Here is a 57671-nt window from a genome sequence, read left to right on the forward strand (position 1 = left end):
GCCTTAATTGTTTATTTTCTTGTTTTGAGTTTGCGAAAAAGGAACCGCAGTATTAATACGATTGCCTTTTTATTATTCTTGTTTTATAGCTTTACGGCAGGACATGTGATGTTTTCTGCTTTATCGTCGACATTGTTAGGGCTCGTTTGTGGGGGAATCATTTTAAATCAAAGAAGTGATGAAAAGGATGAATAAAATGTAGTAATTCAATTTTGGATTGGGGGAAAGAGATATAAATCATAATTTTACGATTGATTTACTTACAATATCCATTATTTCCTGTCTTTTGAATTCGCCACTTTCTTCTTGTTCAAGAAAGTAAACAAGTATATTTCTCAGTAATTATATGCTTAAAAGCTATTGAGTTTATTCTGTATATGGTTTTAGGAAGGAGTTGAAAAACATGTTCGCAAGGTTATTTTTTGCTTTACTTAATCAGATACCAATGATATCCGGTCATTGGAGTGGACGATGGATTCGTTCCGTGAAAAATCGAACAGCTAAGCGATTTTTTGGAAGATGTATGATTGACAGCAATATCAGGCCAAAAGTGACTTTGAGAAATTCACAAAATATATATTTAGGAGCTAAATCATCTATTGGGGATAAATCAAGAATAATTGCGACAGAAAAAGTCGAAATCGGAGATGGAGTTCTTATGGCACCAGAAGTTGTTATTTTAACAGAGAATCACCGGACTGCTACTAAAGCGAAAATATTAGATAGCGGAACGGAGAAAAAATCTGTGACAATTGGAGATGATGTTTGGATTGGAACAAGAGCGATTATTTTACCAGGTGCAGACATACCGGATGGATGTATCGTGGCAGCTGGTGCGGTAGTTCCCGGTAAAACCTATCCTGCTTATTCAGTTATCGGTGGAGTCCCAGCTAAAGTTATACGACAAAGAAGATATGAGTAGTAGCACGGTTTTATGAACTAATTATGCTATTCAAATAGTACAATTATTTAGCAATATTTTGACGGGGGACAGTAATAAATTATTTTGATTTGAAGGAAGAGGTTTAGAGTGCATCAATTATGTCAACAAAATAGACATTTATCAATATGTAAAAAGAGTAATAGGGATGTGCAGTCCGCACTTAATCGTAAGATATACTACAGATGGATAGAACCTAATTGTATGATTATCTACCCATTTCAGGAGAATAGTTAATGAGTATTTTATTACGAAGATTATTTCATTTTACTATCGGTAGTTTCGGATCGGCCCTATTAAATTTAATTACTATACCTGTCATAACATATTTCATTACACCCGAAGAATATGGGAAAACGAGTATGTTTCTAGTTGCTCAATCGTTACTAATTTTAGTTATTAATCTAGGCTACGACCAAGCTTTTGCTCGGGAGTTTTACGAATATAAGGACAAAAAAAACCTTTTAGTAACAGCTCTTATTATACCCTTTCTATTTGCTATTTTATTAGCGAGTGGAATGATTATTTTTTCACACTTTTTCTCACAGCTTTTATTTGGAGTAAGAATTTATAACGGTATAATTGTAGCCCTTGCGATATCTGTGTTTTTGCTTATTCTAGAACGCTTTTTTCTTTTATTATTCAGAATGGAAAATCGAGGGCTTGAATTTTCGTTTTTTAATATTCTTATAAAATTTTCAATTTTAGTATGTACTGTCCTTTTCTTAACAAACTTTAAGCATAATTTTATTACGGTTATTTATGCAATGATTGTTGGTCAGATGATAGGAGATTTTTTACTGAGTATTCGCTGTTTATCTGATTTAAACTTACGCCATTTCCAATTTGACTTTGATCTACTGAAAAAAATGTCACAGTTTGGGCTACCAATTGTATTAGCTAATTTTATTTATGGTCTTTTAGTTATTACTGATAAGTTATTTTTAGGCTACCTCAGCAATTTTGAACAGTTAGGTCTATATACAGCAGCATTTAAAATAGCAAGTGCTCTACTTATTTTTCAAACTACCTTTACAAATCTATGGGTTCCAACTGCTTATGAGTGGTATCAAAAAAAGAAACCAATTTCCTATTTTCAAGGGGTCAGTGAATGTGTGATGGGAATTATAGCGTTATTTTTTGTACTCCTTTTACTGTTTAAAGGGATAATCATTTTCATTTTGCCTAATGAATACCAAGAAGCGCAATATATATTTCCATTCCTGTGTTTTTATCCATTAATGATGACTGCAAGTTCAACAACGCAATTGGGGATTGTGTTTTTTAAAAAAAGTTATTTAAATATAATTGTTTCGTTAATCGCTATAGTTGTTGCTTTTACCCTTTATATCTGTCTTATTCCAGAATGGGGAGCAATAGGTGCTGCGATAGCAACAGGAACGGCCTATATTGCTTTATTTCTTGCAAAAACTTATTTTTCCATGCGAATTTGGAAAGGTTTCTCAATTAAGAGACATAGTATTGTAACTTTCATTTTATATATTTTAGCTTTTTTAAATAGTTTCTCACATCAGTTGATTTTTATTAGTATCTTAAATTTATCTGCTTTAGTTTTATTGTTATGGATTTATTATCCAGTTATTAAATGGGGCATAAGTTTTATTAGAAATAAAAAAAGTTTAGAAAATGGTTAATGAAGGGACGAATAAGTTTGAAAAAAATTGGAATTATTACACTTAATGGTGATTTTAATTATGGAAATCGACTACAAAATTTTGCTTTACAACAAATTTTAAAAAAAGAAGGTGCTGAAGTAGATACAATTGCAGTTAAAAGGAAAAAAATAGATAAACTTAAACACGAATTTATTTATTCGCATATATCTACTATAGCAGATATTAAGTTTATTATTCAGAAACTCATTGGAAAAATCACTCCAAACAGTCTTAGAAAAAGAAAAGTCTATAAAAAAATGATAAATGCCAAAAAAGATGTTATCGCCCCATTTTCATCTGAGTACATTTCTCAGAAAACAGTAAAACAAAGTGAAGTAGCTGATCTTAATGATAAGTATGATCTATTTATAGCGGGAAGTGATCAAGTTTGGAATCCAAATATAATTTCTTTTGATGACACAAATTTTCTGGGTTTCGCTGATAGCCATAAAAAATTTAGTTATTCAGCAAGTTTTGGCGTTTCTGAAATACCAGCCACTCCTAAAAAGTTGCGTGATCACTTTCGAAAATCTCTAACAGATTTTCAGTATATATCTGTTAGAGAAAATGCTGGTAAAAAAATTATAAAAGAATTAATTAATGTCGATGTTGAAGTTGCACCTGATCCGACATTGTTATTAAGTAAACAAGAATGGATGGAATTTTTGAAGCCTGAAAAATATCACGAAACTCCTTACTTACTCGTATATTTTATTAGTGAACCTGCCAAAGAAACTTGGAAACAAATTCAGTGTTTTGCAGAGGCAAAAGGACTAAAGATAATAAAAATTATGGGTGATAGCTATGACCCAAAACAACAAATCGTCACTCCCTTGGATTTTATTCGCTCGATTTGTTTTGCTGAATATGTAATAACAGATTCTTTCCATAGCTGTGTTTTCTCTATTGTAACGAATACTCCCTTTTTCGTTTATGAACGTTCCGATGGGAAAGGAGTTTCGTCGCGGATTGATACATTACTTCAAACTTTTGGTTTAGAAGATACTCGGGTGAAAATAGAGACCCCTCTTCTGACTGTTAATCCTGCTTATCATTTTGACCAGGTAAATAGTGTGTTAATGCAAGAAAAAAAGAGAGGGGTAGAGCTAATTAGGAAGCATATCTTAAATAATTTCGTAACAGACTAACAAAAAGTTTTTTATCAACAGATTGACGATTAGGTACTGATTAGTGTTTTTAGCATGATAAAAAAATCTTCAACTTGTTCAAAGGAGAAAAAGATGAAACAAAAAATGAAACAAATTATCCCAGACTTTCTATTTGATGTTCTAAATGAAAAAAGAAAACTTATTCAAAATAGATTTCTCTTTAAGCGGGATAAAAAACGATTTCTAAAATACTATTCAAGAAAAAATAGCACTATTTGTGAACAAATCAAGGCCAAAATATTATTTTATAGCCATTCTATAGAAAAAGGCTTATCTCATGAAAACATTCGGCTGGGATTTGGTAAGAAAACTATACTCTATTTGCTGGACAATATGTCTATCTATTCAAAGAATAATTATGATTTAGAGGATCCTGTGTATTTAAATGCGGTTTCCATCGTTAAAGAATATGTTCATCTTCATAAAAACAATTCATTTAACATTAACTATATCCCTAAAAAATATGAAAAATTAGTAAAAGACTGTGAAAATTCATCATTATCACTGGGAGGGATAAAAAAGTTTTCTTCTACTACTGAAAACAGAAATAAATATCGTAATTTTGAAGAGCTGGCATTAAATCGGCATAGTGTGAGGGATTTTTCGGAACGCCCTGTTGATGTAAGTCTTATTCAATCTTCCATTCAGATTGCGACAAAGTCTCCTTCTGTTTGTAACCGACAAAGTTCTAGAGTATACATTTTGCGCGATAAAGACAAAATAGCTAAGGCCTTACAAATTCAAGGTGGCTTTAATGGATATGAAATACCTCCGTGTTTAATTGCAGTTACAACTGATACACGCTACTTCGTAAATATTACGGAAAGAAACCAAATATATATTGACGGTGGGATTTTTGGGATGTCCCTGTTATATGCGCTTGAGTATAATGATTTAGCTACTTGCGCACTTAATATGATGTTCGATTCTACAAAAGAGAAAAAAACTAGAAGCCTCCTAGGAGTACCAACTTATGAAAATTTCATCATGTATATTGCTGTTGGACATTTCAAAGATCATTATACTGTGCCAAAATCATTTAGGCTCAAGCAGAAACAAATCACAACATATTTGTGAGTTAAATGGTTGGAAATAAAATTATTTTATTTAGAAAGGAATTAAACATGAAAATACGAATAATTTCAAATATGTATCCTTCAAAAAAATTTCCATCTTATGGGGTATTCGTAAAGAATCATATTACGATATTGGAAGAGGGAGGACATGATGTAGAAAAGATTGTAATGCATAAGAAAGAAAATAAAATAAAAAAATTAGGAGCATATCTTGTTTTCTATTTAAAAATTATTTATTCAAACCTGTTTAAAAAAAGAGAATTAATTTATATTCATTATGCATCTCATACTGCCCTTCCTGTAATAATTAGTTTATGCTTTAGGCCAAAACTAAAAGTTATTGTTAATTTACATGGAAGTGATGTTTATCCGGAAAAAAAATCTCAGCATATTTTTCAACCATTAGTAAAAAAGCTTTGTCAAAAAGCGGTAAAAGTGGTTGTTCCATCTCAGTACTTTAAAGAATCTATAAAAACTAAGTATGATATTAATGATCAAAAAATTTATATCTCACCCTCTGGAGGTGTTGATCTAGATATTTTTCATCCATATACAAAAAAAGCCAAAGATGATATCTGTATAGGCTTTGTAGGAAGAATAGATAAAGATAAAGGATGGGAAAATGCTTTACGAGCCTTTGCAAAAATAAGGGAAGAATTTCCTTCAACCCATTTAAAAATGACGATGATTGGGAGTGGGGAATTTGACCACTTAAAACTAAAACTTACTAAACATTTAAATATTCAAGATAGCGTTACATTTCTACCGCTTATTCCCCAATCTGATCTACCTGATTATTACAATACTTTTGATGTATTCCTGTTCCCAAGCAGAAGGCAAGGAGAAAGTTTAGGTTTAGTTGGGTTAGAAGCAATGGCTTGCGGGGTGCCAGTTATTGGAAGTGATATCGCAGGAATCAAGAGTTATGTTAAGGATGGCAAAAACGGTTTTTTATTTCCGCCAGGTGATGAAAAAAGTCTTGTTCTATGCCTCCGGAAATTTTTAGAATTAGAGAAAAAGCAACTGGCAGAATTAAAAGATTATTCTTGCAAAACAGCTGCATTGTTTGATAAGAAAAAAGTAAGTGAGAATTTTTTAGCTTTTATAGATTCGTTTTATATGGAGTCTATTAAGTAATGAATTTTAATTAATGAAAGAAGGATAATAAATATGGATTTAGACGAAGCGGCTAGAGAGAAAATAGAATTTCTAAATAATTTTTTTGTATCAACAAAAGAGGCAATCGATATCCTACAGATCTCTAGACAAAATTTTTATTCTTTGGTCAATCGAAATAAGATTCATCGAATCAAAAAAGAAGGTGTTGTACTGTATTTGCGAGATGAGATATTGGAAAGAAAAAATGAGCAAATTAAATTAAGACAAAAATACAGACCTTATGAATATTAAATATAAACGGTGGTTTAAATACTAGAATAAGTCGTAGCTTGAGTGTACAGACTTCATTGAAAATAAAGCCAGGTATATTTAATTAAGTAGAACTAAACATTAAAATTCTAATCTGTTCTATTCATTTCGTTTTTCCAACGCATGTGTTTTCTAAAAATTCCATCTTATTCTTGTTTAAAACCCTTAAAACAGGGAAGTAGAAAGGAGACTAAAAGAAAGAAGGTAATCACATGGAACAACAAGAAAGATTGCAGATTCTAAAGGACATCATAAACATTAATTCAACGAATGGGAACGAAGAAGCAGTGGCCAACTATTTAGGGGAATTACTTTCAAGACACGGAATCGACTCGAAAAAAGTACAGTATGCGGAAAAGCGTGCGAGCTTAATCAGTGAAATTGGCGATGGCGGGAGCCGTGTACTGGGACTTTCTGGACACATGGATGTTGTGGATGCGGGAGACCCTTCAAAGTGGACTTATCCACCTTTTGAAGCGACGGAAAAAGACGGCAAGCTCTATGGTCGGGGCTCAACGGACATGAAATCGGGACTTGCGGCGATGGTGATCGCGATGATCGAACTAAAAGATGAAAAGAAAAACTTACCAGGAAAGGTAAAACTATTAGCCACTGTCGGAGAAGAAGTTGGAGAGCTAGGAGCAGAACAGCTTACATCGGAAGGTTATGCGGATGATCTGGATGCACTCGTTATCGGGGAACCAAGCGGTCCACGGATTTGGTATGCCCACAAAGGCTCGATGAATTACACGGTGACTTCTTACGGCAAGAATGCCCATAGTTCAATGCCTGAATTTGGTATCAACGCCATTGACAATTTAGCATTGTTTTACAATGAAGTTGAGAAATTTGTGGCATCCGTTAAAGAAACAAACCCACTCCTTGGGAACTTCACGCACAATGCCACAGTCATTTCTGGCGGGAACCAAGTGAACAGTATCCCGGAATTAGCGAAGATGCAAGGAAATATTCGAACGATACCAGAAGTAGATAATGATGAAATTAAAAATGTATTTGCGAAAATTGTAAACAAGTTAAATGCAGAAAAAGATGTGAAATTGGAACTTGTTTGGGATTACGATAAGCTTCCTGTATTTAGTGATAAAGATTCAGATATTGCGAAAATTGGCCAAGATGTCTATAAAAAACAAACAGGTCAAAGCATTGAATTAGTTACGTCGCCAGGGACAACCGACGCCGCAGAATTCATCAAAGCGAAAAAAGAGTTCCCAGTGATCATCTTCGGTCCTGGCATCATTGAAACTGCTCATCAAATTGATGAACATGTTTCTATCGAAAATTACACGGATATGATTGAAGTCTATAAGGAAATGATTACCCAATTCCTAGCTGAGAAATAAAACGAAAGAAGCGTTCAAACATGAGTTTGAACGCTTCTTTTTTTAAAAGGTTGCAATCACGTTTTTTAGGCGGTCAATGACAAGGCTGCTTCCACCACGGCCTTTCACATCTTCGACCATGCCAACAAGTAGCGCATCTGGATGGTCGGCATTGAAGGCATATAGAAAGCCATTTTCATCGCCATCTTCTCCTTGTTTTTGCTTCAATTCAGCGGTTCCTGTTTTTGCTGCGAGATTTTTTCCGCTGACAGCAAGGCCATGTGCCGTTCCATTTGGATCAGAAACCGTTTTAACGAGCGCTTCTTTCACAATATCCGCTGATTCTTTTTTCACCGCTTGCTCAGGATTTTTGACTTGTTGTGAAACGGTGAGTTTAGGATAGACGGTTTTACCACCATTGGCAATGGCTGAATAGGCAGCGGCTTGTTCAATCGGACTCATCAAGAGCTGTCCCTGGCCGTAAGCCGTATCCGCCAAGAGGATTTCAGATTTAAGCCCATCGTTCGAAATTTGGGCAGCCTTCATGTCAACCGGTAAGTGAGTGTATTTTTCACCAAAATTGAATTTCTTGAGTTCTGTTTCAAATCGCCGAGCACCAATCTCCAGTCCTTCTTGTGCAAAATAAATGTTATCCGAGTAAACGAGCGCATCAACCATATTTACGCTTGATTTATCATGAACGCGCGTCACGGAGTATTTGCCCCATGAAGCATCCTTTTGCCATTTTAAACCATCGATTTTTCGCACTTTATCCGGTTTAGTGACGCCAAGATCAAGACCGATGGCGGCTGTAATGGTTTTGAAAGTTGATCCTGGTGCGTAGCGTGCTGAATAACGTGCTAAAAATGGCATCCGCTCATCTTCACTATAGGTTTTGTAATCTTCTGCCCGAATTCCTGCAGCCATTTGATTTGCATCATAAGAAGGAGTGCTCACAAGAGCCAGCAGTTCCCCGTTTTGAGGATTGATCACTGAAGCGGCTCCTGGTTCTTTGGATAAGTCTGTATATATTTTTTGCTGTAAATTAGCGTCAATTGTGAGTTTAACAGTTTGTCCATCTTTGCGAGCCACTTTTTGCAAAGTAGTTTCATGTTTCGTGCGGTCATTTACGATTTTTATGATTCCACCGCTTTCCCCGCGTAAATCCTTATCATAGTAGCGCTCAAGTCCAGTTTTTCCAATCACATCACCCACTTTTAATTGGGGATTTTTTTTGATATCTTCAGCACTCACTTCGCCAACATAACCAAGCAAATGAGCCGAAGCTTGATTTAACGGATACGTACGTAAAACCTTCTGAGCGTAAGCAATCCCAATTAAGTCAGATTTCACACCATCAAAAACGGTTTTTAGAGGGACGAAGCTATCTTCTTTGACCCATTTTTGCTTTAGAGCCTCGTTGATTTCTTTAGCTGGAATATCAATTTCTTTGCTGATTGCCTCGATGCGTTTGTTTTTTTCAGCACCGCTCGTAAGAAGCTCAGGTACGACCCCAACTTCATAGAAATCGCCCATTGTTGCTAGTTTTTTTCCATTACGATCAACGATGTCTCCTCGCCTTGCTTCATCTGTTTCAAGGCGAACTTTGTCATCAGCAACCATGCCAGGGAAAATAAGTGCAGGTTTCCAATTGATTTTCCACTCATCATTGTCATTAGAAATCGTGGTTTTATATCGCTGCGTTTTTAGTTTCCCAAGGCTTGTTCGCATGGAAAGTTCGTAGCTAAGATTATAAATACGACTATTGGCACCGGGTTTAACTTTCAAATTTTTGACGGTAATATCTTGAACCCCGACACCGCCATAAACGGCTTGATATTTTTCTTGCAATTGCTTTTGGCTGAACTGAGACTCTTTTAGTGAATCCTTCGTGACATCTTCTGCAAGCTTATCATAGTGCCCTTTCTTTAAGTTTGTCGTAAACGATTCGGCTGTTCGCTCTGCCTTTTTATCTGCAGACTGGTTTAAGAAGATAAAGAAAAGTACAGCTACTACAATCAAAAGAATGATGATGACACCGAAAGCGATTTGCCAGCTTTTTCGTTTGTAAATTGGTTGTTTCACTTGATTTTCCTCCCTTTTTCTAAAAGCTAAATGGTTGGTCTGATTTATTTGAATAGTTCCTTCTTTACATTAATAATATAGCAGAATTCCGCATAGAATGATGTGTTTTTAAATTTCTTTAATAATTCTTATAAGTTTATTGTTCACCTTTTGATTTGTTTTAGTGTAAGATGTAAGGAGAAAATGCAAAGTTTTGTAAAAATGAGTCGAGGTGGAAAGTTATGGCACGTCATGCTGAGCGAAGAAAAGTGAGAAAAGGGCGGTTTTTTGGTACGATTTTGGTCTTGCTGCTCCTTCTTGTAGTGGTGTTTGGCGTAATCGGATTTTTTCAATATCAATCTAGCTTAAAAACAGCAGAAAAGGCCAGTCAAATGAAGAGTTTTGAATTTAACGGGGCAAAAACAGAAGGAAATGATATTAATGTGTTATTCATTGGTAGTGACTCACGTGGAGCAGATCAAGGGCGCTCTGACTCACTTATGATTGCGCATTATGATAAAAAAACGAAAAAGCCGAAACTGGTTTCATTGATGCGAGATACTTACGTAGATATTCCCGGACATGGGAAAAATAAAATTAATGCTGCTTACTCTTATGGTGGTCCAGAACTTGTTCGGCAAACAGTTGAGGAAAACTTTGGTGTGAAATGTAATTACTATGTGGTAACAAATTTTGATAGTTTTGCGAAAATCATTGATGTTCTTGCTCCAGATGGCATTGAAATTGATGCCGAGAAAGATATGTCGGAAAATATTGATGCGAATATCAAAGCCGGGAAGCAAAAAATGGATGGACATACGCTTTTACAATATGCTCGTTTCCGTCATGATGCAGAAGGCGACTTTGGACGTGTTCGTAGGCAACAACAAGTGCTTAGTGCGGTAAAAGAACAAGCCATCACGGCGACTAGCATTTTTAAAATGCCAAGTGTGCTTGGGACGGTTCAAGGTTATACATCGACGGATTTACCAACGTCACTTGTTTTAAAAACAGGAACAGATTTTGTATTAGGGCGTACAGATGACCTGAAAACACTTACGGTTCCAGTGAAAGGAACGTGGGAAAATCAACGAATCGCTGGGGCTGGATCGGTTCTGCGCATTAATATTAGTGCAAACCAAAAAGCTATCCAAGATTTTTTTGATGAATAAAAGAAATAAACCGCTTTTCTTGTTAGAGAAAGGCGGTTTATTTCTGCCGTTAAAAATTTTTTCTAAAAAAACTCTTGTTTAATTAAACGTTTAATGCTATTATTTTCTTTGAAGAATGCGCTTTCTTTTTAGTTATTAAATTAAACGTTTAACTGGAGGTAAGAAAATGCGAAGAATACCTTTGATCATTGACACAGATCCCGGAATTGACGATGCAGTTGCGATTTCTTTTGCCATGTTTCACCCTGAAATTGATTTGAGATTGATTACAACTGTTGCAGGAAATGTAAGCGTTGACAAAACGACGGATAGTGCGCTGAAATTAGTAGAGTTTTTTGATGTCGATATTCCCGTTGCAAGGGGATGTTCTGAACCGCTTTTAAAACCGCTTGAAGACAGTAGTGAAATTCACGGGGAATCTGGTATGGGTGGTTTTCATTTTGAAAAACCAAGTCGAACGGTTCTTCCGGTTCATGCAGTAGAGGCTTTACGAGAAGAACTAGTTAAAAGTGAGGAGCCTGTCACATTAATGCCAATTGCCGCTTTAACAAATATTGCTTTACTTTTTAAACTTTATCCAGAAACCAAGGAGAAAGTGAAAGAAATCGTGTTAATGGGTGGGAGCCTAAGTCGCGGGAACACAACAACGGCTGCGGAATTCAATATTTTCACAGACCCAGAAGCAGCTGCAATCATATTCGAGTCAGGTGTGAAACTAACGATGATCGGGCTCGATGTTACAAGTCGAGCAGTCTTGATGCAAAAAGAAGTCAAGCAGATTGAGACAATGAACCGAGCGGGAGAGATGTTTGCTGCACTTTTTTCACATTACCGCGGAGGCAGTATGAAAACTGGGCTTAAAATGCACGATGTGTGCGCCCTTGCTGCGATTGTGGAACCAGAGCTGTTCGATTTTGCAGATACACATGTTGAAATTGAAACAGGCAAAGGCTCAGCAAATGGCGCAACGGTAGCAGACTTGAAAATGAAATATCACACAGAGACTAATGCGACTGTTGCACTTGATGTGCATGTAGAAAAATTTAGAGGATGGTTTCTTGAAATGCTTGAACAAACAAAATAAAGGGGGCTTCTAGAAAGTGATTGAGATTATTCTTGCAGTCATTGTCATTGCGCTTGTTTTTTATTTGATCGTGAAAAACTATCAGCCGGCACTTGTACTTCTTTCAGCTGGACTCGTTCTATTTTTACTAGCTTTTATCCTTGGTAAACCGATTTTAGGGAGCGGGGACACGACAGGATTTGCCTTTTTAGATATTTTTAAACAGCTTGAGTTAACTTTCATCGACCAACTAAGTGTCGTTGGGATTACAATTATGACGCTGTTTGGATTTGCTTCTTATATGAACTATTTAGGAGCGAATGATGTTGCCGTTAGCATGATAACAAAGCCACTTGGGAAAATCAAAGCGAAATACGTACTTGTTCCCGTCGTCTTTATTATCGGAAACATCTTAAGTTTGTTTGTCCCAAGTGCTTCAAGTTTAGCCGTCATTTTGATGGCGATTCTTTACCCCGTTTTGAAAAAAGTAGGCTTAAGTGCTCTTACAGCCGGCGGGGTGATTGCAACAGTTGCGACGATCATGCCAACGCCGCTTGGGGCAGATAATGTCATTGCCGCTAAGACGCTTGGCTACAATTTGTTTGACTATGTTTTCTTGAATCATGCAATCATCTCTATTCCGACACTCGTTGTGATGGCAGTTGCCCATTATTTCTGGCAAAAATATATGGATAAACGTCAAGGCGAAAAGGCTTATGTGTATATTGATGAATCGAAAGTGGAGCAGGAAGAAAAAGAACTTCCACCCAAATATTATGCAATCTTGCCAATGTTGCCACTTCTTTTCATTGTCATTATTGGAATTTTCTTCCGTGATATTAAAGCGGATGTTGTCGTACTCACATTTATTTCGTTTTTCATTGCTTTAATTATTGAATTTATACGCAAAAGAAAGCTCAAAGATGTGCTCAATCAATCCTTTGAATTCTTTAAGGGAATGGGGCAAGGTTTCACGCAGGTTGTCGTACTTGTAGTTGGTGGTGTATTATTTGCTAAGGGAATGCAAACGATCGGCGTAATTGATATGCTGACACAATCTGTCCAACACGTGCAAAGTGCGGGAACAATCTTAACATTCATCTTTAGCGGTGCCACTTTCTTACTTGGTCTTGTAAGTGGGGGCGGACTTGCGATGTTTTATGCAACGATTGAACTCATTCCGCATATTGCTGCAAGTGCGCACATTGATGGGATTTTACTTGCGCTACCAATGCAACTGATTGCGAACTTAGTCCGCTCGATTTCACCAGTAGCTGCAGTGATCATGGTGGTTGCAAGTGTGATGAAAGTCAACCCAATCGAAGTAGTAAAACGGACAAGTGTGCCAGTCATTATCGGCATTATTATGGTTATCGGACTTTCCCTTATTATCTTATAACGAAGGGAATAGAGGCGAATGAACAGAATCAAGCAAGAAAAAGGGTACGAGGATATCGCATATGATTGAGTTAATTTCTACAGTTGTCATTGTTGCGATGGCTTTTTACTTGATTGTGAAGAAATATCAGCCGGCACTTGTGCTACTTTTAGCCGGACTCATTTTGTTTTTCATTGCACTGTTACTTGGAAATCCGATTTTAGAACCAAAAGAAGCAACGGGTTTAGGCTTCTTAGATGTTTTTAAGCAACTTGAATTAACATTTGTTGATCAGCTTAGCGTGGTGGGCATCACGATTATGACTTTGTTTGGCTATGCGTCTTACATGAATCACTTAGGCGCAACCGATATTGTAGTGGGAATTTTAACTAAGCCGCTTTCAAGAATCCGGGCCAAATATTTATTAATACCGATTGTATTTCTCGTTGGGAATTTGCTTTGTTTGTTTATTCCAAGTTCATCGAGTTTAGCGGTGATTTTGATGGCTGTCCTTTATCCTGTTCTAAGAAAAGTGGGATTAAGTCCGCTCACGATCGGCGGAGTGATTGCAACTGTTGCAACGGTCGTACCAACGCCGCTCGGAGCGGATAATGTGATTGCGTCAAAAACACTTGGGATTTCGCTTTTTGACTACGTTTTCCTTAATCACGCCCTTATTTCAATCCCAACAATCCTTGTGATGGCGGTTGCGCATTATTTCTGGCAACGCTATATGGATAAACGTCAGGCGGAAAAAGCGTTCCTAGTTCAGGAAGAAATACATAATCAGCAGGAAACGAAGAAAATACTTCCCCCTAAATATTATGGAATCTTGCCGTTACTTCCACTCATTTTTATTGTCATTGCTGGCTTGTTTTTCCGTGATATTAAAGTAGAAGTAGTGATTCTGACTTTCCTTTCCTTCTTCATTGTGTTTGTAATTGAAACCCTTCGAAAACAAAATTTAAAACAAGTTTTTGATGGCTCCTTTGAATTTTTCAAGGGAATGGGGCAAGGCTTTACACAAGTTGTGATTATTGTCATCGGGGGTGTCTTTTTCGCCAAAGGCTTGCAAGCACTAGGCGTAATTGAGATGTTGATGCACTCCGTTCAAAATGTTCACAGTGCGGGAACCATCTTAACGCTGTTTTTCAGCGGCATCACATTCCTGTTTGGGCTTGTAAGTGGTGGGGGAACGCCGCTTTTCTATGCCACCATTCCACTTATTCCAGATATCGCAGCAAGTGCACATGTTGACGCGATTCAACTAGCCTTGCCGATGCAACTTGTAGCACATTTGACACGCTCAATGTCGCCAGTTGCAGGAGTCATCATGATTGTAGCAGGCGTTATGCAAGTATCGCCCATTGAAATTGTCAAACGAACGAGCATCCCGATTTTAGCTGGGATAGTGACAGTCATTGTGTTATCATTAGTGATTTTGTAAGTGAGGAGATAAAAATGAATCAAATTTGTGTAGTGGGAAGCCTAAATGTCGATACAACGATGACCTTTAAAGCACTTCCTCAAGTGGGCGAAACAATTGCCGGAAAGACCATCAAACATTCTGCTGGTGGTAAAGGCTTTAATCAAGCAGTCACGGCGAGCCGGCTTGGCAGTAAGGTAAGCTTTGTCGGGGCGATTGGACGTGATGAGCGTGGTGAGTTTTTACAGGCGATTCTCACCGAAGAAGAAATTGACCAAGAAAAAATTGCTGTCATGGATGATGAAACAGGGCAGGCTTTTGTTGCCGTAGATGAAGCAGGGAAAAATATGATTTTGATGTATGGCGGTGCGAATGAAAAAGTGACGCGAGAACTCGTTTGTGCGGCGGAAGCGAAAATTGCTGCAAGTGACATTGTGATCTCGCAGTTTGAAATCCCGGAAGAAGCCGTGCTAGAAGCTTTTCGGATCGCGAAAAAAGAAAAGAAAACGACGATTTTAAACCCTGCTCCTGGAAAAACCTGCAGTGAGGACTTACTCGCTCTAACCGACTACTTGATTCCAAATGAAACAGAGCTCGAACTTGTGACCGGTAAAACACTTCAAAATCAAACAGAACGGATTCAGGCAGCTAGAAAATTGCTTCAACTAGTTCAAAAAGCCGTCATTGTTACGCTTGGCGATGCAGGCTCACTCTTAGTCTCGGCGGAAAGCGAAATGCTAGTTCCCGCTAAAAAAGTAAAAGCTGTGGATACAACGGCCGCAGGCGATAGCTTTATTGGCACTTTTGCACACTGCATTCAAACGCAGACAGCAGAAGAAGCGATTCAAAAAGCAACAGAACTCGCGGCGATGGTTGTAGCGCGCGAAGGAGCCTACACTTCGATTCCAACAAAGCAGGAGTTAAAAGAACAATGATTCGCCGCATCGAACATCGAGAATTCCAGCAGGCGGAAAAGCTGCTTGTAGAGGTGAAGGAAAGCTTAAATGCGCACCAGTGGAACCGAGATTATCCTTCCAAGATGGTGCTTCAAAGCGACCTTGAAACTGGCAGTTTGTTCGGATGGTTTGAAGCTGAAAGGTTGTTCGCGATGGTAACGCTCACGAAACAGCAAACGGGTACTGTGAAGCAGTTTAACTGGCAAGAAGCAAAATCCCCTGTTTTCATCCAAAGAGTCATGACTTCACCGCTAAAACGCGGGCAAGGGCTTGCGCTTAGGTTGCTAAAGTTTGCTGAGGACGAAGCAATGGCGGCTCAATGTGACGCGCTTTGTAGTGTGACGGGTGTGAACAACAAGGCGATGCGACATCTGTTTGATAAACGAGGATTTAAAAAAGTAGCGGCAGGCTCTGTTCCAGAACGCTATCCCTATCATGAATTTTTGGCTTTTCAAAAGGAAATTGGCGGCCCGTGTGGAATTTTGCTAGAATAGAAGGAGATAGGGAATCTACGGGGAGTGGATCGATTTGGCGAGTACGATAAAAGACGTGGCGAAAGAAGCCGGCGTTTCCATTGCGACTGTTTCAATGGTCATTAACAATAAGGCAGATCACATCACAATGAAAACGAAGAAAAAAGTTTTTGATGCGATTGCAAAACTAGATTATAAGCCGAATTTAACGGCAAGAAGTTTAGTTTCGGCAAAAAGTTTTACAGTAGGCTTGTTAGTTCCAGATATCACGAATCCATTTTTTGCAGAACTTGCGAAAGCATTTGAAAAAGAGTTGAGCAAAGAAGGCTATATGACGCTTTTGTGTAGCTCTTTTGAAGAAAGTGAGCGAGAAAAGCAGTACCTGAGCGAGCTCATTTCGCGTGGTGTCGATGGCGTAGTAATTTGCAGCTTGACGAGCATGGAAACACAAATTTTGGATGCGCTCAAACAAGCGAAAATTCCTTATTTGATTCTCGACAATCGTTATTCACTCGAGCAATTTTCCGTTCACGTGGATGATTATAAAGGCGGGGCCCTTGCGGCTAGCGAACTGCTTGCAAATGGTCACCGCACGACGGCCTTTATCGGTAGCAAAACCTCTTACGTCAATATCGCCAACCGTTTGCAAGGTTTTCAAAATGAAATCGAGCGTGCAGGCGGAGCCGTGTTGACGTTTAAAACCGATCTTACAAGAAGCGGCGGGGAAACGATTTCAGAAGAACTATTTTCGTCTGAGGCGACAGCCGTGTTTTGCAGTAACGATCTTATTGCCGTTGGCCTGTATGATGCCGCGAATAAGCGTAACCTGGCTTTACCAGATGAACTTTCTGTCATTGGTTTTGATGATATTAGCTTCTCGGATATTGTTAAGCCACGCCTCACGACAATTAAACAGCCGGTTCAGTTGCTCGCAGAAAAAGCCGTTCAGCATTTACTTTTGATGAAAAAAGATCCTGACTATCATTTTTATAAAGAACTTATTCCCGTTTCACTTGTGAAACGGGAAAGCGTCACAAAGCCAGCTCACATGTGAGCTGGCTTTTAACATGCAAAAGGTATGACAAATCTAAAGAAAAATAGTATGATAAAACATGTTTCGATTTCATGATTTTGAGGAATCTAGCAAAGGAGAGGGAGGATCGAGATGAAAAAGTTTGTTCAGGAATTTAAAGAGTTTGCTTTAAAAGGCAATGTGATTGATTTAGCCATCGGGGTTGTTATCGGGGCAGCATTTGGGAAAATCGTTTCCTCACTAGTCGATAATATCATCATGCCGCTTGTTGGTATGGTTCTCGGCGGTCTTGATTTCACAGAGCTTTCCGTGAAAATTGGAGATGCGACACTCAAATACGGATTATTTATCCAATCGATTGTTGATTTCTTAATTGTAGCGCTTGCATTATTTGTTTTCATCAAAGTACTTTTAAGCTTATCACGACGAAGAAATACCGAAGAGGAAGAAGCTGAGCCAGAAGTTACGCCATCTGAAGAGTATCTAAAAGAAATTCGTGATTTACTACAAGAAAAGAAAGAAAACTAAATTACATAGTTTTGGCTGAACCGTCTGTTTGGACGGTTTTTTTGTAATAATTTTTACGACTAGAGCCGTAGACTCCTCTCTTGCTTCTGACGGATGGAAAGAGCTCTTTTTTTCGTTATAGTAGAAAGACGGGAAACGAGTGAAAGGATGGTCGTTTTTGAATGAAAAAATTAATAGGCTGGATTTTAGGATTTGTTGTGATTGTAGGACTTGCTTTAGGAGGAGCGAAACTTATGACTGCCAATCAATCGGGGGAGATGGCAGGAATTATAGATCGCTTCAATCCACTCGTAAAGGAAGAAGCCGTTTATGTAAAAACTAGCAAACCTGTCAATGTAGATGAACACGGGAATGCAAATTATAAATTGACTGCTGTGAATCAAGATGGAAAAACAAGAACGATTGAATTTATGGCGATGGGTGAACTCAAGCAGGACCGCTTTTTAAAACTAAGTTCAAAAGGAGCTTACGTGGAAACTTATGAAGAAGTGCCGCGTGAAAAATTGCCAGATAAGGCGATGGAAAAGCTTTAATCAAGAAACGGCAAAACGCGCAGAGAAAGCCGAGTTAGACGAAGCTTTCTCTGCTTTTTTATGGGGAAATTGGCTTTTTTCACTTGGCGGCGGTATAATTTATTCAAATAAGTAACCATTATTAAACCAAAAGAAGGAAATCCCATGAAATTAACGGCTTCAGATTTTGATGCGCTTTATTTACCTGAAAAGCAGTTCCGTAAATTGAAAGAAATTTATACGGAAGAAGAAATAGATATTCTAAAAAAAGAGCGGAAAAGGCTCTGGCAAGAATGGCGAGAACTCGTGCTGGCGATATACAAAGGATTACCGGCAAACTCCGAATTGGCGAAGCCTTATATTGAAAGTTGGACAAATGGCTGGCAAATGAAAGGGCACTTTTTTGCAACATTTCGTTTCATTAATTGGGAGCAAAATGCAACGTGTATCAGTTTGCTATGGAATGCGAAATATTTGAAAGTAGGCCTTGAATGGCAAGCGTATAAGGCGAAAAGTTCACTACTTGATGTATCCTTACATAACCATTATTTACTATCGCTACTTCCAGAAATAAAAAAGGTGAATCATTATAGCGTTTGGACGTCTGCAAAAGAAGAGTTTACCCCGTTTCTACTGCTTACGGATTTTCAGGCAGGTGTTAAAAAAGAAATTTTAAGTGAGCTTGATAACAAGAATGGGCTTGGGGTAGGAGTCATTTTTGAAAAACGCGATTTAATGAATCCAGTAGAAACTTTCTTACCTTTGATTTCTGAATTAGAATTCCTTTATTCAAAAATGAAGCATGTATTTGAGGGGTGATTTTTGTGAATAATCAAGTTGCGGATATTAGCATTCTACTTTTAATTCTTTCTTTGGTGGGTTCGCTTTTCTCCCTCGCTTTTTTAAGTCAAACTTGGGGGATTGTTTTGTTGATTGTCGGGATCCTTGTATTTATCGCTTCGATCGTGAGTTTGATTTTCTATCAAAAGCAGGCGAAAAAAGCAGCAGATAAGCTGACGTCGAAAGTAAATGCCAAGCTAAAGTGGTGGAAAACGGGTACTCAAGAAGGGAAGGCTCTTTTATTTGTGGTCATTCAGTTAGAGAAGAATGGAAATACGTATGAAAAATACTATACCGCTTCTAGTGGAACGGCTGGATTGGCAGAATTAACACTTTTTTTGGAAAAACATCCATTTGACTCGGAAATAGAAATTGAGATAAATGATAAAAACTTGTCATCTATTCGGATTCCTGAATTAAATCTTGTCATGAGTGACTCAGGAAAAGAACTAGTCAAACAGATGTATTCTAAATGGAAAACTAAAGAGAAATTTTAAATGATGGAATACTTTTGTAAATTAGAAAATGGGGCTTGCTAATACCTTATTAATCTATAAGTGAATTTGCTTACTACATATATACATGAAATAGGTTTCAATTGATTAAAGAAATTTTGCAAAATCAAAAATAATTATCCTTTCAAGCTTGGCTAGGATAAATTTGAATTTATTTTTAAGCAAGCGTGCTTTAATTAGGAGACTAATCGAAACTGCTCTATCAGGGGTAATAAGTTAGTGGAGCTTGATAAAATAGAACGTCGGATACTTCATGGTAAACTAGTGTTTTTTGTAGAATAATATACAAACGTTTTGGAGCACTATATCTGTAGTGTTCTTTTTTAGGTTATGTTATAGTAAAATGGTTTCCAATTTATTGATGATAGGCAAGGGGGAATTGGTTTTATTTTTTTCTTTTGTGGAAATGCAAGAAGCCTTTTATATGGGCTATAAACGGGTGTTTAAATAGAGAAAAATAGGTCATTTAAAAAGAACAAGCCGTAGCCATTTAATGAAAAGGGCATAAAAGGGACGGGTCTAATAAAAAATTTTCTAAACAAGTTTAAGCAACATGTTCAAATTCTCACGGGCATCGGAGGAAAAGCAATGATGAAAAAACATAAATGGCTTTTTATTGCCATTCTATTATTGATGATTTATGTGGCACCCCTATTTATATTGGGTGGAAATAGTCATGTGAGGATTCATGATAATCTAGATTCTAATGTTACTTGGTACAAAATGGTTTTAAACAGCGGAGAATACACTGCAAAAGTGGGTACAGCAACTATTGATCAAATAATGGGAGGAAGCGTTTCAAGAGACGTTTTTGATTCGGAATTTGTTGGTATTGATTGGCTCTATTTATTTTTCAGTACACCCATTGCTTTTGCGATAAGTCAATTGATTACTCGTGTGTTTGCTTTTCTAGGACTATTCTTATGGGCAAGAGATTATTTAATAAAGGATAAAAAATATATTGCTCCGTTATATTTTATATCCCTTGCTTTTGCACTAACCCCTTACTGGCCATCTGGAATGCTTAGTACATTAGGGATGCCTCTTGCTTTATGGGCATTTTTAAATATTAGAAATCACAAGCGAAGCATTTGGAATATAGTGATTTTAACCTTATTTCCGTTTTATTCTAGTTTAATCTTAGGTTTTTGTTTCTTCTTAGTGATGGTTGGATTTATTTGGCTTTTTGACCTCTTTAAGAAAAAACAAGTGAATATCCGTTTCCTACTTAGCATCTTGTACATGGGGATCCTTTATATGGGTGTGAATTATCGTTTTATTCATATGCTATTTTTTAATCCTGAACCGGATTCAAGAAGTGACTTTGGACTCAACCATTTAAGTGTAGGCCGTTCGATTAAACTTAGCTTGAAGAATTTTGTGAATGGCCATACACATGATCAATCGCTTGCTGGTTTTGTTATTTTACCAACTATCCTTTTCGTTTTCATTCTTATTCTTCTTCGTAGAGAATGGAAAAAAGAAAAGCTGTTTTTATGGATGTTCATTTTCACATTATTTTTATCTTTTTGGTATGGATTTTGGTGGTTCGACGGATGGAATCCCATTAAAGAGCATGTCCAAATAATTCGAACCTTTAACTTTTCGAGGTTTCACTTTTTACAGCCTTTCTTGTTCTATGGCCTTTTTGCTCTAGCTGTTGTTTACTTATTAAAAATGGGTGTTTGGTGGAAAAAACTTGCTTATGTTGTAATAGCGTTACAACTCCTTGTTGTTTTTTCTTATAACCCTGAGCTCTACTATCATTACCGAGTGGGTGCACCAAGTATTAATCAGTTTTATGCAACAGAACAATTTGAGGCGATTAAAAAGTACATTGGCAAACCTCAATCTAGTTATCGAGTGGGAAGCATTGGCTTACATCCATCTATTTCCCAAGAAAATGGTTTTTATACGGTTGATGGCTATGTTAATTCTTATCCACTGACCTACAAGCGAGAATTTCGGAAAATCATTGCTGGGGAGCTTGAGAAGAGTCATACGCTTGAAGACTATTATGATAATTGGGGAAATCGGTGTTATTTATTCTCAGCGGAACTTGGGAAAAATTATGCTTTTGGTAAAACTTCTAAAAAGCATATTGAGCACTTGGATTTCAATTTAAAGGCATTTCGATCACTCGGAGGAGAGTACATATTATCAGCTGTACCTATTGATAATGCATCGGAACAAAACTTGAAATTTGAGAAAGCCTTCAATAATAAACAATCTTATTGGAAAATTTATCTCTACAAAGTAACTTCTTAAATAGTTATCTCAATGCTGATTATACTCATTCTTTCGTTTTTAAATAATCTTGTGGAACATGAAGTAAAAAGAACGGATTAAATTTAGCCTTTGTAATACCAAAAGTCTTTTGTTATAATGTGACCTATAAAATACATTTCAAGGGTGTATGACTTACTTAAAATTGTTCAATTTAAAAAGTTATTGGAGCATATCAGTTTTACGGATCTTTGATAAGTCCATTAATTATCTTGCTTCTAGTAGTATCAGGAGTATTTTATGTGAGAATAAATAGAATTTATCAGATAAAAAGAGCATCTCTTATAGATGCTCTTTTTTATTTTATTAAGTAAAACGATTCTCCCGTTCCCCATATAAAAGAGTCCCAGACAAATGTGAGAATAATCGTGCTAATTCTGTGTCATATCCTTCATGGCTAAGTTCAAAAAACTGGAGATCAGACAGCAGAAAACAGCTTACTGATTGGATTAGGCGCAGCCTTCATTCTATTAGGCGGTTATGTATTTCGTCGTACAAAAAAAGAGAAAAAATGTGGGATGATTAAATAACAAGCAATGTGAGATAGAAAGGGATAATCGGATACGGATATCCCTTTCATATCTACAGATAAGGCTTTTTATAAATGTTATATGAAAAATATATAAAACAAATAATGATAGTTTTATTAAATATATATGTATACTATAAGATATACAGGAAAAGTGGATTTCCTTATTTGAATCAGTTTAACTTTAGACTAATGACTTTTTTATTATTAGAAATTAGTGTCACAGGATATAGTAGTATTACAATAATTGGATCACTTAATAAGTATAGTCCGATATTAGTGGAAATCATTCTTATTTTATATTATTTAATTGTATATAAATTAGTGAAAGTAATTATTGATACACAAATATATGAGGAACTCAACGAGAAGTATGGCGCACAATATCATATGAAAAAATGGAGACAGATGTTAAGTCGCTTTCCGATTGTTCTTTTAATAATAATAATTGTTGTTGCGCAAGGCTATCGGGTAAGTAAATCCTATTTTATTTTTACACATACGGATAGTCCTTTATCATTAGTGTATTCGACGATTGGTGATTTAGGAGTTGTATTACTAGCACTTGGCATATCTCTACTACCTACTATCTTTTTTAATAGCGAAATTTTTGTTAGGGGAATTTTATTAAAAAATCATGCTGAACAGTTTCGAGAAAAATACGAGATTATGAGAACAAAATGGTATGGAGAAAAATAGCAAGTTGAAAAGTCTATATTGACCATGACTAATATAGATTTCCTTGGAGAAAGAGGGCACGAAATGGAGACTCTTTTGGAGTTACTGGCGGATTTGTGAGCTGTTTTGGACAAGGCGGGTTATCAGATGTTTCCTTTTTAAATAAAACTCCTTCCATAAAAGATGGTTTGAAATGGATAGATGAAAAACATACGTTTATAACTGAAAGTGATAAAAAGATATGGATGGAAAAACAATATAAATTTTATGATAAAAGAAAAAACGTTTAAATGAAGGCAATACTGCTAAAATTAAAGAAGATTGGTTTGGAGAACTGAAAGATCGCGTTGAAATAGGTGGTTTTAATAACGGCTTCCTAAATAATAATAGTGAGTATATTTAGTTAGAATATAAATTATTATTTAACGGGAGTTATATGGAATGAAATTTTGGGGTGCAAAATGAAGAAAGATAAAGAATTTTTATCGTCTATTTCCTTGGAAGAAGCAGATGGCTCTCTTAAAATGAAAGATATCTATCAAGTTATGAACGGTGAAAAGAAACAAAGTTTTCCCGTTGAAATGAAAAAAATAATTATTTTATTAGTAGGATTGGTTTTTCCAGTTTTAATGACTTTTAGTTTTGCCTTAGATATGACTAAAACCAGTTCAATATTTTCTAATAGTATTGTGATTGTAGCAGAAGTTCTTATTATAATTTTGATGTGCTACCAATTTTTTAAAGTTTACCCTCCCTTTCTGAAAAATTATGGATACAAAGCTTATTGTTATTCGATAGCTAAACTAGCATATATATCCTATTTTTCGGTAGGATTAGGAATAACAAAAGGAAATTATATCATAAATTTTTTAGTGTTTTTGATGGCGATATTAGTTTTTATATATCTTTATTATAAGGTTGAACAGAACATGGTTCTAGACGAAATTAATAAAACCTTTGGCCAAAATTTTAAAGTCTCAAAAATATTGACTGTCATGTTAAAGTTTTCTGGGCTTTCTGTAGTAATTGCCCTAGTAGTTATGCAATTTTATAGAATAAATAAGTCTTGGATTATGAATATGACAAATATGAGTGGTGGTAGTTCTAGTAGTTTAATGGATGATGTGATAGGTGTCGTTTTTGGGATACCATTGCTACTAGTTATTACTTTGATTCCGACATTTTTCCTTTTCAAAGCAAATCTTTTCGTTCGTGGACAAGTGATTAAGAAATACCCAGAAGAATTTCGGAAGAAAACTAATTTTACCGAGGAAGAATGGTATGGAGAAAAATAATGTAAGTTATGAAGAGGCAAAAGATAGAACAAGTGAGCAGGAAATACTACAACTTCAAGCAACAAAAGAGAAGACATCTTCATCTGTTGGAAAGATAATAGGAAGTGCATTGTTTGCTTTATTGTTAAGCTTACCAGCAACCAACTATTATGCGATATACGCAGTTATTGCTTTTATCATTTTGTGTATTTTGTCAATTAGATATATAGCTTTAAAACCTATCTTCAAAGTATTAAATTACAACATGATTCTGTTTTTAGTGTGGCAGACTGATGCAATCTTTTTTTTAATTGTTTTTTTACGCGTGAAAGCGGATAGTTATCATCTCATTCCTTTATTCTATATTCTTTTGGCTTATGGTCTCTCCTTTTTACTTATACGATCTCGGATAAGAGCGTACTTAAGGGAGTCTTTCCAAAACACATCTAAGAATAAGAAAAGTGTATTTTCAAAAACAATTACTCGGTTATTAGGTGCTTTTTTAGCTATTGTAGTGTTAGCTCTCCTATTCTATCGAGGGAACAAATGGTGGCTTATGAATATGAATACAAGTGTTGATGACCCCAGTTTTTTAGTCTATGCGATTTGGGGAGTTGGCTTGTTGGTTTTGTTGTTTGGCTTTACGTTATTACCCACTTTAATTTTTTTACCTTCTCAGTATGTAAAAGCTCGACTAACTAAAAAATACTCTGAAGAATATCGAAATGAATATGGCTTTACGGAAAAAGAATGGTACGGAGAATAGTGGTAGTACGAATTTTAACCCTAGAACTCAATATGAGCCAAAATCAAATAAGCATGGAGTAGGAACGAATAATGCTCCTTCTGAAAACTGGAGGGGAAATTAATGAGTTTATTTTCAAAGATTGTAAATCAAATCTCCTTTGAAAAAGCTCTAGAAAAGAATTCGCTAAATCAGATTTGTATAACATTAAATGGAACGGGAAAAGAGCTATTATCTAAAACATTAAAAATATTTATTTTTGCTGTGGTTTCATTGCTAGTATGTCTTTTTTCTAGCAACAACTGGTTTGTATTTCCAATCATCGCAGCGATCATTATTTTAGTAACAGTCATAGGGTATTTTAGAAGTAGTCTCTATTTTAAAACGGCTATCTATAATATTGCTATCTATTTATTTGTACAAACGGCTCTTATTTTCTATATTTCAAGTCTAGAGGTAACAGATAGTAGCTTTATAAATCGGGTAATTGCTATTGTCTATATATTAATAGGATATAGCCTATCTTTTTATGTAATCAAGTTAAAACTACTAGAAAAAGTGCAGACCAGGTATTTAGAAACAGAAGAAAAGCAGTTAAGAAAAAGGAAATCCATTAAGGCTATTAGGATACTTTCTATAGTTTTAGTGAGTCTTAGCATAATTATTATTGCAGGTATGCAGTTATATAGAATAAATAAATGGTGGTTTGGTGGAACTGACGCAGATTTTCTTGCTGGACTAAATGGTACATTTGCTGGAACCATTATCGCATCTGTTTTTGTTTGTATTGCATTACTTGTATTATTTCTAATTACTTTACTTCCTACCCTACTTTTAAATGCAACAACGGTTGTAGATGGGTATATTTACAAAAAATACTCAGAAGATTTTAGAACAGAATATGAATATACTGAAGAAGAATGGTATGGCGAATAATCATTAATTCAAGACTTCCGAAATAATTAAATTCCTCAAAAAGCTCATGTTACCTAAACATGGGCTTTTTTGTTGGGAGACGATCATTCTATAGCAACGATATTCCAATAATAGAATACCTCCCCTCTCCTATTATCCTGGAGAGAGGAGTTCTGTTTAAAGATGGATGAGACTTGCAAAATAATCGCGTGCTTCTTGCTTATCATAACGTGGCATATTAAATACCAGATATTTAGTAAAGGAGTTTTTTGAAGAGAGATACTTACTACACAACAAAATAAATTCAAACTAGGCTATCGATTTCCTGTTTCGCGCAGAGAAATCAATAGCCTAGTTTTTTTATTCGCGTCGAATGCCGCACTCAAATTTAGCTTTTCAAGAGTTAGTTTTACTGGTTTCAGGTTAGCGTTTAAAGTTTTTTCGCTTCTTTTGACTTTCTAAAACTTCAATGATAGCTAGAAACGCAGGTTTTATTTGTTCATTTTGGAAATGAACTCCGCCGTATAAGTAGGCTTCGTATTGTTTTGTGAGTTCTGTGAAAGCGGAAATGTCGATTCGTGTTGCATAAGCTGTTAGGGTCTCGCTTGGCTCTCTGCTCTTACTAAAGAATTTTAGCAATTTGCGATAAGCAACTTCAAATGGAAGTCTGTCGTGCTTGATTTGCCATTTAAAATAGCGCAGCAATAGTGCTTTCCGCTTTACAACTAAGAAAGTAAGCAGAAGGATTACAAAGCCATATAAAATCCAGTAAATGTATTTAGGAAGCTGAAATGACTTATCTTGGCGCCTAGTTTCTTGCTTCGTACTATTTTGGGAAGTTTTGTTTTCCTGCTGTTTTTTAGTATTCTCTTCTTTTTTAGTTGATTTGTCTTCTTTAGCGGCTGTATCCGAGCGATTTTCGGTTTGACTATTTTGATTAGCATCTAGACGATGATCACCAGTCGTATTTGTGAAAGCTTCTGGATTATGAAAGGTTGCCGTCGGTTCAAACGGGACCCAACCTGTTCCAGGGAAATAAACTTCTGGCCAAGAATGGGCATTGTTATTTTGAACTTTATAAATCGTATTGGCACCATCTTTTCGAATCTCTTCTCCAGACGTAAATCCCTTCGCGAAACGAGCAGGTATCCCAAGTGAACGTAACATGACAACCATTGATGTTGAGAAGTTATCACAGTAGCCAACTTTAGTCTCAAACAAAAATTGATCGACATAATCAGCCCCGCGCTTCGTTTCTGTCGCATCTTTCGTACTATAGCGAAATTCACCAGAGAAGCTTAGATAGCGTTCAATAGCTTTTACCTTTTCATACGTATCACTTTCAGACTCTGTCAGCCGATTTGCGAGATTTTTGACACGCTTTGGAAGGCTGTTTGGAAGCTGTGTATAGCGCTCCACAAATTCATCTTGCAAAGCCGTATAGGCTGCTTCTTTCATCTTCCGAATATCATAAGTGGGCCGCTTTATTTCTAGTGAGTAATTTTTAATGGAACCTTTAGGTGTGACCTTTTCATTAGATGCAACATAACGGAACGGCCCAGCTGTTGACTGAACATTTTGTGTGCCATAAGCATAAACAAGATAGTCATTAGAAGCTGTGAAGCGAATCGTTGCTTGTTCACTTTGTTCAGCATAATCTTCATTCAGTTTAACAGGGAAGTCTGCCAAGCTATTAAAATGCTCTGGATTTGCCGTACTTGGCTGAGCCCAGCCTTTTCCAGTATAGGTTTGTTTGGATTCAACACGCCAGTAATGTGGATGTTTTGTAGTGACTTGGAATACTTCACTATAATCAGCTTCAAGGGCTCCACCTAGTTCCGTATCGTCTTCACTATAACCGACCGTTCTTGTTGTATCTATTCCAAGTGTTTGGCGAATAAAAGGAACAGGATCGTTCCAAACAGGTTGATGGATAGGAAGAAAAAGCGAAAGCCCCGTAATAATAGCTAAGGTAGCGAGAAATCCGATATGATAAGTAGCAACCCGCTTTGTTGAGTCTAGTTGACTTGCGTAACCAAGTCGCGCTGTTAATGTTAGGTGAAGCAATAAAAAACCAATAATGACAGTTCGAACAAGTGCCAGTTCACCATGATAGTCTGTGAAGGTATGAATGATAGCAACATAAATCACTGTGAGAACTAGGATGCTCATGATCCGGCTTTTCTTTAGCAGTGAATAAGAAGTAATGTAAGCAAGCAACCATAGTGCAATGAGAAACGTCATAAAAATAAATTCGTCACCGATTTCAGTGGCATTAAGATGAATCATATGGCTGATTCCGTTTATGACCATTCTAGTCAGTTCTGAGTAGAATGATGGATCAAAAAGATTACCACCATTAAATAAGAGTGCCATCAAAAGGGCAAGGATAATGAGGTGAAGCGGAATCGAATAGTAGAATCGTAAACCTATAAAAAAGCAACCGAGCGATAAAGCGACAAAAGCCACCATATAAACCGAATAGTTGGTTTCCGTTAAGTAACTAAATGGATAGACCCATTCCGAAACAAGCAGAATAGCCAGCACATAAAGCAGGAATTTTAAAGTTTTTTGTCCCATCAAATGCCTCCTTTGCTGTGTGAAAGTTCCATTTTAGATAAGTAAATAATTTGTGGGTGTTTGGCTCCACTTTCTTGTAGCGCGACAAGTGTGACCTTGTTTTCGCCCCATTTATGCACTTCTCGGAGGAGCGCTTCATTCGTAGTCGATGTAAAGAGCAGTAAATGCTCGCTTTGCGCGAGTTCCTCTTGAAGCTCGGGAAGGAGAACAGCGGGTTCTTGCGGCTTGATTTTTGCAAAAGCATGAGAAAGCTCACTTAAGTGTTTTTTCCCTTGGTTAAAATCGAATGTTTCGCTTGGACTTCCAAATAGCGCGACGCGGAGTTCCCCATTTTCCTCAACCATTTTGCGAACAAATGAATATGCGGCGCTTAGGGCGATTTCAAAATCTGGATCTGGCGAGCCGAAAAAGCCAACGCTCATACGACTTTTAGCACTATTTTCAAATTCCCTTGTCATCATCGTGCCAGTTTTTGCCGTTGTTTTCCAATCAATCGAAGCGACTCTGTCTCCAGGGTTATATTCACGCAAACCGTGTAAGTTTTCGTTTTTCTTAATGGTCCAGTGTGTGGCGTTTTTACCATGTTCCGGTGATGCTTCACTTAATTTGTTAGCGATTTCCGGAAAATAAGTGGGGTAAACAATGAGTGTTTTTGGTTCCCCCATTCTGATACTTCGTTCAATTAACCCGAGCGGATCGCTTGTTCTCAATTCAAGTGGAGGGAATTCATGGATTCCACGTTTGGCTTGTACCGTTTCAAATGGGAGCATGAGTTTCCTTTTAAAGAAAGGAAAAGTTAATTCACGAAGCACATGCTGAGCATGGAGTGAACCGGGAAGCGGCTGCTTAACAAGCAGGTAGCAAACTGGAAAGTGCGATTTTCGAGTTAAAGATAGTCTTAAGTTAATCGCATCTCCAGAAAAATATTCTTGTTTGTCAAATTTCCGTATAAGTTGCCAATTTTTCAGCCGATAAATGGAAAAAATAAGGACAAATAATAAAATGAAACCGAAAAAATAAGTTAAAAACCAACTAGAATGGTCACCTTGGAACAAGGCATAGACAATTAAACTCACAAAAAGCAAAGCAAGTCCAAACCATTTAGAGGCAAGAAAAAGGGGGCGTAGCTTATTCATTTAAAGCGCCCTTTTCAATTGGAACGGCTAAATCTGACAGGATATCATGAATCACTTGTTCCGGCTTGATACCGTTATAGAGTGCATTAGCTGTCAGAATGAGACGATGTCCAAAAACGAATGGTGCTAGATATTTAATATCATCTGGTGTAACAAAATTTCTTCCTGAAACAAAGGCAAAGCTTTTCACAGCTTTCATTAAGGCGATTGTCGCTCGCGGGCTTGCCCCAAGTGTAATTGCTTGATGTTGCCGCGTAGCTTGGGAAAGCTCAACGATATAGCTTTTCAATTCATCAGAAAGTGTCACTTTTTGGCTCATCTTTTTGAGCTCCACCAGTTCATCTGAATGAATAACTGTTTGAACGGATGAAAGGACCACTGAACTTCGCTCACCATCTAGCAGCTCGACTTCTTCTGCTTTTGTCGGATAGCCCATCGTTATTTTAAAGAGGAACCGGTCAAGCTGAGCTTCTGGAAGCGCATAAGTCCCTTCATATTCAATTGGGTTTTGGGTCGCCATGACGAAAAAAGGCTCAGCAAGTGGATAAGTTGTCCCATCTACAGTAACGCTGTTTTCGGCCATTCCTTCTAGCAAAGCAGCTTGTGTTCTTGGGGCTGTTCGGTTGATTTCGTCGGCTAAAATAATGTTGCCCATGATCGGGCCTGGCCGAAACTCAAATTTGCGGCTATCTGGGTTAAATACCGAAACGCCGGTGACATCAGAAGGCAGTAAATCTGGCGTGAACTGGATACGCTGAAAAGTGGTATCAAGCGATTTTGCAAGAGCACGGACGAGCATGGTTTTACCGACCCCAGGAACGTCTTCAATTAAAACATGACCGCCTGCAAAAAGAGCGGTTAAGCTAAGTTCGATAACGCGGCGTTTGCCGACGATGACTTGTTCAACTTGTTCGATAATCTGTTCGATTTTATGAGATGAGTCGTTCATTGGTTAAAAGCCTCCCGTTCATTTGTGTTGTAATAAGTATATGATAGAGAAGGAGTGAAGTACAATAAATTAATTTGAGGTTTCCACTGAAAAGTATTGCCACGCGGTGTGAAAACCTATAAAATAGAAGTGAGATCTTAAAGAGAAGAGGCTGAATAATGACGAAAAAATCCATTTACGGATTGACGTTTGATGACTTAACGGCTTGGTTTACTGAAAAAGGACAGAAAAAATTTCGGGCAAAACAAGTTTGGGAATGGCTCTACCGGAAGCGTGTCGATTCTTTCGATGAAATGAGCAATATACCTAAGGAGAGCATTCAACTACTAAAAGAAAACTTTGTATTAAACACATTAGAAGAACAAATTGTGCAGGAATCTCTTGATGGCACGATTAAATATTTATTTAAGCTAGAAGATGGCAACTTGATTGAAACGGTTATGATGACGCATGAATACGGGCTATCTGTTTGTGTAACGACTCAAGTGGGATGCAACATCGGCTGTACATTTTGCGCAAGTGGGTTATTAAAAAAACAACGGGATTTGACTGCCGGCGAAATTGTTTCGCAGATTATGAATGTGCAACATTATTTGGATAAACGCGGGAAAGATGAGCGTGTAAGCCACATTGTTGTCATGGGAATTGGCGAACCGTTTGATAACTACGATAACGTTATGAGCTTCCTGCGAGTCGTGAATCACGACAAGGGACTTGCAATCGGCGCACGCCACATCACCGTTTCAACAAGTGGGCTTGCACCAAGAATTATTGATTTTGCAAATGAAGATTTCCAAGTGAACTTGGCGGTTTCGCTACACGCGCCGAATAATGACATTCGGACGAATATCATGCGGATTAATCGGACGTTCCCGCTCGAAAAACTAATGAGCGCGATCGAATATTACATTGAAAAAACAAATCGTCGTGTGACATATGAATATATCATGTTGCGCGATGTGAACGATTCGAAAAAAGAAGCGCAGGAACTAGCGGATTTACTCAAGAATCAACGGCGTTTGTCTTATGTCAATTTGATTCCCTACAACCCTGTTGATGAGCATAATCAATATGAGCGGAGTCGCAAAGAAGATGTGCTAGCATTTTATGATGTGTTAAAGAAAAATGGTGTCAATTGCGTCGTCCGTCGTGAACATGGGACGGATATTGATGCAGCTTGCGGACAACTTCGAAGCAAACAAATCAAACGTGTTGGCGTAAGAGAAAGAATGCGTCAAAAGAAATCGCTTGAACAAAACTAAACTTTAAAAAGCTTGCATTAAAACAATGGGTATACTTGTTTTGATGCGAGCTTTTTTTGTTAGTTGAAGTAAGCAAAATGGATGAAAAAGTAGATTTTGGTCAATAGAATGAGCATTCTTAACGGCTTTTTTCAAAAGTGTAAAAAATTTGCTTGCAACTCTTTTTAAAAGTGTTATAATGATTTTGTCGTAAAGGAATTATGGCTTTTCAAGCAGTTATTTTAGGCTGCTTGTTTCGTTTTTTATTCGTAAAAAGGGGTGCCGAAATTGAATAAATCTTTTTTTGCAGAAGCGAGAAAATGTGCAGAACGATTTTGTAAAGCTTTAAATTTTAATCCTGAAAAAAGTGACCATTTAGAGTCAAAAGTTGTAACTTCTTATTTATTTGGTCTACTCACCATGCTCGGATCAGAAATGGATGCCGATGGAAGTGAAATTCAGGCTAGCCTTGTGGCATCGCTTGTTCATGTTTTTGGTTTCAGTGAAAGAGATGCTTCAGATCTCTCAGCGCATGTCATTAAATGTACGGAACGTGAAAGACATCCGGCACAGTTTACTGTCATTGAAAGAGGTCTTGAAGGTTACATGGAGTATTATCGTACAGGGAAGGATGCAGAATTTCCAAAAGATATCCAAAGTATCTTGGATATTATGCATGAATTTTCCACGGTTAAATAATCAAACGAATGATGGAAGTCCGCTTTTTGTAAAAAAGCGGACTTTTTTACAAAAGGGAGAGAAGGACAACATGAATGAAACCTTTGTGAATAGTTTTTTGATTCTGGTCATTTTGGTGATTTGCGACGTGAATATCTTGGGGATTGTGGTCTTAAGACGGGGGCATTTTTCACATGATCTTATTCAGTTCGTGACAAATCGAGAAGTGAGAAATCTCTTGATTGGAGCTAAGGATGCTGAAAGAAAAAAAGCCGTGCAATATTTAACGGCTAGCATCCTAAGTTTTGTCATCGGGTTTTTATCCATTATCTTATTTGCTAATTTAGATGGGTTTGTGTGGACCATTCTTTTTGTATTAGCTGCAATCTTAGTTAGCGGGTTGTTAGAAAAGAAAGCAGAAGAAATCCTCGGTAAAAAAATAGATCCGAAAAAAGCTGTGCAAATTTTAAAATAAAAAGAGGAACTAAGTTTCTGCTTTTTATTGGTTTGTTTACTAAAAATTTACCAGCTTTCTGATACTAAAAATCTTTTTGTTTGACTTGAAGTGGACTTCAGGGCATATACTTCACTTGTAAGATGTTAGACAAATGGAGGTAGAGAATCATGATGTTAAAAGAAACTTATCGTTTAGCAAATGGTAACGAGATTCCAAAACTTGGATTTGGCACGTGGATGATTGATAATCAAGATGCGGCAAAAGCTGTGCAAGAAGCCATTCAAGTCGGTTATCGCCATATCGATACGGCACAAGCTTATAAAAATGAAGCTGGAGTAGGCGAAGGAATCCGAAACTCAGGCATTGCTCGGGAAGAAATTTTCTTAACAACAAAACTAGCAGCTGAAATTAAAGATTATGCTGGTGCGGTTGCAGCAATTGATGGTTCGCTTGAAAAATTGGGTCTTGATTATATTGATTTGATGATTATCCATAGTCCAAAACCATGGGCGGAATTTCAAAGTGATGCAGATCATTTCTTTGAAGGAAACTTGGAAGCATGGAAAGCGCTAGAAGAAGCTTACCAAGCTGGAAAAATTCATGCAATTGGGGTTTCAAATTTTGAACAAGTGGATTTAGAAAACCTTCTTGAAAATGGCACAATAAAACCTATGGTCAACCAAATTTTGGCACATATCGGGTATACGCCATTTGATGTCATTGCTTTTTCACAACAGAATGGTATTTTGGTGGAAGCTTATTCACCGATTGCTCACGGTGAAATGATGCGAAGTGCAGAAATTACAAATATGGCTGAAAAATACGGGGTATCTATTCCGCAACTCGCCATCCGTTATTTGTTACAACTTGATTTACTACCGCTCCCTAAAACACTGAATAAAGCACATATGGAGAACAACGCCGATGTTGATTTCGAAATTTCAAGTGAAGATATGGAGACTTTGAAAGAGCTTAAAAAACTTGATTATGGAAAAAATACGGATATTCCTGTTTTCCGCCGTGCGACGGATCAGTGATGAATTTTGAAATGCACTTGCCTTTCTGTTTGGAAAACAGGAAAGCAAGTGTTTTTTAGTTAGTCGATGCTTGAGTCTCTTTTTATTGAGATATCTTGTAACTTCCTGTATAAAGAAGTGGGGGGGATAGTAATGCGAATTTATTTTTATGGCTGTGTTTCAATGGATGGTTACTTAGCAGATAAGGATCATAAAATTGACTGGCTTCTTGAGACAGGGACAACTGAGGAGACAAATTATGATGCGTTTTATAAGCGCATGGATATCACTGTAATGGGAAAAAGAACATTTGATGATATTGCCGATATGGATGGTATCGAATCGTTTTATGGAACGACTGAGAATTATGTCTTTACACATGCAGATAGTCTCTCAGTGAAGAATTTTATTCCCATTTCAGGTGATGTTGTTGAAAGGATAAAAAATATGCCGCAAGATAAAAATATTTGGATTGTCGGTGGAAATACAATTTTAGCAGAGCTACTCGATCATGATATGATAGATGAATTTTATGTTCAGGTTGCGCCGGTTTTACTTGGTGATGGAATTCCGCTTTTTACACAAAAAGAAGGTGTGAAACGGTTTAAATTGAAAGAGGTGCATCAATTCGGTCCATTTGCAGAAATGGTTTTTGAAAAATAATAGAATGTTTATAGGAATATGGCCTTCAGAGTAGTTTTGAAGGCTTTTTTTATTGGTTGAAAAAAGTAAGTGAACGTATTTACATAATGATGGCTTTTATAGTATGATAGGAAATGTTCGAAATAAATATGTATATTATGTTACTTTTATAAAATTAATTGTGATTTTTTACACATTTTTTTCGGGCACAAAATAACACACTAAACAGGAGGCGTCATGAAGCTTAGAAGGGTTTCTGCGGGTTCTTGTGGGTAGTGTCAGAAACCAGTGAATAAAAATGAGGGGAAGTTTTTTTATGTGGAAAAAGAGTACGAAGCTTTTAGTCGCGCTCGTCATTTTTGGAGGATCATTTATTTCCGGAACAAGTTCTTTTGCGGCAGAAGAGTTAGCGTATGTTCCGAAAAATCCTGGAAATGTATATGATGATTTTAGTGGAAACTATGGCTTACTTGGAGTGGCTTCTAAATTTCATATTTTTGCGAAGGATAAAACGATTTTAACGGCACACGTGAATGGTAACGTTGCAACGAAAGCGCTTGAGGCGTATAACAATTTTGGAACGGATATTGTGGAAGGAACGTTGCCATTTGAAGTAAATTATATACAAGAGACCAACCAACTGATTGCTTCTTCTGAGATTAGTGATACGAGCATGAGAACAGATAAGTTTGTTGTGGGCTCTGAAATTCCAGTCGGGGAAGCAGATGGGCACCCAGTTGTAAATGGAACGAGATTAGACCATTTATCTGTAGATGATTTATATCGAGAAAAGGAAGGGAATCACTACATCGATTTTGAAGCGGAATTTGCGCGCTTAGGAAGTGTGGCAGAACAGTTAAGGCAAACAAACGCGATCAAAAATTATACAGCAGCTGATTTTCCGGATCGGAACAAGCGAGAAATTGACTTGACGGATGTGAAGGCAAAAACAAACACAGTGACTATTAATCTAGATGCGGCTGTTCTGACTCAAGACACGCCGCTTACGATTAAAAATCCAAATGGTATAAATCTTGTATTCAATGTTGTGCATGGTTCGAATGATTTGGCGGTTCATTCACAAATTCATTATAATGATCGAGTCAATCACGAAACAGAAAACTTTGATGATGCGAATGTGGTTTGGAATTTTGGTACCGAATTAGCTCATTTAGCTGTTCATGCACCATTTCAAGGAACTGTTCTTGCTCCGAATGCTTCCATTACGGTAACGCAAAACTTGGATGGTTCGATTATCGGGAAAGATGTGTCAATCCAAGCTTCTACTAATCGCTGGGATCCAAATCCGATTGTATTACCTAAAGCGACTGAGCAAACGCTTGAAATTTCGGGAGAGAAAGTTTGGCAAGACTTAGATAACAAATGGGATACGCGTCCAGAATCGATTACTGTGAAATTATTGCAAAATGGGAAGGCTTTTGACACGCAAGAAGTGCGGGCTAATAACGATGGAAAGTGGCTCTATCACTTTTCTGAGGTGCCAAAAATGGATGAGAATGGCAAGGCTTATTCATATACAGTTGATGAAGGAAATGTACCAGAAGGGTACGTGAAAAGTGTGAATGGAACGACGATTACGAATACGTATCAAAATTCGACACAAACATCCATTTCTGGTAAGAAAGTTTGGCAGGACTTTGATAATCAATTGAATACCCGTCCAGATACGATCACGATCGAGTTACTTCAAAATGGTGAAGTCTATCAAACGAAACAAATTCAAGCGGGCGAAAAAGGGGACTGGATGTTTTCTTTTTCAGGACTCCCTAAGTATGATGTGAGCGGTGAAGCTTATTCATATACGGTTGATGAAGTGGCTGTTCCAGAAGGTTATGTGGAGTCAGTAGAAGGAACGACGATAATAAATACGTATGCGAAAAAGCCATTAAAAAACATTCAAGGAGATGTCATCTGGAAAGATAAGAATGATGAATACGATACACGTCCTGATAATGCTAAAGTCATTTTGTTTCAAAATGGAAAAGTGTTTCGAGCACAAGAGGTTGATGCTGATCTAGATAGTGATTGGGATTTTGATTTTACGGATGTGCCACAGTTCGATGCGGATGGCAAATCTTATGTATATACGGTAAATGAAAGTAATGTGCCAGCTGACTACGATTCTTCGGTAAGTGGTTATACGATCACAAATGTGCTTGAAGAAACAGCAATGCCTGAACCAGATGATCAGGAAGATGATTCGCCTGATAGTAGACCTGACGGGAGTGTGGACGGAACTACAGATGGAGATTCAAACGGACAAATAAATGAAAATGCGGAGGAGAATTTGGTTAACGGTTTTAGTGGTTATTCGAATGAACGCTCGGCGGTAGAAAAAATAACTGCGGCGTCGCCTCGTGTTACGACAAATTCAGTCGCTGTCTCGCCACAAGAAAAGACAAAACAGCTTCCTAAAACGGGTGATGCAGATGGAAAATGGTCTCTTTTAGTGGGGATTTTGCTAGCAGGTATAGGAATTTTTTGGAGCGTAACGGCATATCGTCGTACTCGGAAAACAGGATATTAATTTGGAAAGTAGAAATTGGGCTTTTGAGCGGAAATAAATTCGGCTGAAGTCCAATTTCTTTTTTTAAAAGTGTTAGTTTTTTCGAGCTCAGGGAAAATAACAGGTGAGGTGATGAACATGCTAAAAATGAAACGGATTTATGAAGGTGTGACTGAAGGGGACGGTTGCCGGATTCTCGTGGATCGACTCTGGCCGAGAGGGATCTCGAAGGAAAAGGCACAGCTCGATTACTGGGAAAAGGAAATCGCGCCAACGAATGACTTGCGGAAAGCATTTCACTCCGAACAGATTGATTATGAAACTTTTAAAGCTCGCTATTTAGAAGAGTTAAAGCAAAATGAGGCAGTGCCAAGTTTTATTGAGTTGCTTAGAAGGGAACAGGCGAAAGGCGATGTGACCCTTTTATTTGGTGCAAAAAATGAAATGGAAAATCAAGTGACGGTTTTGATGGAATGGTTGCAAGATAAACTTTAATTGACAATGAGAATCATTATCAATATAATCGAAGGGAACAAAGTACGATTAAGGGGGACTTTGATTGATTATTGTGACGAATACGATTCGAGTTGAAAAAGGTTCATTAGAGCATGTGGTGCGCCAGTTTACGGGTTCGGATAGCGAGCATGGTGGTGCGGCGCAACATATTCAAAATGTGGAGGGCTTTCTTGGGTTTGAGCTTTGGGAGACGGATCTTCCAGATGCAGACTATGAGGAGCTTACGGTGATGAGTAAATGGGAAAGTGCGGCGGCACAGCAAGCGTGGGTGAAAAGTGACGCGTTTAAAAAGGCGCATGGTCGCACGAAGGATTCCCGGGAACAAAAGCGTGATCGTAAAGGGATTCTTGAAAATAAAATTACGCAGTATCAGGTGCGGCATGTGGTGCCTTTGAGCGATAGAGGAATAGCGCATGAGTGAGCTGAAACAGGTGATAGTGGAACGGCGCTCGGTGAAGCAAATTTCAGGCCGAAAGATTGACCGATCGCTTGTGGAAGAGATAGTGGAACTGGCGGCGTTCGCGCCATTTCATAGCAAGGTGGAGCCGTGGCAAGTTTACGTGATTCAAGATGCAAAACAGAAGGAAAAGCTTGTCCGGGCAGTTACTTTTTCTAGAAACGATGGAACGACGTTTGAACAAGTCGAGGAAATGCTTGAGCGGAAATTCCTGACCGCTCCTGTCATTTTGATAGTGACTTCGGCTCTCTTTCAAGACTCGAAGAAGGATTTTGAGTCGGTTGCGGCGACAAGTGCTTTTATTCAGAATTTGCAGTTGGTAGCTTGGGAAAGCGGAATCGGCACGATTTGGCGGACGCCGAAATTTTTGTTTCAGCAGGCGTTTTGTGAGGCGCTTCAAATTGGTGAAGAGGAAATAGTGATGGGGATTTTGCCGCTCACGTTTCTTCCGGATGATAAGCCCGATGTAAAGACGCGACGCAAGCTCAGCGAGTATCTGCATGAACTTTAAATTTAGCGGTTGCAACTTACCGGTTCCTGACGTACAATAAGTAAGTGATTTAGAGACGGAGGTGCGAAGTTATGGCAGTACCTGCTAGACGGACTTCGAAGGCGAAGAAAAATAAACGGCGGACGCATAAGGGGCTTTCGGTTCCGGGTCTTGTTCTTGACAAGGAAACGGGCGAACATCGTATGAGTCACCGCATTTCACCGGATGGTTCTTATAACGGTAAACAAATTATTGAATAGTTTTATTTTACCCATTTTGGCGTGAAGAGCGTTTTTTTCTTCCGAAAGATGGGTATTTTTTTTATATTGCACATGATAAAATGGAGAGGAAGAGATGAACTCGAATTTGACAGAAATGAGGCACGGCGATGAGCGATGAATTTGTAAATAACGAAGAGGCTTTGAAAGGTTATCAGGCGAATGCTTTTCGGACGCCGGATGGCTATACGAGTGATATTTTACTATTTGCTATGAAAGAGAAAAAACTTCATGTGCTCTTGATAAAGCGTAGCCAAACGAATGCAGAAGGTCATCCTAATGTAGAGGGCGGCAAATGGGCGTTTCCAGGTGGATTTGTAAATCCGGATGAGGATGCTTATCAGGCGGGGGTCCGTGAGCTTGAAGAGGAAACGGGACTTACTGGCATTACACTGACGCCATTTGGGGTTTACGATAAACCCGGGCGTGATCCGCGTGGTTGGATTATTTCGCGGGCTCATTATGCGTTTGTGCCACTTGAGGCACTAGTTAAACGAGTGGCTGGTGATGATGCGGCGCAAGTGGACTTAATTCCTGTCAGTGAGGCGTTTCGTTTGCCACTTGCTTTTGACCACGAAACGATTTTAAGTGATGCCATGGAAAAAATCACACGGGAATTATTACTTTCAACGAAGATGAGCGACTTTCTGCCAGAATTTTTCAGCGCTAAGGAACTATATGAAGCGATCGCGACTGCCGCTTATCGGGATGCACTGCCACCGTTTGAAGTGTTTGAATCGTATCTTGTCTTGCTTCCGTTTATCGAACGAGACGAAACGGGGCGTTATTCTTTTAACCAAGCGGTGAATGCGCACAGTATTTTCTTCTAAGCAGGGGGACTGAACATGGAACAGGTAAAAGTAAAAGAAATGGAAATCGGGAGCGGAAAGCCCAAAATTTGTGTTCCGCTTGTTGGTAAAACGATTGCTGATTTAAAGCGTGAAGCGAAACAAGCGGCAAGTTTAGGAATTGATTTCGTTGAGTGGCGCGCAGATCATTTTGCAAAAGTCATGGACCTGGAAACGGTGAAATGGGCTTTACGCGAATTTATGCCGTTTTTAGAAGGGCTACCGCTGTTATTTACGTTCCGAACAAAGGCTGAGGGTGGCGAAACGGAAATTTCAGAGGAATTCTATTTTGAACTGAATCAAGCGATTATTCGAACGAGGGAAGTGGATTTGATTGATTTGGAGCTGTTTCATGAGGAGCGGCATTTAAACCGGTTAATCAGTGAAGCCCACCAAGCAGGAATCAAAGTCGTGATGAGCAGTCATGATTTTGAAAAAACACCGCTTAAAAATGAGCTTTTAAAGCGATTTAAGCGGATGGAAGCTTTGGACGCTGACGTCACAAAAATTGCTGTAATGCCGCAAGACGGGACGGATACCCTTGCCTTGCTTGATACGGCTGCTGTGATGAACGAAGAGGCGAAGGTGCCATTTATTGCGATTGCGATGGGCGAGCTTGGCGTGCTTTCACGACTTTCAGGGCGCTTTTCGGGTTCGGCTGTTACCTACGCAGCAGCAGAAGAGAATTCGGCTCCCGGACAAATTTTGGTTGCAACGACGAAACAGATTCTAGATGCGCTTGGCGAAAAGGATGCTTGATCTTCACAAAACTGTAACAAAGTATTTCGCTTGCTGCTATTGTGCGCTTCTTTGAAATATGATAAGATTAAAATTAGTCAAATTGGACGGTTTTAGGAGGAAAAATAATGAGTACAGTTTTAACGATCATTTTGGTGATTGTATCCGTACTTCTCGTAGCAGTTATCATTCTTCAACCAGGAAAAAGCAACGGTTTATCTGGTGCAATTTCTGGTGGGGCTGAACAATTATTCGGGAAGCAAAAAGCAAGAGGGTTAGAATTGATTTTACATCGGACGACGATTGTTTTATCAATTATTTTCTTTGCTTTATTAATTGCACTTGGCTTTTTTGTTAAATAAGGTTGAGGTTGTAAGAGCGGAATAAATGAATGTGAAAAGCATTCCTGCCTAGAATCTGGCAGAGGAATGCTTTTTTATTTGGGCGGGTTTTACCCGCGAGGGAAAGTAAGTTGGGGGAAGTCCCACCTATATTCCTGCAAAAAAAGCAAATGGTTTTCTTTTTTAGCTAGAACATGATATATATTATATTCATGGGGTTAAGAAATATGGTGGGAGGAAAAATGAATGAATATTTTAGTTGCGCTTGTGCCCGCGGTTATGTGGGGGCTAATGCCGCTTGCTGTTGCTAAAAGTGGAGGGAAGCCTAAACAGCAGATTATTGGAACAGCTTTCGGAGCGTTACTTTTTGCTGTTTTTGTATTCTTATTTACTGATCCACATTATACAGCAACGATTTTGATTGCGAGTTTTATATCGGGAGCTTTTTGGTGCTTGGGTCAAATGAATCAGTTCCGCGCCTTTACACAAGTTGGGGTATCGAAGACGATGCCGATTTCAACGGGGATGCAACTTGTCGGGACTTCACTTTTTGGTGTGTTTGCGTTTCATGAATGGGAAACAACAGCTAAATTAGTGCTTGGTTTTAGCGCACTTGCTTTAATTATTATTGGAATTTTTATGACGAGCTATCAGCAATATAAAGATGATGGTTCGGAACAAAATATGAAAAAAGGAATCATCACATTACTGATTTCTTCTATTGGTTATGTCGGTTACGTTGTCACAACACGCTTTTTTGATATCAGTGGTTGGGATGCGATTTTACCGCAAGCGGTCGGGATGGTTGTTGCGTCGTTCGTATTCACAATTGGCGGTCGCGATGAGCCTCGCTTCACAAAGGCAACGTTCCTTACGATTATTCCAGGTTTAATGTGGGCAACGGGGAACCTAGCTTTGCTTTTCTCAAATCGAATGGTTGGAGTCGCGACTGGGTTTTCACTCTCACAAATGGGGGTTGTATTGTCAACGCTTGGCGGAATTTTAATTCTCGGTGAAAAGAAAACGAAAAAAGAGCTCGTATTTGTGTTACTCGGTGTCGTTCTTGTGATTGTCGGCGGAACGATGATTGGATTTGCCAAAAGTTAAAGAGAAGCGGCCTTTTCTAAAAGGGCGCTTTTTTTAGCGGTGGGAATATTTTTGATTGCGGGGAGGCGTTTTTTCTCGTACACTAGACATAGAAACAAAGTCATAAGGAGCGTTTGAAGATGAAATTCACACCGCCAAAACCGTTCTTATTTGAGACGGGAAAAAGGGCAGTTTTACTGTTGCACGGATTTACGGGAAGTTCTGCCGATGTAAGAATGCTTGGCAGGTTCTTGCAGGAAAATAATTATACGGCTTATGCGCCGCAGTATAAGGGGCACGGCGTTTCGCCGGATTTACTTTTAAAGACTGGACCAAGTGACTGGTGGCAAGATGTGCTTGATGCCTATGAGCATCTTCGTGAGCTTGGTTATCAAGAAATTGCGGTTTGTGGATTGTCGCTTGGTGCGCTTTTCTCGCTGAAACTGGGATTTACAAAACCGGTGAAGGGGATTGTGTCGATGAGTGCACCGACAAAAATGGATAGTTCATCCCCGATCATTTCCGGGTATATGGATTATGTCCGCAATTATAAGCGGCTTGAAGGGAAATCTCAGGAGACGATTGAACTGGAAATGCAAGATTATGCAGGGAAATCAATGGATCAAATTGCGAAGCTGAAAGATGAAATTAATTCGGTGATACAGGATATCGATCTGATTTATGCGCCGATTTTTGTCGTGCAAGGTCGTTTAGATGATATGGTGGACGTGGACGGTGCGAAGTGGATCTACGACGAGGTGCAGTCGAATGAAAAGCACATCAAATATTATGAGAACTCCGGGCATGTCATTACGATCGACAAGGAGCGAAAGATTTTGCAAGACGATATCCTTCAGTTTCTTGACGGATTAGATTGGCAAGTTTAGAAGAAAAAGGAAAATGGAAAGGAGGGGATCCGTGTGAGTGAACAGGAAATGGCACAGCTTGTTTTGAATTTTTTGAAGGAACACAAGGATACAGCATATTCGCTTGATGAACTTGAGCTTGCCCTGAAGCCGGAAGATGCGGAAAGTTTTAAGGAAATGGTGAAGGCGCTTGTGCGACTTGAGGATAGCGGTGCGGTGATACGAACGAAACGCAACCGTTACAGGATTCCAGAGCAAACGGATTTGATTCAAGGAACGTTTCGGGCACATGAACGAGGCTTTGGGTTTGTGATGCCGGAAAATAAGGACTTGGATGATATTTTTATTCCGCCAAATGAAGTGCGCGATGCGATGAATGACGATGTGGTACTTGCGAAAATCACAAAACGTAAGGGGGATAACCTTGCGGAAGGCGTGATTGAAAAAATTGTGGAGCGGAAAACGGCGCAAGTTGTCGGTACTTATATGGAAGATCTTGCCGGAGCTGGGATTGTGATTCCGGATGATAAGCGTATTTCAGGCGAAATTGATGTGGATCTTGAAGACGGGTTGAAACCAGTTGATGGGCATAAGGTGATTGTGGAACTTACGGCATATCCGCATGGAAACACGCGTGCTCGCGGGATTGTCAAGATGATTATCGGGCACCGCAATGATCCGGGCGTGGATATCTTGTCGGTGATTCATAAATACGGGATTCAGTCGACATTTCCAGAAGAAGTTATGAAGGAAGCGGCAGAAGCGCCAAGTGATCTTACGGGTGTCGATATTGGAGCGCGTCGCGATTTGCGTGACCAAGTGATCATCACGATTGACGGGGCAGACGCGAAGGATCTTGATGATGCGGTTACGGTGCGCGAGCTTCCAAACGGGAACTTTGAACTAGGGGTTCATATTGCAGATGTTTCGTACTATGTAACGGAGGATTCGGCACTTGATAAGGAAGCATTGGAACGCGGTACGAGTGTTTATTTGGTAGACCGAGTGATTCCGATGTTGCCGCATAAACTTTCAAATGGAATTTGTTCACTGAATCCGCAAGTGGATCGCTTTACGCTTAGCTGTGTGATGGAAATTGATGCGGAAGGGCAAGTCGTGAATCACGAGATTTTTGAAAGTGTGATTAAAACAACGGAACGAATGACTTATGATGATGTCAACTCGATTCTTGTTAATCAGGACGAGGAACTGCGTGAGAAGTACCGGGCAATTGTGCCAATGCTAGATCAAATGCTTGAGCTTTCGAAAAGATTGCATGCGAAGCGTGAAAAGCGTGGCGCGATTGATTTTGATGCTAAAGAAGCACGTGTAGTTGTTGATGAAGAGGGGCATCCGCAAGAAGTTGTGATGCGGGAACGTTCAGCTGGGGAGCGCCTAATTGAAGAATTTATGCTTGCAGCGAATGAAACAGTTGCGGAACACTTTCACTGGATGGATGTCCCATTTATTTACCGGATTCACGAAGATCCGAAAGAAGATAAATTGGCGCGGTTCTTTGAGTTTATTACGAACTTTGGACTGGTTGTGAAGGGAACGGCTAACCAGATTCATCCATCAGCACTTCAACAAGTGCTTGATGAAGTGAAGGGGAAACCAGAAGAAATGGTGGTTTCAACGGTGATGCTGCGCTCGATGCAACAAGCGAAATATGATACGGTTTCGGCGGGGCACTTTGGGCTTGCGACGGACTTTTATACGCACTTCACTTCGCCGATCAGGCGTTATCCGGATCTAATTGTGCATCGTTTGATTCGGGAATACTTGATTAAAGGAGATGTTCGGCCTGAAACGCTTGAGAAACGGGCGGAACAGCTTCCTGAGATTGCGGAGCATTCTTCGAAAATGGAACGGCGTGCGGTTGATGCGGAACGTGAAACGGATGAACTGAAGAAAACGGAATTTATGGTCGACAAGGTTGGCGAGAAATTCCAAGGGATTATTAGTTCGGTGACAAATTTTGGATTGTTTATTGAACTGCCAAATACGATTGAAGGTTTGGTACATGTTAGTGCGATGAAAGGCGATTATTATCAGTTCCACCAAAATCTGCTTGCGATGATCGGCGAACGCACCGGGAAGGTTTACCGGATCGGTGATGAAGTCGAGGTTGAAGTGGCGAAAGTGGATGTGGATGGTCGCGAGATTGACTTTAAGCTTCTCAGTGAAGGGAAGGATTCGGAGCGCGCGAAAGGAAGTCGGCAGAAGCAAAAGCCGATCAATAAGACGCGCGGTTATAAGTCTGTGAACAAGAAGCACAAAGGGAAGGAAAGTAACAAACCGAAAAGAGAAGCGAGTTCTGATGAGGAATGGCATACGAAGCCGAAGAAGAAAAAACGCAAGAAGGCTTTTTATGAAGGTGTAGCTAAAGGGAACCAACCGAAGAATAAGAAGAAGAAAAAGCGCAGATAGGAAGGAGGCGTTTTTAGATGCCAAAGGGTGAAGGGAAGCTGATTGCTCAAAACAAGAAGGCTCGTCATGATTTTTCGATTGAGGAGACGTTTGAGGCGGGGATTGTTCTTCAGGGAACGGAGATTAAATCGATTCGGAATGCGCGTGTGAATTTGAAGGATGCTTATGCGCGCGTTGACCGTGGTGAGGTATTTTTACACAATATGCACATCAGTCCTTACGAACAGGGCAATCGTTTTAACCATGATCCGCTTCGGACGCGAAAACTTTTGCTCCACAAGAAGCAAATTAGCCGTTTGATTGGTGAAACGAAAGAAGCAGGGTACTCGATTGTGCCGCTCAAGATGTATATCAAAGATGGCTATGCAAAAGTCTTGATAGGCGTTGCGAAGGGTAAAAAGAAATATGATAAGCGCGAGGATTTGAAGCGGAAAGAAGCGAAACGTGATATCGAGCGGGCGTTTAAGGAAAGGCAACGCTAATTCGTTTAGGGGAAATAAGCGGGTGGCAAGAAAAAATTCGCCGGCATTTCTTGAAACTAAAGCAGTCTTTTAGTATAATTAATGAGTTCGGGGCTGTTACGGATTCGACAGGGATAGGTCGAGCTGGGGTTGCGCGTCGGGGGTGTCGTCCTCGTTAACAACGCAAAAGCCAATAATAACTGGCAAAGAAAACAAATCTTTAGCTTTCGCAGCGTAATAGCGGCTTAAGCTGATCCTCCGTGCATCGCCCATGTGCTACGGTAAGGGTCTTACTCGAAGTGGGATACGACTAAAGGCTTCCGTTTGTAGTCTTTAGGAAGAGATCAATCAAGCTAGCTGAAAGGAAGCCTGTTGCAGGGCCGAGATTCAAGCGAAATTCGAATACTGCGACTACACGCGTAGAAGCTTCGGTGCCGATATTTCTGGACGCGGGTTCGACTCCCGCCAGCTCCATATTTTAAAACAGAAGAGACGCTGTTAGAACTCCCAAATGGTTTTGTAAAGCCATTTGGGAGTTTTTTGTTTGGGAAAATGATGAAAGGACAGCTTGTTTTTTAGCGTTAAATTTTTATGATGAGTAAGAAAGATAGTGAAGATAAAAATATGGAAATGAATGGATATGTGAAATATTTGTAAGCTTTTGTGAGCTGATCTAAGAAACCAGAATGAAGGAGGGAATCGTTAGAATGAAAGCCTAGCTAGGGCGAGTTGCGCGATTACGAAATGTGGGAAAAACTTTCCGAGGTTTTAGAGCCATGCTATTACTTCGTAAGTAACTTCGAGCGTGGAGTAAATAGGAAAATAATGATTAATGGATTTTAAAAGCCGAGTTTCTAACGAAACGTTAGAAACTCGGCTTTATTTTTTTACTAAATTCGGTATTGGTTAAAGCTATTATTTTTTTTCCATTTGGATACGAGTTCTTGGTATCTTAATTCTTCTTCATCTGAATAGCCAAGCGTGATCACGCGGTCGATGTTTTCTTCGTTGAAAAAGAGGGATTCGTTTGGGCTTACGCCTTCGGGATAGAGACAGCCAATGTAATCAAAAAAGGCTTCTTCGCCGTTTTTCTCGATGGTTTGGCTTCGGCCGATAATCATGATTTTTTTGTTGCCTTCTTTTAAATAAACAATTGTTCCCAGTTCTAACATGCTAGGTCTCCTTTTTTATTATTTTTGTGGATTAACCTTGTAATGCTTCCCAATTTGCCCAAACTCCTCGTCCAATTTCATGAGGTGAGGGTTCAGATTTAAGGAATTTAATTTGATCGGTCAGGTTGGATATGACGGAATTTCCAACTCCAAAGAAATGATTCCAATCAGTGAGTGTGAATTCTAGAGTGGTTTTACCGGTTGGCTTTTCAATTCCGGAGGCGCTTATGTGGCACGTGATTCCTTGCCCAATCGTTTTTTCGTCGTTTTCACTTATGCTTGTTGCTGTGATGTTTGAAATTTGTTCGTCGTATTTTACCACTTCACCATAGGTTATGATTACCGGGCGAGTGGCACCTGCTTTTGTGAATGTACTTGATTGTTTCATCGCAGATAATAGTGATTTGTTTTCGGCGCTTGCCGCGATAGTTGTTTTGTTTTCTCTGAGATAGGTTAATACTGAATTTGGAAGTTGATGGCTTGGGTTTTGGCTTAAATATGAATCAAGCTTTTTTAAGTCTTGTTTCTTGAGGTTTGGGATTTTTTTGGCGATCTTATCAATTTCTGATTTTGAAACGTTGTTTAAGCTATTTAATTGTTTTAACCAACTTATCGACGCGCTGGCCTCAGGTGTAAAAGTATGGGTTGTGTGGTTATAACTGCCATTAGCCAAATAAGCAACTCCGGCTGCAACTTGTTCTAACAATTGATTCGCTAAATGATAGATGGGCGCACAACTAAAATTGAAATCGTGGAGTTTTTGAATTTGTTCAATGATTTTTTGGGTATTCATTAGTTGGATTTGGGAAGCAGCAATATAGTTTTGGTTATTTATTTGTGCTTCGTTCAAATCATTGGATAGGGAATTCATTTGCGTGACGATTGCTTGCATAGTGTCTTCATCGATTCGCGCTGACGGGGAGGGATCGACTTGTGCTGCGAATTGCTGCTTAAAGATTTGGTTAGCTTCGATTATAGCTTCGTTTGCCGCGATCATTCCTTCAACAATTGGTAAGTGATATTCTTGGAAATGCTTTTTCATCCCTTGATAAGCTTTTCCTGTTAAACCGTCTGCTTGTTGTATTTCTAATAAGACGGCTTTTAAATTTTGATTGGCTGTATTTTTTTGTTTTAAAATGATGTTGATATTTCGGATTTGTGAGTTCATCTCAGTCATATCGATTTTCAGCCCCATTTTATGTATCCTCCCTTGCTGTTTTCCGGTAGTTGTTTTCTACTTCCTGAATATGCCGCTCTATTTCTCTTTTTTCTTTGTGCATTTCATCATAACGGTCGTAGAAACGTTCATTCACCTTGCGTTCTTCTTGAAAAAGTTTGTCTTGAGACTGAATTTGAAATTGTTGCGCGAAATCGCCTTGCCAGCAGGAACCTAGTTCATCTAGCAGTTGCTTACTGCGATTTAATAGCTGCCCGTAATTTTCTTGCGCTTCTTTTAAATTTTCCATGCCCTTCCCGTGCTTTTCAAAATCTTCCTCGGCCGTTTGCAACTGATAACGAATTCTTTGTAAGTCTTCCTGTCTATTTTGTTTTGAATTCAAGATGTCACCCTTACTTCAGTTGCTGGATTTCTGAAGCTACTACTTTGTCTTGTTCGGAAAAGCTTTCTGCTGTAGTAAGGATTTTTTCGATGCTGTCTTGTAAGTTTTTTGTATACTCGTCAGTGTAGCGCAAGCTGTTATTAAAGGCGCTTTGCATTTCTTTTGCTGGCGTAACTGTAGAAAAAGTTCCAACAGCCATCAATTGTCTCGTTTGTTGAAGTTCGTCGCAAGCTGTTCGCAATTTTTCTGCCAGTTGTTTTGCCTCGGTTTGACTTGATTTGATTTCACTCATTTTTTTCGCCGCCTTTCACTTGTTTTAAATTAATGTGCTTTCATCTAAAAAGTATACCATGATCGAATTCAGCGAAAACATGGATTTTTTATAAATAAAAATCAAAAATTGGCGTTATTGATTAGAAACGCACTCGCATAGATGCCAAACAACCCGAACTGAGTTCTCAGAACGGGTTGTTTGGCGTGAGTTTGATCATAAAAATAAATTCGTCTGGATTTTGCACAATTTGATAACGATAGTCATATTTGGTAAGGATGTTATCGACGACGAAGAGTCCAAGGCCGTGGCTAGGGAAGTTTTCGCTAGAATCTTGGGTGTGGAAGGGGCGGACAATCTCTTTTACGTCAAGCTGAATCGGGCTATCCATTTTGTTTTGGATATAAAAAATATTACGGCTGGCCCGGTAGCCAATTTCGATGGTGGAATCACTTGGCGAGTATTTTAACGCGTTGCTGATTAAATTGGAGCAGACTTTTTTGAGATATTTACCTGGAATGTTAATGGTCATTTCGCCGTTAAGTTTGCTTAAATCCATCGTAATATTTTGATCAAGAATAATTGGTTCAAACCATTCTAGCGTGTTCTTGACAGCTTCGGTTAGGTCGGTCTTTCCTTCTGTGAATTCAATTTCAAGCCGAGACGCATCCATAATTTCATTCACAAGGCTCGTCATGTCATCTAACTTTTTGATCGCAACTTGCATATGATGAGGTTTGTTGGCGTATTCTGGGAAATCATGGAGCATTCCTTCAAGTATGAGCCTGAGCGACATGATCGGTGTTTTGAGTTCGTGATTGCTACCGCGAATGAAGTCAATCCGGTCTTTTTGCTTTTTCTGTTCTTTTTGGTATTGCGATTCAAGATTGCGAGAGGCTTCGTCGAGTTTGCGGAACATTTCTGAGATGTTTTCTTCGAGAACTTGGAATTCGGAAATCAAATTTCGTTTTTTGGATGGTTGACCGGGTGAAACGGTTTTGTAAGAATCAATTAATGTGTTTAATTCGTTAAATTGTTTCCTTAAGTTTCTTGAATAAATGATGGAAAGAATGCAGGAAACGATAATTCCTAAAAGTAGGCCGTAAAGAAGTAACTCTTTTGATAAGGCAAGGATAGCTCGAGGTGAAAAATCATTGGTCGTAGAAATGAAAACGTGATAAGGAGCTTGTTTTTTTTCATATTTTAAATAATCAGAGTTAAGGGAACTGAAGTAATCTTTGTAGTTAGAAATGGTTAAGCTATTGTCTTTTGTGTCTTTATAGATATTCAAGTTGGAATAATCGAGTTTGCCGTTTTTAAATATGAAAATGACGTAGTCTTGTTTGATCGACATACTATCGATATTATTTGCGATCTCTTTATTTTGGTAGATTTTAAAAATTTGTTCTGCTTCTTTTTTAAACACTTTTTGTTGCTGCTTTTGAATGGTTGTAATGAGTAATAAGACGGTGATCAGAAAGAAAAACAATAAAGTTAGGCCGACACTAACGAAATTAGTGAACCAATTTCGATAAAATAAGTTTATTTTGGTACGCCGACTAGTTTCTTTCAATGCGATACCCCACTCCTTTAATTGTCGTAACGAGTTCTGGGAAAAGTTTTTTTCGAATATTTTTGATGTGCATATCAATGGTTCGTGTATCCCCAAGATAATGATAGCCCCAAATAATATCTAGTAATTCTTCGCGTGTATAAATTTTTCCTTTTCCAAGTAAGAGGGTTTGGAGCAATTCAAATTCTTTTGCTGTTAAATCGACGGGTCCTCCTAAATAAAAAACTTCATAGTTGTTGACTACGAGGCGTATGTCTTTATATTCAATTTCCATTAAGCTTTCTGTGTAAGTTCGTCTAATGACGGCTTCGATTTTATAAGCGAGCAAATTCATGGAGAAAGGTTTGCTGATATAGTCATCAATTTTATACTCGTAAACATTGATTTGAAATAGTTCATCAGTCAAAGCGCTGATTACGATAATGGGGATGTCGCTATTTTTGCGGATTCGTTTGATTAGTTCTTCGCCTGATATCCCCGGAAGCATCATATCCGTTAAGATGACGTGAAATTCTTCACTTTGAAATAAATTCCATGCTTGTTCTCCGTTTTCTGAAACAGCAACGTCATAACCAGAACGAGTCATGGAAGCTTGAATCGCCGTACGAATATCAGTTTGATCTTCTACTACTAAGAGCTTGTATTTCAACACTATCTCCTCCAAAAGGTATTTTTACAACATTTGGAAAGTCTTTTTGCTCAAATTTATGAACACACTTCTGCGCATAAAGATTATAACAGAGTCTTTTTAGTTAAGATAGCCTTTAAAGAAAAAATTTCGAATAAGCTCATTAGCTCGTTGTAAAGACTCATTTCTTGATTAAATTTTACATAAATTATATATAGGAGTCATTTGAAAAACATAGAAAACTGTCAAAATGACAAAGAAAACTTGACGATCTGGAAAGAAAAAAGACTTCTAAAACGCATATTTTGAGAGAAGTAGAACGAGGCGGGTTAAGAAAATGAATGAATTAAAAAAGAAATTTTTTCCTTGTTTTATGGACCATCAGGACTTTTTGAGTTATGCGAAGTTAGTTTATTTATCAAAAAATGAAAGGTTTAATCCGTGCCAAGATAGGCTTTATTTAATTGATGAAGGCGTTTTTTACTGGGAGTTTTCCGCGAAGCAATACCATGCCTTTATCAGTGAAGGGGACTATTTTGGGTTTAATTCCGAAGAAAGGAAGTCCTATAAACCGGTAACCGATGCTGTACTTTGGGAAATTCCGCTTAGCTTTATTCATGATAATTGCCCAGTGAGTGTATTAACAGAAATCACTTACCGAGACACAGCGCGCTATGAGAGATGGCAGGGGCTTGCGGAAAAAAGAAAACGAGTGACACAGGAAGGCATATGGTGTCTAGCCTTAAGAATGCAGCAAACTCGGCAACAAAGAGAGGCATTTGATGATCACGATTTTTTTCAATTATTTAGTGAGACTTCGCTTACAGATAAGGAGAAAGAAAAGTTTCTTTTATATTTGATTAACCAATATATCGTCTTAAAGGCGGAACAAATTTATATTTTGTCTTATGTGAATTTAAGTGAGCACATAGAGGAAATGCTAGGATTTTAATGTGCTAATGGCAGTGCCAGATGGACAGAAGTCCAAAAGGAAGGAGCGTGAAAGAGAAGCAAATCAAGTAAAAATGACTTGAAAATTCTATAAAAAGTGCATGGATGATATAAAAATTTACATTAACTATATATTAGTCTGATAAAAAAATTATGTAAATGTGTAAAAATAAGGATCGTGGTCAAAATACCATGTTGAAATGATTAAGGTTGGAGGAGGTGTAAAAGTGAAACAAGTTTGGCTACTTTTTTTATTTGCTTTTTTAACCTTTATGGAAACGCCAATTCTAGCTTGGGCAAGTGAAGAGCAACCTCCGGATGGAATAAAGTTGCAATCCGTTTTTAAGATACCACAAGGAGCAGATAGCTCAGTAATAGAAGCGGAGAACCAAGACATTGCTGAAATTACGGCGAATAAGAAAAATCAAGCGGGGGCTATTTGGAATTTAGATAGTTATAAGATGGATCTTACGAAGGATTTTAAGATGTCAATGTATCTTTATTTTGGGAACAAAGGAACGTTAGCTGCGGATGGTGCGGCTTTTGTGATGCAGGCAGATAAGGAACAAAATAATGCTTTTCGAGCAGGTGAAAGCAGGCGTTTAGGTGTTTGGGATTCAAGTCAATATAATGAATTTGGTCTTGCGATCGGTCATTCTTTTGCGGTGGAATTTGATACATATTATGATCGCAATTTTGACAGTATGCTTGCTAAAGGACGTAATCATATTGCTTGGGGCTATCCGGATCAAAGGGAGACCTATAAGGATGAATGGTCACTGCTTGGTTCACAGCGCTCCCTCCTTCACGGGGAACCGATTTTTCCAAATGGTGATTATTTATCGGATGGAAAGTGGCATTTGTTTACAGTGAAGTGGGATGCGAAAATGGCACAGCTTACGTATAAATTTGATAAATTGCGAGAGATTCATGTGCCGATTGATGTCGCGCAGACGTTTGGAACGAATCAAGTATACTGGGGGTTCACAGGAGCAACGGGGTCACAGTTTTCGGAAAGTAAAGTGGTTTTTGAGGAATTACCTGGGCGACTTGAGGGAAAAACAGCTGAGCATATTTTTGATTGGTGGTCGAAAAAGTCGGTGAAGAAAGAGGATGTCTATGCTGGACAGATGTTGACATATGAACTGGATACTACTTATTTAACGGGGCAGGAAGAGTGGAAAAATGTGGTACTCAAAAAGCGACTGGATAAGAATGTGGATTATGTCGCAGGATCTCTTCGGATGGTAAACGAGAATGGGGAAGAAAGTGGACTAAATGAAAGTTATTTCGAAGGGAAGCTGTTACAAGTTCCATTAGGTGATTTTGAGCAAGGTGGGGCTAGTAAAAAGATTCGATTTGAAGTACGTACGCATCAAGTTGCGGAAGATTATACAGTAACAGAGGAGGCCGCATCAGTTGGCGAAAATCTAATTACTCATTCTAGCCCAATCACTTATACACTTAAAAGCAATGTGGCTCCTGTTGTCGAGTTACGAAGTTCTGGTGGTGTTGTGGGGGTTGAAAATTTGAGTGTTGAAAAGACGCGACTGCTAGGAAGTTGGATAGATCCTGATAGCGATTGGGTGAATATCTACTATCAAATTAGTGGTCGTAAGTCACAAAAAATCAAACAGCAAGACAATAATCCCAAAAATGTTAACCATAATTTTAGCATTGATGTGGACGCGGAAAACTTGAAGCCAGGTGTTTATCAAGTAACTGTCTATGCCGTAGATCGGGAAGGTTCGAAGTCGAATGTCGATAAGCTCAATCTAGTTGTCCAAGGGTCGTTGAAATTTGCGGAACTACCTGATTTTGAATTTGAGCTAAGCGAGATCCCGGTGGACAAAACGATGATGATTCATGCCGCCTTTACGCAGAAAATGGCGATTTTGGATACGCGCGGGGAAGGCAGTAGCTGGAATTTAAAGGCGCGTCTTAAGGAGCCGCTTATTTCTAAGGAAGGGCATTATCTTGATCAGCTTTACTATTTAGATGAAACAGGTGCCGCACGTCGGCTGGAGCAAGAGGATTTGATACAAATTCGCGCAGGGAAAACTGCGGAAGAGCCGCTTCAAATTCTTAACTGGAGTGAAAAAACAGGACTTGGCATTAAACTAAGTCCGGCCAATTATATCGGAGAATACAGCGGGACGGTTGAGTGGGTACTTGAAGACACACCGGCGTAACTAGCTGAGAAAATAAAAAGAAAAGAGGAACCCAAAATGAAAAAAGAAAAATTAGGAGTAGCAGTATTTAGTGTATTAGCGGTGCTTTCACTTGGCATGCAGACGGCTGTCGCAGCTGGAGATACGGCAACATCACAAGTAGAGGTGAAGCTGCAACCAGGGAAAACTGAAAAACCAGTAGATCCGATCGTTCCAAATGAAGACCCTAATGAACCTTCTGGAGAAACGGGGAATGTGGGCTTGTTGACAATTGATAATGTGACCCCGTTTGAATTTGGCCTGCATGATTTGACGGAAGAAACGGAAACCTTTTCTATTACAACAAAGCACCCCAATGTACAAGTTTCTGACCGTCGTGGTGAAGGACAAGGTTGGGCGCTTCAAGTTGGATTATCTACTTTTTCGGATGCGAAAGAAAAAGATAAGGTGTTAAAAGGCGCTGAACTTGTAATTCCAGAAGGACAGCTTCAAACGACTGCTGGAAATGTTTCAAAAAAACCGGAAGAATTTGTGGTGAAGCTTGAGGCAGACGGGAAAAGTACGGCTACTTTGATGCAAGCGGATCCGGACTCTGGGATGGGCTCTTGGGCAGATGTGCTAAACAGCAAGGAGATTAAACTTTCGGTGCCTGCGGGCAACTATTCAGGTGAATATAGCGCGACTTTAAGCTTTAGTCTTGTTGATGCGCCAACAAAATAGGAAGGGCGAACAAGGTGGCAATTAGTCTTTTTAGATTAATTGCCATTTTAAGTAGAAAGGAAATGAAGATGGATATAAATCGGGTTTTAAGTAGTGTGATTATCGGGATTGTTATTTTTTTAGGTGCTGCAGGAAGTGTGCAGGCAAGCGATATGAATTATAGTGTGCAAGCGAATATTCCAGCAAATCAGTTGGATAAAACGAAGACGTATTTTGACTTGCGGATGAAGCCTCGGGAAAAGGAGACGATTTCGCTGACACTTAAAAACAAGTCGGGAGAAGTGGCAACCATTTTGGTGGAGCCAAACCGGGCAACAACCAATCGAAATGGGGTTATCAATTACGCCGCATCAAATGAAAAGCGAGACAATTCGCTCGAGGTAGATTTTGAACAATTGATTTCTAGCAAAAAGGAAGTAAAGTTAGCGCCAAATGAAGAGAAAAAGGTGGATTTTACGTTGCAAATGCCAAAAAGGCCGTTTTCTGGAATGGTTTTGGGTGGTTTTTATGTACACAAAAAGGAAGCGAATACCACTAGGGCAGGGGCGAAAGAGGTACAGGTGAAAAATGATTTTTCTTACGTGATTGGAGTGAAGCTAACGGAATCGGATGAACCAGTTGTGCCCGATTTGCGGTTGAATGAAGTGAAACCTGGTCTTGAGAATTATCGGACGATGGTTTCAGCTAATATCCAAAATACTTCGGCAACCATTGTTTCAAATTTGCACATAGAAGCGGAAGTTTTTAGGCAAGGAGAGGAAAAGGCGATTCATCATGTGAAACGTGATAATCAAGCGATGGCACCGAATTCCAATTATGATTTTATCATTCCTTGGGACAAGGCAAAGCTAGCTTCTGGCAAGTATTTGCTGAAATTAAAAGCAGATGATGGTGCGGGGCATAAGTGGGATTTTCGGAAAGGCCTTCTGATCCGAGAGAAAGACCGGGCGCTAAATGAGGAGGCTCTTTTACTTCCAAAGGAGCGACATTCGGTTTTAAAAAGCAGTTTGATCGTTGGCGGACTTTTTGTTGGAATGATTAGCATTTTGACGTTTTTCGTAATCAGAAGTCGAAAGAAAAGCGAAAGCTGAAAATGAGAAATGGTATCTGAAAAAAGCAGGAATCCAGAAGTGATAACTTCGGATTTCTGCTTTTTTGGTTGAAACAGTAGTTATGTTTACTTTTTATTCATTAATATGTCCCTTATTCTTCTTATAGAAATAAATAGGAAGACCGATAGCAGTGAGGAGGAGCCCAATGCCGGCATTTAAGGGTTGTGTGAACAGCGTGTTTACGACGATGAAAATCCCACCAAGAATCGCAATAATCGGAATAACTGGATAGAAAGGTACTTTGTATGGCCGAACGAGACCGGGTTCGCGTTTTCTCAAAATAAAGACCGCAAAGAAAATCATCGTATAGAAAATCCAAATAACAAAAATCAGCATGTCGGTTAACTGATTAAATTGACCAGAGAAAATCATGATGATCGAGATGAGTAAAATGACAATCCCGCTGTTATAAGGAACGGCTGTTTTTCCAAGTTTGCGAAACCAGCCGCTAAATGGTAGCTGATTTTGTAAAGCCATCGCATATGGAATTCGAATTCCTGTCATGGTATAACCGTTGATGGTTCCAAAAACAGAAATCAAAATCCCAATTGTAATTAGTTTTCCGCCGATGGATCCGAAAATCAAGTTTGCCGCATCTGCTGCTGGTGTTGCTGTCGCTGCAAGGGCTGCTGCTGGCATCACCATTAAATAAGCAATATTGATTAGTAAGTAAACGACCATAACGCTCGTAAGCCCAATAACAATCGCTTTTGGCAAGTCTTTTTTCGGGTTTTTCATTTCGCCCGCAATATTCCCAACGTGAATCCAACCGTCATAAGCGAACATCGTAGCTACAAGACCCGAACCAAGACTCGTGAGAAACGGATGATCCTCAACGCTCATCGGAAATAACCGAAACGCAACATCGCCCTGATGGAATAACCCAAAAATAATAATAAGTGCTAAAGGAACGAGTTTACAAATCGTTGTGACTGCTTGGAAAGAACCCGCAATTTTGGCTCCGAGAAAATTCATGAGCATAATGAATACGGCTGCTGCTATCGCAACGGGAATGATAATGCTGTCGCTTGTACCAAATAAATTAGCTACCTGTGTTGCAAAAATAATGGATAGGGCAGCAATATTTGCCGGAAAATAAATGACCGTCTGCGCCCAACCTAGCATGTAGGAGGCAAGCTTCCCATAGGTTTTGCGGAGATAGACAACCATTCCGCCAGTTTCAGGAATTGCTGCCGATAACTCTGCTGCTGTCAAACCGCCACAAATGGTGATCACACCGCCGAGAATCCAAGCAAGAAGCCCAAGCCCAGCCGTTCCAGTTGCAGAAAATACGGCTTCTGGTTTGAAAAATACCCCTGACCCAATTACGGTTCCGACAACAACAGTAAGCGCCGTGAAAAAGCCAATCTCTTTTTTTAGTTTTTGTTGTTCCATAAATTCCCCTAACTGACTGAGAAAGCAAATCGGTTTTACTTTCCCAGCTCATTTTTTATGCTGTAAGCAAAACGTATTTAATTTGCCATACTAGTATTTTGCATTTTTTTGGACAATTTTTCAAGCATATCCTGTGTCATGCGGTCAAGATCGTATTTAGGAGCAAATCCCCATTCGTTTTTTGCACAAGTGACGTCAAGTGAATCGGGCCAAGAATCCGCTATTTTTTGGCGAACAGGATCCACATCATAGCCAAGCGTAAAGTCAGGCATCACTTTTTTAATCGATGCTGCAACTTGCTCAGGATCCACACTCATTGCTGTGATGTTAAAGGCATTGCGGTGAACTAGGCGACTTGGGTCAGCT

The 57671-nt window shown here is 38.7% G+C and carries 57 protein-coding genes, 1 other RNA gene and 1 pseudogene (2 of these 59 cut by a window edge); 47 read left to right on the forward strand and 12 right to left on the reverse strand.

Annotated features, from left to right (window positions below; all coding sequences use genetic code 11):
• From HB912_RS00370 to HB912_RS00405, 8 genes are all read left to right on the forward strand, one after another.
• On the forward strand, nucleotides 1-195 hold the final stretch of the coding sequence (locus HB912_RS00370; RefSeq protein WP_185371708.1) for an O-antigen ligase family protein. It extends 1071 nt beyond the left edge of the window; the window shows 195 of its 1266 coding nt (coding positions 1072-1266); its start codon lies beyond the left edge, outside the window; the stop codon is at nucleotides 193-195.
• Between the two features lie 208 nt (nucleotides 196-403).
• Nucleotides 404-922 carry an acyltransferase gene (locus HB912_RS00375; RefSeq protein WP_185371709.1) on the forward strand — a complete coding sequence of 173 codons (519 nt, stop codon included), beginning with the start codon at nucleotides 404-406 and terminating at the stop codon, nucleotides 920-922.
• Nucleotides 923-1176: 254 nt separating this feature from the next.
• Nucleotides 1177-2595 (forward strand): lipopolysaccharide biosynthesis protein, encoded by a 1419-nt coding sequence (locus HB912_RS00380; RefSeq protein ID WP_185371710.1) that lies wholly within the window; start codon nucleotides 1177-1179, stop codon nucleotides 2593-2595.
• A gap of 17 nt (nucleotides 2596-2612) precedes the next feature.
• Entirely contained in the window at nucleotides 2613-3764 is a 1152-nt protein-coding gene (locus HB912_RS00385) for a polysaccharide pyruvyl transferase family protein (RefSeq protein WP_185371711.1), read from the forward strand.
• A 93-nt stretch (nucleotides 3765-3857) separates the two neighbouring features.
• Nucleotides 3858-4862, forward strand: coding sequence for a nitroreductase family protein (locus HB912_RS00390; RefSeq protein ID WP_185371712.1), 1005 nt, complete (start codon nucleotides 3858-3860; stop codon nucleotides 4860-4862).
• 5 nt (nucleotides 4863-4867) lie between these two features.
• Nucleotides 4868-5998: a glycosyltransferase family 4 protein gene (locus HB912_RS00395; protein ID WP_185371713.1), complete on the forward strand. Its 1131-nt coding sequence runs from the start codon at nucleotides 4868-4870 to the stop codon at nucleotides 5996-5998.
• A gap of 33 nt (nucleotides 5999-6031) precedes the next feature.
• Nucleotides 6032-6271: a helix-turn-helix domain-containing protein gene (locus tag HB912_RS00400; protein WP_185371714.1), complete on the forward strand. Its 240-nt coding sequence runs from the start codon at nucleotides 6032-6034 to the stop codon at nucleotides 6269-6271.
• Between the two features lie 230 nt (nucleotides 6272-6501).
• Entirely contained in the window at nucleotides 6502-7650 is a 1149-nt protein-coding gene (locus tag HB912_RS00405; protein ID WP_185371715.1) for an ArgE/DapE family deacylase, read from the forward strand.
• A gap of 42 nt (nucleotides 7651-7692) precedes the next feature.
• Here the strand turns inward: HB912_RS00405 and pbp4 are convergent, their stop codons facing one another.
• Nucleotides 7693-9714: a penicillin-binding protein PBP4(5) gene (gene pbp4 / locus HB912_RS00410; protein ID WP_342354349.1), complete on the reverse strand. Its 2022-nt coding sequence runs from the start codon at nucleotides 9712-9714 to the stop codon at nucleotides 7693-7695.
• A 221-nt stretch (nucleotides 9715-9935) separates the two neighbouring features.
• Between pbp4 and HB912_RS00415 the strand changes: the two genes are divergently transcribed.
• The 17 genes and pseudogenes from HB912_RS00415 to HB912_RS00495 all read left to right on the forward strand — a co-directional run bounded on the left by HB912_RS00415 (nucleotide 9936) and on the right by HB912_RS00495 (nucleotide 26037).
• Nucleotides 9936-10865 carry an LCP family protein gene (locus HB912_RS00415; RefSeq protein ID WP_185371716.1) on the forward strand — a complete coding sequence of 310 codons (930 nt, stop codon included), beginning with the start codon at nucleotides 9936-9938 and terminating at the stop codon, nucleotides 10863-10865.
• Between the two features lie 166 nt (nucleotides 10866-11031).
• The gene (gene rihC, locus HB912_RS00420) at nucleotides 11032-11949 is read left to right on the forward strand and encodes a ribonucleoside hydrolase RihC (protein ID WP_185371717.1); all 918 of its coding nucleotides are present in this window, start codon (nucleotides 11032-11034) and stop codon (nucleotides 11947-11949) included.
• Between the two features lie 16 nt (nucleotides 11950-11965).
• Nucleotides 11966-13327: a C4-dicarboxylate transporter DcuC gene (gene dcuC, locus HB912_RS00425; protein WP_185371718.1), complete on the forward strand. Its 1362-nt coding sequence runs from the start codon at nucleotides 11966-11968 to the stop codon at nucleotides 13325-13327.
• Between the two features lie 61 nt (nucleotides 13328-13388).
• On the forward strand, nucleotides 13389-14753 hold the full coding sequence (dcuC, locus tag HB912_RS00430) for a C4-dicarboxylate transporter DcuC (protein ID WP_185371719.1): 1365 nt from the start codon (nucleotides 13389-13391) through the stop codon (nucleotides 14751-14753).
• Between the two features lie 14 nt (nucleotides 14754-14767).
• On the forward strand, nucleotides 14768-15667 hold the full coding sequence (gene rbsK / locus HB912_RS00435) for a ribokinase (protein WP_185371720.1): 900 nt from the start codon (nucleotides 14768-14770) through the stop codon (nucleotides 15665-15667).
• Nucleotides 15664-16182 (forward strand): GNAT family N-acetyltransferase, encoded by a 519-nt coding sequence (locus tag HB912_RS00440; protein WP_185371721.1) that lies wholly within the window; start codon nucleotides 15664-15666, stop codon nucleotides 16180-16182. The genes rbsK and HB912_RS00440 overlap by 4 nt, the downstream gene beginning before the upstream one ends.
• Nucleotides 16183-16216: 34 nt before the next feature.
• Nucleotides 16217-17215 carry a LacI family DNA-binding transcriptional regulator gene (locus HB912_RS00445; protein WP_185371722.1) on the forward strand — a complete coding sequence of 333 codons (999 nt, stop codon included), beginning with the start codon at nucleotides 16217-16219 and terminating at the stop codon, nucleotides 17213-17215.
• Nucleotides 17216-17326: 111 nt separating this feature from the next.
• On the forward strand, nucleotides 17327-17722 hold the full coding sequence (gene mscL, locus HB912_RS00450; RefSeq protein WP_185371723.1) for a large conductance mechanosensitive channel protein MscL: 396 nt from the start codon (nucleotides 17327-17329) through the stop codon (nucleotides 17720-17722).
• A gap of 161 nt (nucleotides 17723-17883) precedes the next feature.
• Nucleotides 17884-18255 (forward strand): YxeA family protein, encoded by a 372-nt coding sequence (locus HB912_RS00455; RefSeq protein ID WP_185371724.1) that lies wholly within the window; start codon nucleotides 17884-17886, stop codon nucleotides 18253-18255.
• A gap of 144 nt (nucleotides 18256-18399) precedes the next feature.
• Nucleotides 18400-19053, forward strand: coding sequence for an HI_0552 family protein (locus HB912_RS00460; RefSeq protein WP_185371725.1), 654 nt, complete (start codon nucleotides 18400-18402; stop codon nucleotides 19051-19053).
• Nucleotides 19054-19058: 5 nt separating this feature from the next.
• Nucleotides 19059-19571, forward strand: coding sequence for a hypothetical protein (locus tag HB912_RS00465; protein WP_185371726.1), 513 nt, complete (start codon nucleotides 19059-19061; stop codon nucleotides 19569-19571).
• Nucleotides 19572-20177: 606 nt separating this feature from the next.
• Complete coding sequence (locus tag HB912_RS00470; protein WP_185371727.1) at nucleotides 20178-21857, forward strand: DUF6044 family protein; 1680 nt, start codon at nucleotides 20178-20180, stop codon at nucleotides 21855-21857.
• A 437-nt stretch (nucleotides 21858-22294) separates the two neighbouring features.
• A pseudogene (locus HB912_RS13385) lies at nucleotides 22295-22405 on the forward strand (LPXTG cell wall anchor domain-containing protein); the annotation flags it as partial.
• Nucleotides 22406-22572: 167 nt separating this feature from the next.
• The gene (locus HB912_RS00480) at nucleotides 22573-23103 is read left to right on the forward strand and encodes a hypothetical protein (protein WP_185371728.1); all 531 of its coding nucleotides are present in this window, start codon (nucleotides 22573-22575) and stop codon (nucleotides 23101-23103) included.
• Between the two features lie 440 nt (nucleotides 23104-23543).
• On the forward strand, nucleotides 23544-24377 hold the full coding sequence (locus HB912_RS00485; RefSeq protein WP_185371729.1) for a hypothetical protein: 834 nt from the start codon (nucleotides 23544-23546) through the stop codon (nucleotides 24375-24377).
• On the forward strand, nucleotides 24364-25122 hold the full coding sequence (locus HB912_RS00490) for a hypothetical protein (protein WP_185371730.1): 759 nt from the start codon (nucleotides 24364-24366) through the stop codon (nucleotides 25120-25122). Before HB912_RS00485 ends, HB912_RS00490 begins: the two co-directional genes overlap by 14 nt.
• A 102-nt stretch (nucleotides 25123-25224) precedes the next feature.
• Nucleotides 25225-26037, forward strand: a complete 813-nt coding sequence (locus tag HB912_RS00495) for a hypothetical protein (protein WP_185371731.1) — start codon at nucleotides 25225-25227, stop codon at nucleotides 26035-26037.
• A gap of 402 nt (nucleotides 26038-26439) precedes the next feature.
• Here HB912_RS00495 and HB912_RS00500 read toward each other — a convergent pair whose 3' ends face one another.
• The 3 genes from HB912_RS00500 to HB912_RS00510 are packed head-to-tail and all read right to left on the reverse strand — an operon-like array spanning nucleotide 26440 to nucleotide 30681.
• Entirely contained in the window at nucleotides 26440-28596 is a 2157-nt protein-coding gene (locus tag HB912_RS00500; protein WP_185371732.1) for a DUF4129 domain-containing transglutaminase family protein, read from the reverse strand.
• Nucleotides 28596-29732, reverse strand: coding sequence for a DUF58 domain-containing protein (locus tag HB912_RS00505; protein ID WP_185371733.1), 1137 nt, complete (start codon nucleotides 29730-29732; stop codon nucleotides 28596-28598). Before HB912_RS00505 ends, HB912_RS00500 begins: the two co-directional genes overlap by 1 nt.
• Complete coding sequence (locus HB912_RS00510; RefSeq protein ID WP_185371734.1) at nucleotides 29725-30681, reverse strand: AAA family ATPase; 957 nt, start codon at nucleotides 30679-30681, stop codon at nucleotides 29725-29727. The genes HB912_RS00505 and HB912_RS00510 overlap by 8 nt, the downstream gene beginning before the upstream one ends.
• A 158-nt stretch (nucleotides 30682-30839) precedes the next feature.
• Between HB912_RS00510 and rlmN the strand changes: the two genes are divergently transcribed.
• From rlmN to ssrA, 18 genes are all read left to right on the forward strand, one after another.
• On the forward strand, nucleotides 30840-31943 hold the full coding sequence (gene rlmN, locus HB912_RS00515) for a dual-specificity RNA methyltransferase RlmN (protein ID WP_185371735.1): 1104 nt from the start codon (nucleotides 30840-30842) through the stop codon (nucleotides 31941-31943).
• Nucleotides 31944-32210: 267 nt separating this feature from the next.
• Nucleotides 32211-32621: an Imm48 family immunity protein gene (gene imm48 / locus HB912_RS00520; protein ID WP_036072360.1), complete on the forward strand. Its 411-nt coding sequence runs from the start codon at nucleotides 32211-32213 to the stop codon at nucleotides 32619-32621.
• A gap of 70 nt (nucleotides 32622-32691) precedes the next feature.
• Complete coding sequence (locus HB912_RS00525) at nucleotides 32692-33075, forward strand: hypothetical protein (protein WP_185371736.1); 384 nt, start codon at nucleotides 32692-32694, stop codon at nucleotides 33073-33075.
• 149 nt (nucleotides 33076-33224) lie between these two features.
• On the forward strand, nucleotides 33225-34094 hold the full coding sequence (locus HB912_RS00530; RefSeq protein ID WP_244964399.1) for an aldo/keto reductase: 870 nt from the start codon (nucleotides 33225-33227) through the stop codon (nucleotides 34092-34094).
• A gap of 132 nt (nucleotides 34095-34226) precedes the next feature.
• Nucleotides 34227-34736: a dihydrofolate reductase family protein gene (locus HB912_RS00535; RefSeq protein WP_185371737.1), complete on the forward strand. Its 510-nt coding sequence runs from the start codon at nucleotides 34227-34229 to the stop codon at nucleotides 34734-34736.
• A gap of 295 nt (nucleotides 34737-35031) precedes the next feature.
• Entirely contained in the window at nucleotides 35032-37263 is a 2232-nt protein-coding gene (locus HB912_RS00540; RefSeq protein ID WP_185371738.1) for a Cna B-type domain-containing protein, read from the forward strand.
• 117 nt (nucleotides 37264-37380) lie between these two features.
• Entirely contained in the window at nucleotides 37381-37737 is a 357-nt protein-coding gene (locus HB912_RS00545; RefSeq protein ID WP_241463139.1) for a DUF488 domain-containing protein, read from the forward strand.
• A 64-nt stretch (nucleotides 37738-37801) separates the two neighbouring features.
• Entirely contained in the window at nucleotides 37802-38179 is a 378-nt protein-coding gene (gene isdG, locus HB912_RS00550; protein WP_185371739.1) for a heme oxygenase IsdG, read from the forward strand.
• Complete coding sequence (locus HB912_RS00555) at nucleotides 38172-38726, forward strand: nitroreductase family protein (RefSeq protein WP_185371740.1); 555 nt, start codon at nucleotides 38172-38174, stop codon at nucleotides 38724-38726. The genes isdG and HB912_RS00555 overlap by 8 nt, the downstream gene beginning before the upstream one ends.
• A 71-nt stretch (nucleotides 38727-38797) precedes the next feature.
• Complete coding sequence (rpmF, locus tag HB912_RS00560) at nucleotides 38798-38965, forward strand: 50S ribosomal protein L32 (protein ID WP_185371741.1); 168 nt, start codon at nucleotides 38798-38800, stop codon at nucleotides 38963-38965.
• Nucleotides 38966-39093: 128 nt separating this feature from the next.
• Nucleotides 39094-39813, forward strand: a complete 720-nt coding sequence (locus HB912_RS00565) for an NUDIX domain-containing protein (protein ID WP_185371742.1) — start codon at nucleotides 39094-39096, stop codon at nucleotides 39811-39813.
• A 15-nt stretch (nucleotides 39814-39828) separates the two neighbouring features.
• Nucleotides 39829-40590, forward strand: coding sequence for a type I 3-dehydroquinate dehydratase (gene aroD / locus HB912_RS00570; protein ID WP_185371743.1), 762 nt, complete (start codon nucleotides 39829-39831; stop codon nucleotides 40588-40590).
• Between the two features lie 107 nt (nucleotides 40591-40697).
• Nucleotides 40698-40931, forward strand: a complete 234-nt coding sequence (gene secG, locus HB912_RS00575) for a preprotein translocase subunit SecG (protein WP_036072376.1) — start codon at nucleotides 40698-40700, stop codon at nucleotides 40929-40931.
• A 225-nt stretch (nucleotides 40932-41156) separates the two neighbouring features.
• Nucleotides 41157-42017, forward strand: a complete 861-nt coding sequence (locus HB912_RS00580; RefSeq protein WP_185371744.1) for a GRP family sugar transporter — start codon at nucleotides 41157-41159, stop codon at nucleotides 42015-42017.
• A gap of 119 nt (nucleotides 42018-42136) precedes the next feature.
• Nucleotides 42137-42883: an alpha/beta hydrolase gene (locus tag HB912_RS00585; RefSeq protein WP_185371745.1), complete on the forward strand. Its 747-nt coding sequence runs from the start codon at nucleotides 42137-42139 to the stop codon at nucleotides 42881-42883.
• 48 nt (nucleotides 42884-42931) lie between these two features.
• Complete coding sequence (gene rnr, locus HB912_RS00590; protein WP_221635616.1) at nucleotides 42932-45292, forward strand: ribonuclease R; 2361 nt, start codon at nucleotides 42932-42934, stop codon at nucleotides 45290-45292.
• A gap of 17 nt (nucleotides 45293-45309) precedes the next feature.
• The gene (smpB, locus tag HB912_RS00595) at nucleotides 45310-45774 is read left to right on the forward strand and encodes an SsrA-binding protein SmpB (RefSeq protein ID WP_185371747.1); all 465 of its coding nucleotides are present in this window, start codon (nucleotides 45310-45312) and stop codon (nucleotides 45772-45774) included.
• 89 nt (nucleotides 45775-45863) lie between these two features.
• Nucleotides 45864-46230, forward strand: a transfer-messenger RNA (tmRNA) gene (ssrA, locus tag HB912_RS00600).
• Between the two features lie 413 nt (nucleotides 46231-46643).
• On the opposite strand, the gene HB912_RS00605 is transcribed toward ssrA, so the two are convergent.
• From HB912_RS00605 to HB912_RS00630, 6 genes are all read right to left on the reverse strand, one after another.
• Complete coding sequence (locus HB912_RS00605) at nucleotides 46644-46925, reverse strand: DUF4176 domain-containing protein (RefSeq protein ID WP_185371748.1); 282 nt, start codon at nucleotides 46923-46925, stop codon at nucleotides 46644-46646.
• Between the two features lie 31 nt (nucleotides 46926-46956).
• Nucleotides 46957-48120, reverse strand: a complete 1164-nt coding sequence (locus tag HB912_RS00610) for a T7SS effector LXG polymorphic toxin (protein WP_185371749.1) — start codon at nucleotides 48118-48120, stop codon at nucleotides 46957-46959.
• A 1-nt stretch (nucleotide 48121) separates the two neighbouring features.
• A complete protein-coding gene (locus HB912_RS00615; protein ID WP_185371750.1) occupies nucleotides 48122-48484 on the reverse strand; it encodes a DUF3958 family protein in 363 nt (120 codons plus the stop codon).
• Between the two features lie 10 nt (nucleotides 48485-48494).
• Nucleotides 48495-48776, reverse strand: a complete 282-nt coding sequence (locus HB912_RS00620) for a TIGR04197 family type VII secretion effector (RefSeq protein ID WP_185371751.1) — start codon at nucleotides 48774-48776, stop codon at nucleotides 48495-48497.
• 166 nt (nucleotides 48777-48942) lie between these two features.
• The gene (locus HB912_RS00625; RefSeq protein WP_185371752.1) at nucleotides 48943-50328 is read right to left on the reverse strand and encodes a sensor histidine kinase; all 1386 of its coding nucleotides are present in this window, start codon (nucleotides 50326-50328) and stop codon (nucleotides 48943-48945) included.
• Entirely contained in the window at nucleotides 50315-50977 is a 663-nt protein-coding gene (locus HB912_RS00630) for a response regulator transcription factor (protein WP_185371753.1), read from the reverse strand. The genes HB912_RS00625 and HB912_RS00630 overlap by 14 nt, the downstream gene beginning before the upstream one ends.
• A 316-nt stretch (nucleotides 50978-51293) precedes the next feature.
• Here HB912_RS00630 and HB912_RS00635 point away from each other — a divergent pair, with 316 nt between their 5' ends.
• The 4 genes from HB912_RS00635 to HB912_RS00650 all read left to right on the forward strand — a co-directional run bounded on the left by HB912_RS00635 (nucleotide 51294) and on the right by HB912_RS00650 (nucleotide 55889).
• On the forward strand, nucleotides 51294-51908 hold the full coding sequence (locus tag HB912_RS00635; protein WP_185371754.1) for a cyclic nucleotide-binding domain-containing protein: 615 nt from the start codon (nucleotides 51294-51296) through the stop codon (nucleotides 51906-51908).
• Nucleotides 51909-52134: 226 nt separating this feature from the next.
• Entirely contained in the window at nucleotides 52135-54099 is a 1965-nt protein-coding gene (locus tag HB912_RS00640; protein ID WP_185371755.1) for a lectin-like domain-containing protein, read from the forward strand.
• A gap of 36 nt (nucleotides 54100-54135) precedes the next feature.
• Nucleotides 54136-54798, forward strand: a complete 663-nt coding sequence (locus HB912_RS00645) for a WxL domain-containing protein (protein ID WP_185371756.1) — start codon at nucleotides 54136-54138, stop codon at nucleotides 54796-54798.
• A gap of 14 nt (nucleotides 54799-54812) precedes the next feature.
• Nucleotides 54813-55889: a WxL protein peptidoglycan domain-containing protein gene (locus tag HB912_RS00650; protein WP_185371757.1), complete on the forward strand. Its 1077-nt coding sequence runs from the start codon at nucleotides 54813-54815 to the stop codon at nucleotides 55887-55889.
• Between the two features lie 93 nt (nucleotides 55890-55982).
• Here the strand turns inward: HB912_RS00650 and HB912_RS00655 are convergent, their stop codons facing one another.
• Both HB912_RS00655 and HB912_RS00660 read right to left on the reverse strand, forming a co-directional pair.
• Nucleotides 55983-57305: an APC family permease gene (locus tag HB912_RS00655; RefSeq protein ID WP_036072402.1), complete on the reverse strand. Its 1323-nt coding sequence runs from the start codon at nucleotides 57303-57305 to the stop codon at nucleotides 55983-55985.
• 77 nt (nucleotides 57306-57382) lie between these two features.
• On the reverse strand, nucleotides 57383-57671 hold the 3' portion of the coding sequence (locus HB912_RS00660) for an L-threonine 3-dehydrogenase (RefSeq protein ID WP_185371758.1). Its footprint extends 677 nt past the window's final position; 289 of the gene's 966 nt are visible here — the last part of the coding sequence; the start codon falls outside the window, past its right edge; it ends in the stop codon at nucleotides 57383-57385.

This window comes from Listeria aquatica (assembly GCF_014223975.1).
Taxonomy (GTDB): domain Bacteria; phylum Bacillota; class Bacilli; order Lactobacillales; family Listeriaceae; genus Listeria; species Listeria aquatica.

Bases quoted from the DNA above. Each gene is read 5' to 3' on its own strand.
- HB912_RS00375 (WP_185371709.1), top strand. From the start codon at position 404: ATGTTCGCAAGGTTATTTTTTGCTTTACTTAATCAGATACCAATGATA.
- HB912_RS00380 (WP_185371710.1), top strand. From the start codon at position 1,177: ATGAGTATTTTATTACGAAGATTATTTCATTTTACTATCGGTAGTTTC.
- HB912_RS00390 (WP_185371712.1), top strand. From the start codon at position 3,858: ATGAAACAAAAAATGAAACAAATTATCCCAGACTTTCTATTTGATGTT.
- HB912_RS00395 (WP_185371713.1), top strand. From the start codon at position 4,868: ATGGTTGGAAATAAAATTATTTTATTTAGAAAGGAATTAAACATGAAA.
- HB912_RS00400 (WP_185371714.1), top strand. From the start codon at position 6,032: ATGGATTTAGACGAAGCGGCTAGAGAGAAAATAGAATTTCTAAATAAT.
- HB912_RS00405 (WP_185371715.1), top strand. From the start codon at position 6,502: ATGGAACAACAAGAAAGATTGCAGATTCTAAAGGACATCATAAACATT.
- HB912_RS00415 (WP_185371716.1), top strand. From the start codon at position 9,936: ATGGCACGTCATGCTGAGCGAAGAAAAGTGAGAAAAGGGCGGTTTTTT.
- rihC (WP_185371717.1), top strand. From the start codon at position 11,032: ATGCGAAGAATACCTTTGATCATTGACACAGATCCCGGAATTGACGAT.
- dcuC (WP_185371719.1), top strand. From the start codon at position 13,389: ATGATTGAGTTAATTTCTACAGTTGTCATTGTTGCGATGGCTTTTTAC.
- rbsK (WP_185371720.1), top strand. From the start codon at position 14,768: ATGAATCAAATTTGTGTAGTGGGAAGCCTAAATGTCGATACAACGATG.
- HB912_RS00440 (WP_185371721.1), top strand. From the start codon at position 15,664: ATGATTCGCCGCATCGAACATCGAGAATTCCAGCAGGCGGAAAAGCTG.
- mscL (WP_185371723.1), top strand. From the start codon at position 17,327: ATGAAAAAGTTTGTTCAGGAATTTAAAGAGTTTGCTTTAAAAGGCAAT.
- HB912_RS00455 (WP_185371724.1), top strand. From the start codon at position 17,884: ATGAAAAAATTAATAGGCTGGATTTTAGGATTTGTTGTGATTGTAGGA.
- HB912_RS00460 (WP_185371725.1), top strand. From the start codon at position 18,400: ATGAAATTAACGGCTTCAGATTTTGATGCGCTTTATTTACCTGAAAAG.
- HB912_RS00470 (WP_185371727.1), top strand. From the start codon at position 20,178: ATGATGAAAAAACATAAATGGCTTTTTATTGCCATTCTATTATTGATG.
- HB912_RS00485 (WP_185371729.1), top strand. From the start codon at position 23,544: ATGAAGAAAGATAAAGAATTTTTATCGTCTATTTCCTTGGAAGAAGCA.
- HB912_RS00490 (WP_185371730.1), top strand. From the start codon at position 24,364: ATGGAGAAAAATAATGTAAGTTATGAAGAGGCAAAAGATAGAACAAGT.
- HB912_RS00495 (WP_185371731.1), top strand. From the start codon at position 25,225: ATGAGTTTATTTTCAAAGATTGTAAATCAAATCTCCTTTGAAAAAGCT.
- HB912_RS00500 (WP_185371732.1), bottom strand. From the start codon at position 28,596: ATGGGACAAAAAACTTTAAAATTCCTGCTTTATGTGCTGGCTATTCTG.
- HB912_RS00505 (WP_185371733.1), bottom strand. From the start codon at position 29,732: ATGAATAAGCTACGCCCCCTTTTTCTTGCCTCTAAATGGTTTGGACTT.
- HB912_RS00510 (WP_185371734.1), bottom strand. From the start codon at position 30,681: ATGAACGACTCATCTCATAAAATCGAACAGATTATCGAACAAGTTGAA.
- rlmN (WP_185371735.1), top strand. From the start codon at position 30,840: ATGACGAAAAAATCCATTTACGGATTGACGTTTGATGACTTAACGGCT.
- HB912_RS00525 (WP_185371736.1), top strand. From the start codon at position 32,692: ATGAATGAAACCTTTGTGAATAGTTTTTTGATTCTGGTCATTTTGGTG.
- HB912_RS00530 (WP_244964399.1), top strand. From the start codon at position 33,225: ATGATGTTAAAAGAAACTTATCGTTTAGCAAATGGTAACGAGATTCCA.
- HB912_RS00535 (WP_185371737.1), top strand. From the start codon at position 34,227: ATGCGAATTTATTTTTATGGCTGTGTTTCAATGGATGGTTACTTAGCA.
- HB912_RS00540 (WP_185371738.1), top strand. From the start codon at position 35,032: ATGTGGAAAAAGAGTACGAAGCTTTTAGTCGCGCTCGTCATTTTTGGA.
- HB912_RS00545 (WP_241463139.1), top strand. From the start codon at position 37,381: ATGCTAAAAATGAAACGGATTTATGAAGGTGTGACTGAAGGGGACGGT.
- HB912_RS00555 (WP_185371740.1), top strand. From the start codon at position 38,172: ATGAGTGAGCTGAAACAGGTGATAGTGGAACGGCGCTCGGTGAAGCAA.
- rpmF (WP_185371741.1), top strand. From the start codon at position 38,798: ATGGCAGTACCTGCTAGACGGACTTCGAAGGCGAAGAAAAATAAACGG.
- HB912_RS00565 (WP_185371742.1), top strand. From the start codon at position 39,094: ATGAGCGATGAATTTGTAAATAACGAAGAGGCTTTGAAAGGTTATCAG.
- aroD (WP_185371743.1), top strand. From the start codon at position 39,829: ATGGAACAGGTAAAAGTAAAAGAAATGGAAATCGGGAGCGGAAAGCCC.
- secG (WP_036072376.1), top strand. From the start codon at position 40,698: ATGAGTACAGTTTTAACGATCATTTTGGTGATTGTATCCGTACTTCTC.
- HB912_RS00580 (WP_185371744.1), top strand. From the start codon at position 41,157: ATGAATATTTTAGTTGCGCTTGTGCCCGCGGTTATGTGGGGGCTAATG.
- HB912_RS00585 (WP_185371745.1), top strand. From the start codon at position 42,137: ATGAAATTCACACCGCCAAAACCGTTCTTATTTGAGACGGGAAAAAGG.
- rnr (WP_221635616.1), top strand. From the start codon at position 42,932: ATGGCACAGCTTGTTTTGAATTTTTTGAAGGAACACAAGGATACAGCA.
- smpB (WP_185371747.1), top strand. From the start codon at position 45,310: ATGCCAAAGGGTGAAGGGAAGCTGATTGCTCAAAACAAGAAGGCTCGT.
- HB912_RS00605 (WP_185371748.1), bottom strand. From the start codon at position 46,925: ATGTTAGAACTGGGAACAATTGTTTATTTAAAAGAAGGCAACAAAAAA.
- HB912_RS00610 (WP_185371749.1), bottom strand. From the start codon at position 48,120: ATGGGGCTGAAAATCGATATGACTGAGATGAACTCACAAATCCGAAAT.
- HB912_RS00620 (WP_185371751.1), bottom strand. From the start codon at position 48,776: ATGAGTGAAATCAAATCAAGTCAAACCGAGGCAAAACAACTGGCAGAA.
- HB912_RS00635 (WP_185371754.1), top strand. From the start codon at position 51,294: ATGAATGAATTAAAAAAGAAATTTTTTCCTTGTTTTATGGACCATCAG.
- HB912_RS00645 (WP_185371756.1), top strand. From the start codon at position 54,136: ATGAAAAAAGAAAAATTAGGAGTAGCAGTATTTAGTGTATTAGCGGTG.
- HB912_RS00655 (WP_036072402.1), bottom strand. From the start codon at position 57,305: ATGGAACAACAAAAACTAAAAAAAGAGATTGGCTTTTTCACGGCGCTT.